This is a genomic window from Eikenella longinqua (assembly GCF_001648355.1).
GTDB lineage: Bacteria > Pseudomonadota > Gammaproteobacteria > Burkholderiales > Neisseriaceae > Eikenella > Eikenella longinqua.
Genome location: NZ_LXSL01000012.1, coordinates 1 through 54,928, shown reverse-complemented (window position 1 = coordinate 54,928; position 54,928 = coordinate 1). Strand labels below are relative to the sequence as shown.

At 59.0% G+C, this 54,928-nt stretch carries 58 protein-coding genes (1 of these 58 cut by a window edge); 28 read left to right on the top strand and 30 right to left on the bottom strand.

The features are described from left to right. From A7P95_RS02315 to yihA, 3 genes are all read right to left on the bottom strand, one after another. Positions 1–228: the 5' portion of an N-acetylmuramoyl-L-alanine amidase gene (locus A7P95_RS02315; protein ID WP_067590544.1), read on the bottom strand. The gene continues 1,050 nt to the left of window position 1, outside the view; 228 of the gene's 1,278 nt are visible here — the first part of the coding sequence; its start codon is at positions 226–228; the stop codon falls past the left edge of the window. Next, positions 198–677 (bottom strand): tRNA (adenosine(37)-N6)-threonylcarbamoyltransferase complex ATPase subunit type 1 TsaE, encoded by a 480-nt coding sequence (tsaE, locus tag A7P95_RS02310; protein WP_067590540.1) that lies wholly within the window; start codon positions 675–677, stop codon positions 198–200. Before tsaE ends, A7P95_RS02315 begins: the two co-directional genes overlap by 31 nt. Before the next feature lie 178 nt (positions 678–855). Next, a complete protein-coding gene (gene yihA / locus A7P95_RS02305) occupies positions 856–1,515 on the bottom strand; it encodes a ribosome biogenesis GTP-binding protein YihA/YsxC (RefSeq protein WP_067590718.1) in 660 nt (219 codons plus the stop codon). A 137-nt stretch (positions 1,516–1,652) separates the two neighbouring features. Between yihA and A7P95_RS02300 the strand changes: the two genes are divergently transcribed. From A7P95_RS02300 to ccsB, 5 genes are all read left to right on the top strand, one after another. Beyond that, positions 1,653–2,291, top strand: coding sequence for a c-type cytochrome (locus A7P95_RS02300; protein ID WP_067590539.1), 639 nt, complete (start codon positions 1,653–1,655; stop codon positions 2,289–2,291). 206 nt (positions 2,292–2,497) lie between these two features. Further along, positions 2,498–2,851 carry a YgiW/YdeI family stress tolerance OB fold protein gene (locus tag A7P95_RS02295; protein ID WP_067590538.1) on the top strand — a complete coding sequence of 118 codons (354 nt, stop codon included), beginning with the start codon at positions 2,498–2,500 and terminating at the stop codon, positions 2,849–2,851. 111 nt (positions 2,852–2,962) lie between these two features. After that, a complete protein-coding gene (locus tag A7P95_RS02290) occupies positions 2,963–3,325 on the top strand; it encodes a PepSY domain-containing protein (protein ID WP_067590537.1) in 363 nt (120 codons plus the stop codon). 156 nt (positions 3,326–3,481) lie between these two features. Then, positions 3,482–5,530 (top strand): cytochrome c biogenesis protein ResB, encoded by a 2,049-nt coding sequence (locus A7P95_RS02285; protein ID WP_067590536.1) that lies wholly within the window; start codon positions 3,482–3,484, stop codon positions 5,528–5,530. A 34-nt stretch (positions 5,531–5,564) separates the two neighbouring features. Further along, on the top strand, positions 5,565–6,767 hold the full coding sequence (gene ccsB / locus A7P95_RS02280; protein WP_067590715.1) for a c-type cytochrome biogenesis protein CcsB: 1,203 nt from the start codon (positions 5,565–5,567) through the stop codon (positions 6,765–6,767). A 344-nt stretch (positions 6,768–7,111) separates the two neighbouring features. Here ccsB and A7P95_RS02275 read toward each other — a convergent pair whose 3' ends face one another. Further along, positions 7,112–10,189, bottom strand: coding sequence for an efflux RND transporter permease subunit (locus A7P95_RS02275; protein WP_067590534.1), 3,078 nt, complete (start codon positions 10,187–10,189; stop codon positions 7,112–7,114). Continuing rightward, complete coding sequence (locus A7P95_RS02270) at positions 10,189–11,310, bottom strand: efflux RND transporter periplasmic adaptor subunit (RefSeq protein WP_067590527.1); 1,122 nt, start codon at positions 11,308–11,310, stop codon at positions 10,189–10,191. Before A7P95_RS02270 ends, A7P95_RS02275 begins: the two co-directional genes overlap by 1 nt. An 83-nt stretch (positions 11,311–11,393) precedes the next feature. Between A7P95_RS02270 and A7P95_RS02265 the strand changes: the two genes are divergently transcribed. From A7P95_RS02265 to A7P95_RS02235, 7 genes are all read left to right on the top strand, one after another. Next, complete coding sequence (locus A7P95_RS02265; protein WP_067590525.1) at positions 11,394–11,828, top strand: MarR family winged helix-turn-helix transcriptional regulator; 435 nt, start codon at positions 11,394–11,396, stop codon at positions 11,826–11,828. A 281-nt stretch (positions 11,829–12,109) separates the two neighbouring features. After that, complete coding sequence (locus A7P95_RS02260) at positions 12,110–12,376, top strand: hypothetical protein (RefSeq protein ID WP_067590522.1); 267 nt, start codon at positions 12,110–12,112, stop codon at positions 12,374–12,376. 263 nt (positions 12,377–12,639) lie between these two features. After that, positions 12,640–13,452 carry a threonine/serine exporter family protein gene (locus A7P95_RS02255; protein ID WP_067590519.1) on the top strand — a complete coding sequence of 271 codons (813 nt, stop codon included), beginning with the start codon at positions 12,640–12,642 and terminating at the stop codon, positions 13,450–13,452. A 3-nt stretch (positions 13,453–13,455) separates the two neighbouring features. After that, positions 13,456–13,917 carry a threonine/serine exporter family protein gene (locus A7P95_RS02250; RefSeq protein WP_067590516.1) on the top strand — a complete coding sequence of 154 codons (462 nt, stop codon included), beginning with the start codon at positions 13,456–13,458 and terminating at the stop codon, positions 13,915–13,917. Positions 13,918–14,126: 209 nt separating this feature from the next. Continuing rightward, on the top strand, positions 14,127–15,686 hold the full coding sequence (locus A7P95_RS02245) for a TerC family protein (protein ID WP_067590514.1): 1,560 nt from the start codon (positions 14,127–14,129) through the stop codon (positions 15,684–15,686). Between the two features lie 205 nt (positions 15,687–15,891). After that, positions 15,892–16,629, top strand: coding sequence for an oxygen-insensitive NADPH nitroreductase (gene nfsA / locus A7P95_RS02240; protein ID WP_067590511.1), 738 nt, complete (start codon positions 15,892–15,894; stop codon positions 16,627–16,629). Positions 16,630–16,725: 96 nt separating this feature from the next. Then, positions 16,726–17,439 carry a hypothetical protein gene (locus A7P95_RS02235; RefSeq protein WP_067590509.1) on the top strand — a complete coding sequence of 238 codons (714 nt, stop codon included), beginning with the start codon at positions 16,726–16,728 and terminating at the stop codon, positions 17,437–17,439. A 116-nt stretch (positions 17,440–17,555) separates the two neighbouring features. Here A7P95_RS02235 and grcA read toward each other — a convergent pair whose 3' ends face one another. The 11 genes from grcA to A7P95_RS02180 all read right to left on the bottom strand — a co-directional run bounded on the left by grcA (position 17,556) and on the right by A7P95_RS02180 (position 26,476). Beyond that, positions 17,556–17,945 carry an autonomous glycyl radical cofactor GrcA gene (grcA, locus tag A7P95_RS02230; protein ID WP_067590506.1) on the bottom strand — a complete coding sequence of 130 codons (390 nt, stop codon included), beginning with the start codon at positions 17,943–17,945 and terminating at the stop codon, positions 17,556–17,558. Positions 17,946–18,061: 116 nt separating this feature from the next. Continuing rightward, positions 18,062–18,400: a cupin domain-containing protein gene (locus A7P95_RS02225; protein WP_067590504.1), complete on the bottom strand. Its 339-nt coding sequence runs from the start codon at positions 18,398–18,400 to the stop codon at positions 18,062–18,064. Positions 18,401–18,756: 356 nt separating this feature from the next. Beyond that, positions 18,757–19,203: a molybdenum cofactor biosynthesis protein MoaE gene (locus A7P95_RS02220; RefSeq protein WP_067590496.1), complete on the bottom strand. Its 447-nt coding sequence runs from the start codon at positions 19,201–19,203 to the stop codon at positions 18,757–18,759. Position 19,204: 1 nt separating this feature from the next. Beyond that, a complete protein-coding gene (moaD, locus tag A7P95_RS02215; RefSeq protein WP_067590495.1) occupies positions 19,205–19,459 on the bottom strand; it encodes a molybdopterin converting factor subunit 1 in 255 nt (84 codons plus the stop codon). Beyond that, positions 19,443–19,916, bottom strand: a complete 474-nt coding sequence (gene moaC / locus A7P95_RS02210) for a cyclic pyranopterin monophosphate synthase MoaC (protein ID WP_082890688.1) — start codon at positions 19,914–19,916, stop codon at positions 19,443–19,445. Before moaC ends, moaD begins: the two co-directional genes overlap by 17 nt. Before the next feature lie 244 nt (positions 19,917–20,160). After that, positions 20,161–20,775 carry a molybdenum cofactor guanylyltransferase gene (gene mobA, locus A7P95_RS02205; protein ID WP_082890687.1) on the bottom strand — a complete coding sequence of 205 codons (615 nt, stop codon included), beginning with the start codon at positions 20,773–20,775 and terminating at the stop codon, positions 20,161–20,163. Positions 20,776–20,779: 4 nt separating this feature from the next. After that, a complete protein-coding gene (gene moaB, locus A7P95_RS02200; RefSeq protein ID WP_067590494.1) occupies positions 20,780–21,301 on the bottom strand; it encodes a molybdenum cofactor biosynthesis protein B in 522 nt (173 codons plus the stop codon). 3 nt (positions 21,302–21,304) lie between these two features. Further along, entirely contained in the window at positions 21,305–22,291 is a 987-nt protein-coding gene (moaA, locus tag A7P95_RS02195; RefSeq protein ID WP_067590492.1) for a GTP 3',8-cyclase MoaA, read from the bottom strand. Positions 22,292–22,400: 109 nt separating this feature from the next. After that, on the bottom strand, positions 22,401–23,627 hold the full coding sequence (locus A7P95_RS02190) for a molybdopterin molybdotransferase MoeA (protein WP_067590489.1): 1,227 nt from the start codon (positions 23,625–23,627) through the stop codon (positions 22,401–22,403). Positions 23,628–23,760: 133 nt separating this feature from the next. Then, positions 23,761–25,146, bottom strand: coding sequence for an MFS transporter (locus tag A7P95_RS02185; RefSeq protein WP_067590486.1), 1,386 nt, complete (start codon positions 25,144–25,146; stop codon positions 23,761–23,763). Between the two features lie 79 nt (positions 25,147–25,225). Then, a complete protein-coding gene (locus A7P95_RS02180; protein ID WP_067590483.1) occupies positions 25,226–26,476 on the bottom strand; it encodes an MFS transporter in 1,251 nt (416 codons plus the stop codon). Positions 26,477–26,784: 308 nt separating this feature from the next. Between A7P95_RS02180 and A7P95_RS02175 the strand changes: the two genes are divergently transcribed. Together A7P95_RS02175 and A7P95_RS02170 are read left to right on the top strand one after the other, a co-directional pair. Continuing rightward, the gene (locus tag A7P95_RS02175) at positions 26,785–28,698 is read left to right on the top strand and encodes a histidine kinase (protein ID WP_067590480.1); all 1,914 of its coding nucleotides are present in this window, start codon (positions 26,785–26,787) and stop codon (positions 28,696–28,698) included. Further along, entirely contained in the window at positions 28,695–29,366 is a 672-nt protein-coding gene (locus A7P95_RS02170) for a response regulator (protein ID WP_067590477.1), read from the top strand. The genes A7P95_RS02175 and A7P95_RS02170 overlap by 4 nt, the downstream gene beginning before the upstream one ends. Positions 29,367–29,502: 136 nt before the next feature. Here A7P95_RS02170 and A7P95_RS02165 read toward each other — a convergent pair whose 3' ends face one another. Genes A7P95_RS02165 through A7P95_RS02155 form a run of 3 tightly spaced genes read right to left on the bottom strand, consistent with a single transcriptional unit; the run spans position 29,503 to position 32,145 of the window. After that, positions 29,503–30,192: a M48 family metallopeptidase gene (locus A7P95_RS02165; protein WP_067590474.1), complete on the bottom strand. Its 690-nt coding sequence runs from the start codon at positions 30,190–30,192 to the stop codon at positions 29,503–29,505. Positions 30,193–30,194: 2 nt separating this feature from the next. Then, positions 30,195–30,665 (bottom strand): hypothetical protein, encoded by a 471-nt coding sequence (locus A7P95_RS02160; RefSeq protein ID WP_156503469.1) that lies wholly within the window; start codon positions 30,663–30,665, stop codon positions 30,195–30,197. 4 nt (positions 30,666–30,669) lie between these two features. Next, complete coding sequence (locus A7P95_RS02155; RefSeq protein WP_082890686.1) at positions 30,670–32,145, bottom strand: type I restriction-modification system subunit M; 1,476 nt, start codon at positions 32,143–32,145, stop codon at positions 30,670–30,672. A 97-nt stretch (positions 32,146–32,242) separates the two neighbouring features. Here A7P95_RS02155 and A7P95_RS02150 point away from each other — a divergent pair, with 97 nt between their 5' ends. After that, positions 32,243–32,896: an IS1595 family transposase gene (locus A7P95_RS02150; protein ID WP_067590468.1), complete on the top strand. Its 654-nt coding sequence runs from the start codon at positions 32,243–32,245 to the stop codon at positions 32,894–32,896. Positions 32,897–32,990: 94 nt separating this feature from the next. Continuing rightward, on the top strand, positions 32,991–33,851 hold the full coding sequence (locus A7P95_RS02145) for an EamA family transporter (RefSeq protein ID WP_067590465.1): 861 nt from the start codon (positions 32,991–32,993) through the stop codon (positions 33,849–33,851). Positions 33,852–33,899: 48 nt separating this feature from the next. Here the strand turns inward: A7P95_RS02145 and A7P95_RS02140 are convergent, their stop codons facing one another. The 4 genes from A7P95_RS02140 to A7P95_RS02125 all read right to left on the bottom strand — a co-directional run bounded on the left by A7P95_RS02140 (position 33,900) and on the right by A7P95_RS02125 (position 36,690). Next, on the bottom strand, positions 33,900–34,589 hold the full coding sequence (locus tag A7P95_RS02140) for an ATP-binding cassette domain-containing protein (protein WP_067590462.1): 690 nt from the start codon (positions 34,587–34,589) through the stop codon (positions 33,900–33,902). Continuing rightward, a complete protein-coding gene (gene modB, locus A7P95_RS02135; protein WP_067590459.1) occupies positions 34,586–35,257 on the bottom strand; it encodes a molybdate ABC transporter permease subunit in 672 nt (223 codons plus the stop codon). The genes A7P95_RS02140 and modB overlap by 4 nt, the downstream gene beginning before the upstream one ends. Before the next feature lie 86 nt (positions 35,258–35,343). Beyond that, positions 35,344–36,102, bottom strand: coding sequence for a molybdate ABC transporter substrate-binding protein (gene modA / locus A7P95_RS02130; RefSeq protein ID WP_067590456.1), 759 nt, complete (start codon positions 36,100–36,102; stop codon positions 35,344–35,346). Between the two features lie 252 nt (positions 36,103–36,354). Next, positions 36,355–36,690, bottom strand: coding sequence for a MerR family DNA-binding transcriptional regulator (locus A7P95_RS02125; protein ID WP_067590454.1), 336 nt, complete (start codon positions 36,688–36,690; stop codon positions 36,355–36,357). A gap of 61 nt (positions 36,691–36,751) precedes the next feature. Between A7P95_RS02125 and A7P95_RS02120 the strand changes: the two genes are divergently transcribed. Both A7P95_RS02120 and A7P95_RS02115 read left to right on the top strand, forming a co-directional pair. Then, positions 36,752–37,123 (top strand): EthD domain-containing protein, encoded by a 372-nt coding sequence (locus A7P95_RS02120; protein ID WP_067590451.1) that lies wholly within the window; start codon positions 36,752–36,754, stop codon positions 37,121–37,123. A 9-nt stretch (positions 37,124–37,132) separates the two neighbouring features. Then, positions 37,133–37,825, top strand: coding sequence for an RBBP9/YdeN family alpha/beta hydrolase (locus tag A7P95_RS02115; protein ID WP_067590448.1), 693 nt, complete (start codon positions 37,133–37,135; stop codon positions 37,823–37,825). A 53-nt stretch (positions 37,826–37,878) separates the two neighbouring features. Here the strand turns inward: A7P95_RS02115 and A7P95_RS02110 are convergent, their stop codons facing one another. Then, the gene (locus A7P95_RS02110) at positions 37,879–38,442 is read right to left on the bottom strand and encodes a hypothetical protein (protein WP_067590444.1); all 564 of its coding nucleotides are present in this window, start codon (positions 38,440–38,442) and stop codon (positions 37,879–37,881) included. Positions 38,443–38,604: 162 nt separating this feature from the next. On the opposite strand from A7P95_RS02110, the gene A7P95_RS02105 reads away from it, so the two are divergent. Continuing rightward, positions 38,605–39,351, top strand: coding sequence for a HesA/MoeB/ThiF family protein (locus A7P95_RS02105; RefSeq protein WP_067590441.1), 747 nt, complete (start codon positions 38,605–38,607; stop codon positions 39,349–39,351). A gap of 183 nt (positions 39,352–39,534) precedes the next feature. On the opposite strand, the gene A7P95_RS02100 is transcribed toward A7P95_RS02105, so the two are convergent. Together A7P95_RS02100 and A7P95_RS02095 are read right to left on the bottom strand one after the other, a co-directional pair. Next, positions 39,535–40,215 carry a hypothetical protein gene (locus A7P95_RS02100; protein WP_156503468.1) on the bottom strand — a complete coding sequence of 227 codons (681 nt, stop codon included), beginning with the start codon at positions 40,213–40,215 and terminating at the stop codon, positions 39,535–39,537. A gap of 118 nt (positions 40,216–40,333) precedes the next feature. Next, complete coding sequence (locus tag A7P95_RS02095) at positions 40,334–40,762, bottom strand: TOBE domain-containing protein (RefSeq protein ID WP_067590435.1); 429 nt, start codon at positions 40,760–40,762, stop codon at positions 40,334–40,336. A gap of 290 nt (positions 40,763–41,052) precedes the next feature. On the opposite strand from A7P95_RS02095, the gene A7P95_RS02090 reads away from it, so the two are divergent. The 9 genes from A7P95_RS02090 (at position 41,053) to A7P95_RS02050 (ending at position 51,802) form a co-directional block, all read left to right on the top strand. Then, complete coding sequence (locus A7P95_RS02090; protein WP_067590432.1) at positions 41,053–44,733, top strand: nitrate reductase subunit alpha; 3,681 nt, start codon at positions 41,053–41,055, stop codon at positions 44,731–44,733. Between the two features lie 131 nt (positions 44,734–44,864). Then, on the top strand, positions 44,865–45,218 hold the full coding sequence (locus A7P95_RS02085) for a cupin domain-containing protein (RefSeq protein WP_067590429.1): 354 nt from the start codon (positions 44,865–44,867) through the stop codon (positions 45,216–45,218). Between the two features lie 77 nt (positions 45,219–45,295). Beyond that, positions 45,296–46,855, top strand: a complete 1,560-nt coding sequence (gene narH, locus A7P95_RS02080) for a nitrate reductase subunit beta (RefSeq protein ID WP_067590426.1) — start codon at positions 45,296–45,298, stop codon at positions 46,853–46,855. After that, positions 46,855–47,499: a nitrate reductase molybdenum cofactor assembly chaperone gene (narJ, locus tag A7P95_RS02075; protein ID WP_067590423.1), complete on the top strand. Its 645-nt coding sequence runs from the start codon at positions 46,855–46,857 to the stop codon at positions 47,497–47,499. The genes narH and narJ overlap by 1 nt, the downstream gene beginning before the upstream one ends. Positions 47,500–47,523: 24 nt before the next feature. Then, on the top strand, positions 47,524–48,210 hold the full coding sequence (narI, locus tag A7P95_RS02070; RefSeq protein ID WP_179945887.1) for a respiratory nitrate reductase subunit gamma: 687 nt from the start codon (positions 47,524–47,526) through the stop codon (positions 48,208–48,210). A gap of 180 nt (positions 48,211–48,390) precedes the next feature. Next, entirely contained in the window at positions 48,391–48,861 is a 471-nt protein-coding gene (locus tag A7P95_RS02065) for a hemerythrin domain-containing protein (RefSeq protein WP_067590417.1), read from the top strand. A gap of 180 nt (positions 48,862–49,041) precedes the next feature. Continuing rightward, complete coding sequence (gene cysT, locus A7P95_RS02060; protein WP_067590414.1) at positions 49,042–49,878, top strand: sulfate ABC transporter permease subunit CysT; 837 nt, start codon at positions 49,042–49,044, stop codon at positions 49,876–49,878. After that, positions 49,875–50,726, top strand: a complete 852-nt coding sequence (gene cysW, locus A7P95_RS02055) for a sulfate ABC transporter permease subunit CysW (RefSeq protein ID WP_067590411.1) — start codon at positions 49,875–49,877, stop codon at positions 50,724–50,726. Before cysT ends, cysW begins: the two co-directional genes overlap by 4 nt. Continuing rightward, positions 50,723–51,802, top strand: coding sequence for a sulfate/molybdate ABC transporter ATP-binding protein (locus A7P95_RS02050; protein WP_067590408.1), 1,080 nt, complete (start codon positions 50,723–50,725; stop codon positions 51,800–51,802). The genes cysW and A7P95_RS02050 overlap by 4 nt, the downstream gene beginning before the upstream one ends. A gap of 143 nt (positions 51,803–51,945) precedes the next feature. Here the strand turns inward: A7P95_RS02050 and A7P95_RS12115 are convergent, their stop codons facing one another. From A7P95_RS12115 to A7P95_RS02030, 4 genes are all read right to left on the bottom strand, one after another. Next, a complete protein-coding gene (locus tag A7P95_RS12115) occupies positions 51,946–52,506 on the bottom strand; it encodes a DapH/DapD/GlmU-related protein (protein WP_067590405.1) in 561 nt (186 codons plus the stop codon). 72 nt (positions 52,507–52,578) lie between these two features. After that, positions 52,579–53,037: a cyclophilin-like fold protein gene (locus tag A7P95_RS02040; protein ID WP_218916346.1), complete on the bottom strand. Its 459-nt coding sequence runs from the start codon at positions 53,035–53,037 to the stop codon at positions 52,579–52,581. A gap of 63 nt (positions 53,038–53,100) precedes the next feature. Beyond that, positions 53,101–54,150, bottom strand: a complete 1,050-nt coding sequence (locus A7P95_RS02035; RefSeq protein ID WP_067590402.1) for an NAD(P)-dependent alcohol dehydrogenase — start codon at positions 54,148–54,150, stop codon at positions 53,101–53,103. Positions 54,151–54,175: 25 nt separating this feature from the next. After that, positions 54,176–54,505 (bottom strand): DMT family transporter, encoded by a 330-nt coding sequence (locus A7P95_RS02030; protein WP_067590399.1) that lies wholly within the window; start codon positions 54,503–54,505, stop codon positions 54,176–54,178. Positions 54,506–54,928 lie beyond the last annotated feature (423 nt).

Sequence of the window (54,928 nt, the reverse complement as noted above, 5' to 3'; positions counted from 1 at the left end):
GGCGCCTTGGATGTCCACCACCAGGCGGCGCGGGTTATCCAGCAGAAAGTATTTGTGTTGCAGCGGGCGGGTGGATTCGAGCGTGGCGCGGGTGTAGGAGGAGGCCGGCCACATGCGCACGGCCACAAATTGTGGCGCGGCGTGTGCTTCGCCGGTGGGCGTGATGCTCAAGAGCAGCAGGCCGGCGGCGCTGTGGGTTAGGAAAGTTCGGCGGGTAAGTTTTGCCATAATGCGAGGAGTTGTTTGCCTTTTTCGGAAGCGGCGCTAAGGGTGCAGATGCGGCCACCGCCTTGCATTTGCAGGGCGATGGAGAGGTCGGCCTCGGGCACGAAGCCTGCGGCGCGCTGCGGCCATTCGATGAAGTGGACGGCGGGGGCGGCGAATAAATCGTCGAGCCCGGCGTCTTCCCATTCTTCGGGCGAGGCAAAGCGGTATAAATCGAAATGATGTACCGCCAGGCCGCCCGGCTCGTAGCTTTCCACAATGGCGTAGGTGGGGCTTTTCACCGCGCCGGTGTGCCCCAGGCGGCGCAGCACGGCACGCACCAGCGTGGTTTTGCCGGCGCCCAAATCGCCTTCGAGCCACAACACCAGCGGCGCGGCCAAATCGGGCGCAATGCGGGCGGCGAGGGCTTCGGTGGCGGATTCGCCGTTGAGGAAGAGGGAAAGCTTGTCCATTGCAGGATTATACCCTGAAATATTGTTGGGAAAGTTTAAGCGGCGCGGTGCTAGGCAGGTTTCAGGTAGCCCTTGGCGGCCTTGGCTGAGGCTACCTGAAAATGCGGGTGCGGCATCATTCAAAGTTGGCCTGCCCTTTAGCGTGGAAAATTGGCCGCTCCCTTTCTTTTTGGATTTTTCAGGTAGCCTCTTCTTCGTTGGCGGCGGCCGGCCCGTTTTCAGGTAGCCCGTGCGCCGCCTGCCATTGCGCAAACCATCCGGCCACCACTTCGTCCACTTCTTCCATGCCCTGCTTTTTCAGGCTGGAAAACAGCTGCACGCCCACGGCCTGCCGCTCGGCAAAGGGCTGGAGTGCGCGGCGCACGGCGGCGAGGGTTTTGATTTGCTCGTTTTTGGAAAGTTTGTCGGCTTTCGACAACAGAATATGCACGGGCTTGCCGGTGGCGGCAAAAAAATCCAGCATTTGTTTGTCGAGTTCTTTGAGCGGGTGGCGCGCGTCCATCACCAGCACCAGCCCGATCAGCTGGGGGCGGGTTTGCAGGTAACCGCCGAGCAGCTGAATCCAATGCGCGCGCACGGCTTCGGGCACTTGCGCGTAGCCGTAGCCGGGCAAATCGGCCATGTAGCAGCCGTTGGCGAGGCGGAAGAAGTTGATGTGCTGGGTACGGCCCGGGGTTTTCGACACGAAGGCCAGGCGCGTGTGGCCGGTGAGCGTGTTGATGGCGCTGGATTTCCCGGCGTTGCTGCGCCCCACGAAGGCGATTTCGGCGGGCGTATTCGGCAGGTCTTTGAGGTGGTTTACCGTGGTGAAGAATTCGGCGTTTCTAAAAAGCGGCATAAGCTGGAACAAAAAGTAAAATTTAGTATAGAATACCACGTTTATAACAATATCGGTTTCAATCGGGCTGCCCGGTTGGAAAACAGAGTATTTGGGAGGGCGCGGCAAACAGCGCCCCGCTGATTCGGAGCATATTCATGAAACACACTACCCTTGCCGGCCTCCTGCTGGCCGTTTCCGGTTTCGCCCTGGCCGCGCCGCCCGCTGCCGACGCCGCCCGCGGCAAACAGATTGCCGACACCGTGTGCGCCGCCTGCCACGGCGCCGACGGCAACACCAACATCGCCATGTATCCGCGCCTTTCCGGCCAGCATCCGGCCTATAGCATCCAGCAAACCCTGGCCATCAAGGCCGGCCAGCGCAACACCGGCGCCGCCGTAACCATGCGCCCCCTGGTGGAAAACCTGAGCGAGCAGGATATTGCCAACGTGGCCGCCTATTTCTACCGCCAGATTCCCAAATCCGGCGAAACCAACCCCAAAGAAAACCCCGAACTGGGCGCGCGCCTGTTCCGCGGCGGCATCGCCTCGCGCGGCATTCCCGCCTGCATGTCGTGCCACGGCCCAGGCGGCGCCGGCATCCCGGGCAACACAACCCAGCAAGAAAGCACCGTGGCCTACCCGCGCCTGGCCGGCCAGCACAAATCCTACATCGTAGACCAACTGCGCGCCTACCAGAGCGGCCTGCGCGGCAACACCATCATGGGCGACATCGCCAAGCGCATGAGCAACGAAGAAATGGACGCCGTGGGCAACTTCATCCAAGGCCTGCACTAAACCTTAGCCCCTTGCCCGCAGCCAACAGCCGTATCCCCCCCCGGATACGGCCGTTTTATTTTTCAGGTAGCCTTTAGCAGGTTTACAAAACTTTCCACTTCCCTAATTTTCAGCTAAACCACCCTCCCTATAATGCGAACCATCAAATCAAGGGCAACACCCGTTGCCCACTTTTTAAACCTCCCACCTCAAAAAAGGAAAACATCATGAAAAACGCTCTGCTCCTCACCGCCCTCTTGGCCGTATCCGCCACCGCCTCCGCCGGCTTCTCCGAAAACGGCCAGCCCGCCGCCGCCCAGCCCGCCGTTAGCCGCGTGGCCGACCTGCGCGGCCTGCCCGACGACGCCCGCGTTACCCTCGAAGGCCGCATCGAACGCCAAGTGCGCCGCGAACACTACATCTTCCGCGACGCCAGCGGCGCCATCGAAGTGGAAATCGACGACGACGTATGGCGCGGCCTGAACATCACCCCGCGCGACAAAGTGCGCCTCGAAGCCGAAATCGACCAAGAATGGCGCCACACCGAAGTGGACGTGAAAGCCGTTACCCGCATCCAGTAATCATCCCCGGCAGGCTACCTGAAAACGAGCTTCGCGAGTTTCTGCGCAGCGCTAAAACATTTTCAGGTAGCCTTTCCCTTTGTTTGCCACACCCCAACCGAAAGGACGCCCATGCCCGCACGCAAACCCTCCCTGCTGCTGCTCGCCGCCACCCTGATGGCCGTCTCCCTGCCCGCCCTGGCCGACCGCCACGACCATGATGACCACCATCACCACCATGGCAGCCACGCACAGCAACACCGCCCGCAGCGCGCCCAAGCCAACCGCACGCGCCAAGGCTACATTTCCAGCGCCCGCGCCGCCAACATCGCCGCCCGCCACACCCGCGCCCGCGTTACCGACGTGGATTTCACCACCTGGCGCGGCCGCCGCGTGTATGAAGTGGATTTAGACGCCCGCCGCGGCGACTACGAAGTGATCGTGGATGCCCGCAGCGGCCGCATCCTCTCCTCCAAATTCGACCCCGACGATTAACCCCCTTGCCCGCCTAGCGCACAAAGGCTACCTGAAAAAGCGAAAACCACTTTTCAGGTAGCCTTTCCCTTCTCTGCAAATCCGCCGAAAGTTTGCGCTAAATCAGGTATAATTCCATTATTTTATCCCTTTTCCGCCCGGCCGGATTTTCGGTTTATGAGTACCCCGCCCGCCCCCGCCCAAACCCCGCTGTTGCGGCGGCCTTGGTTTGCCTTCCTCAGCTCCATGCGTTTCGCCGTGGCGCTGCTTTCGCTGCTGGCGCTCGCTTCCGTGATCGGCACGGTGTTGCAGCAAAACCAATCCGAAGTGGCCTATTTGGTGGAATTCGGCCCGTTTTGGCACCAGATTTTCCGCTTCCTCGGCCTCTACGACGTATATTCCGCGCCATGGTTTGTGGCCATCCTCGCCTTCCTCATCCTCTCCACCGGCCTGTGCCTCTGGCGCAACATCCCGCCCTTCCTGCGCGAAATGCGCGGCTTCCGCATCAACGCCTCCGCCCGCTCCTTGGCCGCGATGAAACACAGCACCCAGCTCAGCCAAGCCCCGCAGCCCGACATCGCCGAACGCTACCTGAAAGTATCCGGCTTCGCCGTGCGCCGCGAGCAACGCGCCGACGGCAGCCTCATCATCGCCGCCAAAAAAGGCAGTATCAACAAATGGGGCTACATCTGCGCCCACGCCGCCATCATCGTCATCTGCCTGGGAGGCCTCATCGACAGCAACCTGCCGCTCAAGCTCGCCGTATTTTCAGGTAGCCTCAAGCCCGACAAAACCGCCCAATTCTCCAACGACTTCGGCGCACAAAGCCGCCTGGGCAGCGGCACGCTCTCCTTCCGCGGCAACGTAAACATCCGCGAAGGGCAAACCATCCAAGAAATCTTCCTCGACACCGGCAACGGGCTGCTGGTGCAGGAGCTGCCCTTCAGCGTCACCCTCAAGCAATTCCACGTGGAATACTACGACAGCGGCATGCCGAAAAACTTCGCCAGCGACCTCGTCGTTACCGACAAGCAAAGCGGCGACACCTACACCCCCACCCTGCGCGTGAACCACCCCTTCACCCTGCATGGCATCACGCTCTATCAGGCCAGCTTCGGCGACGGCGGCTCCGGCCTCACCTTCCGCGCCTGGAACCTCGGCGCGGCCTCCGCCGCATCCACCGAGCTCAAAGCCGCCTCGCTCAGCGCCTTCCCCCTGCATTTGGGGCAAAGCCAGCCCGATAAGCAATACACCCTCGAATTTGCCGAGCTGCGCCCGCTGAACGTGGAAAACGAAGAAGAAGCCGACAGCAGCAGCGCTCCGCAACAGCCCGGCAGCCTGCAACAGCGCCTAAACGACGCCCGCAGCGTGCGGCAGGCCGACGCCCAGCGCAACGTCGGCCCCACCATCACCTTCCGACTGCGCGACCAGGCCGGCCAGGCGCGCGAATACGTCAACTACATGCTGCCCCTGCGGCGCGGCGGCGACTACTATTTCGCCACCGGCGAGCGCGCCAGCAACGCCGAGCCCTACCGCTGGCTGATGATTCCCGCCGACAAACAGGGTAAGCCCGACACCTTCATGCACCTGCGCGCCGTGCTGCTCAATCCCAAACAGCGCCAAGCCGTGCTCGACCGCGCCGTGGCCGATATGCCCGAGGCCTCCAAAGCACGCTTCCGCGACGCGCTCAACAACATCTTGGAACTCTTCGCCCGCGAAGGCCTCACCGGCATCAACCAATTCGTGCAAACCCAAATCCCCGCCGCCGAGCGGGAACGCATGCGCGAGCTGTTCTACCAAATGCTGTTTGGCGCGGGCAACATCGCGCTCGATCAGGCGCTGGCCGAGCAAGGGCTGGAATGGCCGCAGGGCGAGGAGCGCAACCGCTTCCTACTCAACAGTTTCGACGCCTACACCGGCCTCACCCGCTTCGGCTCACCCGTGCTGCTGCAATTAAACGGCTTCAACGAAGTGAAATCCTCCGGCCTGCAAATGACCCGTTCGCCAGGCCAAGGCTGGGTGTATCTCGGCTCGGCACTGCTGATATTGGGCACGTTTTTGATGTTTTACATCCGCGAGCAGCGCGCCTGGCTGCTGTATCACAACGGCAGCGTGCGCTTTGCCATGAGCGCCGCCCGCCACCCGCGCCGGCTCGAACAATCATTTAGCCAACACACACAACACCTCACGCGCCTCGCACAGGAGCTCAACCATGACCAACCCTGATTCCCCCACCCGCGTTCTGCCGCAGCCGCCCGCCATGGCGCAGGCTCAGGCACACGATGCCTACGCCCCGCCCGAGCTGCCGGCGCACGAACTCTTGCAGGAGCGCCGCTTCTGGAAACGCCTCACTTGGGCCGACTGGCTGTTTGCCGCCCTCATGCTTGCCATTGCCGCCGCGGTGCAGATTCTGCTGCCGCACCGCATGGATGCGTATGAAGTGTGCATTTTGTGGGGCAGCGCGGCAGCGGCGATCGCCTTGGGCTGGTTCGACAAGCCCTTGCGCTGGTTTATCCCGCTGTGCATCGCGCTCGCTTATGCCGCCACGCAGCTCTATGCCGGGCAGATGGCCAACGGCGAACGCTTCCTGCTGCGCTATTTCCTGGCCAGCCAATCGGCCATCGGCTGGCTGTGCGCGCTGGTGCCGATGGCCTGGCTGTGCTACGCGCTGGGCCTGCTCGGCGGCAAACGGCAGGCTGCCGATGCGCCGGCCACGCCGCTGCTGCGCATTGCGCGCGCGCTGGCTTGGGCAGCCGCCGTGGCCGGCTTCACCGGCATGCTGGTGCGCTGGCACGAAAGCTACCTGCTCAGCCCGGGCAACGGCCACATCCCGATTTCCAATCTGTATGAAGTGTTTATCCTGTTTATCGTGATCACTTCGCTGATGTTCCTCTACTACGAAGGCAAGTTCCGCCTGCACCGGCTGGGCGTGTTTGTGTATGCCCTGCAAACGATTTTGGTGGGCTTTGTGCTGTGGTACACCTTCAGCCGCAACGCGCAGCAAATTCAGCCGCTGATTCCGGCTTTGCAGTCGTGGTGGATGAAGCTGCACGTGCCGGCCAACTTCATCGGCTACGGCGCGTTCTGCCTGGCGGCGTTTCTCGGCGTGGCCGAGCTGATGAAGCTGAGCCGCCCCGCGCTGCGCCTGCCGGAAGCGGAAGTGATTGAGGAGGTGATGTATCAGGCCGTGGCCGTGGGCTTCCTGTTTTTCACCATCGCCACCGTGCTCGGCGCGCTGTGGGCGGCAGATGCCTGGGGGCGCTATTGGAGCTGGGACCCGAAAGAAACTTGGGCGCTGGTGGTGTGGCTCAACTATGCGGCCTGGCTGCACATCCGCCTGGTGCGCGGCTGGGGTGGCAGGCTTTTGGCCTGGTGGGCGATTATCGGCTTCTTCATCACCGCCTTCGCCTTTGTGGGCGTGAATATGTTCCTCAGCGGGCTGCACTCCTACGGCGGGCTTTGAGGCTACCTGAAAAATAAAATCTTGCCTTGGCAAATGCTTAACAGCCTTGCCTGGCACTAAAAGGCTACCTGAAAATAGTTTGGTTTTTCAGGTAGCCTTTATTACGCCTCAACGGGCTACAGCCTTGGGCAATATGCTTCCTATCTATCGGGGCGGCGGATTTTATATCTGCCTGCTGTTTGCCTGATTGCATGGGTAAGCAACCATTCAATTCGTCAGCAACTAAGGGGAAATTGAAAATCCGCCCCTGCCATGTGCTGCACCAAAGAAAGGCTACCTGAAAATCAGTTGGATAATTTTCAGGTAGCCTTTTGCCATTCCGGCTGCGGCTTGCTGTTTGCGCCTTATGCTTCCTGCTCTGCCCGCTGCCTATCTTCTTCCGTTACCGAGGTCAGTTTTGCCAGTTTGGGGGCAAGATAAGCCCGCAAGTCGTCCATCAGGGAATACACCACGGGTACGAAAATCAGGCTGAGCAAGGTGGAGCTTGCCAGGCCGCAGATAACGGCAACCGCCATCGGTGCACGGAATGCGGCTCCAGCACCGCCTGCAAATACGGCGGGAATCATGCCGGCTATCATGGCTATAGTGGTCATCATAATCGGGCGTACGCGCTCTGCGCCGGATTGAATAAGCGCGGTAAAGCGTTCTATGCCTTGGGCACGTTTTTCAATCACGATGTCCACCAGCAAAATGGAATTTTTAGTAACGATGCCCATCAGCATCAGGATGCCGATGACGGACGACATATCCAATGCCGCGCCGTAGAGCCACAACCCCGCTGCCGCGCCGCCGATGGAAAGCGGCAATGCAGTGAGGATGGTGAGCGGTTGCAGGAAGTCTTTAAACAGCAGCACCAACACCATCAATACCATTACTACGCCGAAGCCCATGGCCGCACCAAATTTTCCAAACATTTCATCCATATATTCTGCTTCACCGTATTGCGGCACGCGCACGCCTTCGGGCAGGTTTTGCATAATCGGCAGTTGGTTTACCTGTGTGAGTGCCGTGCCGATGGTCTGCCCGACTGCCAAATCGGCTTCTACGGCAATGCGGCGTTCGCGGTCGAAGCGTTCGAGGCTTGCCGATCCTGTGCCGAAAGAGATGTCCGCCACGGTATGCAGGGCGACGGTTCCGCCGTTTGAGGTGGGAATGCGGAGCTGTTTGATGGTGTCCAAACTGTTGCGATCGGCGGCAGCGAGGGTTACGCGTATCGGCACTTGGCGGTCGGGGAAGGTAAAGCGTGCGGCGTTGCCGTCCACATCGCCCACGGTAGCGATACGCAAAACGTTGCCGACAGATTGCGCGCTCACGCCTGCTTTGGCGGCTTCGTCTTCGCGTAATTTGATACGCAGCTCGGTTTTGGCAAGTGGTGCGTTGATTTGCACATTTTCCAAAACATCCAGCCCCCGCATTTGGGCTTTGAGTGCTTGTGCCGCCTGATTGAGTTTGGCAGGGTCGTTGCCCGTGAGTATGACGGACACGTCGCGCGCCGCCATTTCATTGCGGAAGGCAAAGCGGATGTCGGAAAGTTTTGCCAATTCGTCGCGCAGTTTGTCTTCAAACTCTTTCTGCGTGATGCTGCGTTGGTTATGCGGTTTCAAACGGATAAGCACTTCGCCTTTGTTGGTTTCGCTGCTGCCTGCGGTGATAAAGGTCAAGGCTACTTCGTCAAACCGGCGGATGGTGCGGTCGATTTCCCGCAAAGTGTCGTCGGTCTGTTTCAAACGGCTTCCCGGCGGTAGGGTAAAATCGATTTGGCTCATGCCGGTGTCGCCTTTGGGGATAAAACCGGTGGGCAGAAACGGCACGATTGCAAACGACAACGCCAAAAACACACCGCCCAGCAACAAGGTGGTTTTACGGAAACGCAGAGCTTTATCCAATAATTTCAGGTAGCCTGTTTTCAGACGGCCATGCGGCGTATCGTGCGGCTTGGTCTGTACAGGGTGCAGGATGTATGCTGCCAAAAGCGGGGTAACCAACCGCGCCACCAGCAATGAGGTCAACACAGCCGCAGCCACCGTAATGCCAAACTGGGTGAAATACTGCCCTACCACGCCGCCGATGAAGCTCACAGGCAAAAATACGGCAACAATGCTCGCGGTAATCGCCATCACTGCCAAACCGATGGCGTCGGATGCGTCCAATGCCGCCTGATACGGGCGTTTGCCCATGTGCAAATGCTGTTCGATGTTTTCGATTTCGACAATCGCGTCATCCACCAAAATACCGATGACCAGCGTAATGGCGAGTAGGGAAATGCTGTTGAGCGTGTAGCCTAAAAGGTGCCTGGCGGCAAAAGTGGGCAGGATGGAAAGCGGCAGCGCAATGGCCGCAACCAATGTGGCACGCCAGTTTCGCAAAAACAGCCAAACCACCAACACAGTCAGCCCCGCCCCTTCCAGCAGGGTATTGATGGCAACGTTGTAGTTTTCCTTGGTGGTGTCCACCGAGCTGTACACTTCTTTAATCCGCACGTCGGGATACTGTGCGGCAAGCTCCTGTAAGGCTTGTTCCACGCCTTTTGCCACCACCGTATCGCTCGAGCCTTTGGTGCGGTACACCTGAAAGCCCAATACTTCGCGTCCGTTCAAACGCGCACGGCTGCGTACTTCGGCGTGTGCGTCACGTACAAGGGCGAGCTGCGACAGCTTCACTTTGCGGTTGTCATTCAAGGCGATTTCGGTATCCGCCAAATCCTGTACGGTTTTTTTCGCACCCAATACACGTACGGACAATTCCTGTCTGAACACATCCGTCCGCCCTGCCGGTACGTTGGCATTGGTCTGCGCCAGCTGCATACTCACCTGTTCCGCACTGATACCGTAGGCGTTGAGTTTTTCCGCTTGCAAATCCACGCGGATTTCGCGTTTTTCCCCGCCCAGGCGTTTGACCTGCTGCACGCCGTTTACCGACAACAATGTACGGCTGACGTTTTCATCGATAAACCACGCTAAATCGGTCTGTGTCATATTCGGCGACTGCACCGCATAATAGCCCAACGCCCCGCCCTCGCTATCCATCCGTTCCACCACGGGGTTGGTGATGTTGGACGGCAACTCATCGCGGATTTGCGTAACCGCGTTGCGTACATCGTTTACCGCACGGTCTGTATCGGTTTCCAATTGGAATTCAACTGTGGTAACGGACGAGCCTTCTGTAATCGAAGAAGTGATGTGCCGCACGCCCGCCATCCCCGAAAGTGCGTTTTCCACGCGGCGCGTTACCGAGTTTTCCAATTCGTCGGGCGAAGCCCCCGCCTGCGAAATCGTTACGTTTACCACAGGGAAATTCACATTTGGATCGGCATTAACGGGTAGTTTTTGAAAAGCAAAAATACCTACCAGTGTTAAAACAAAAAACAGCACAATGGTGGGAATCGGACGACGGATTGCCCAAGAGGAAACGTTGAACGACATTATTTCTCCCCCTGTAAAACCGGCTCGACCACATCGCCCGCCTCGACAAATGCTCCCGCCTGCCGCACGACACGTTCGCCTGCTTTCAGACCGGAAACGATTTCCACCGAATCGCGGTACACCGCGCCGATCTCCACATGCCGGATATGCACTTCCCCTTGCATATCCACAATTTTCACGAAAGTCTTGCCCTCATCATCAAAACCAATTGCCGAAAACGGCAGGCTGCCGTTTACCAAACGTGCAGGCAGGCGCACGGCTACCTGAACATAGCTGCCGATGGTGCTGTCCAACACGCCCTCCGTCGAAATGCGGATTTTCGCCACACGGCTAATGCTGTCGATTTCAGGCTGAATCAGTCGGATACTGCCCTTGCCGATATTGCGGTTGTCGGCGGTGATTTCCGCTTCCAACCCGAGCGAGAGCCGCTCCAAATCTTCCGCCCCCGCTTCCGCCTGCACTTCCAGCACGCCGTTTTGGGCAATGTGAAACAAAGCATTACCGCCCGTAAGCGTACCTGCTTCCACGGCACGGCTGGTAATCACGCCGCCGACAGGTGCGATAACTTGTGCTTTTTGGCGCTGATACCGGCTGTCGCTCAATTGTGCCTGCATCTGGGCGATTTCGGCCTGTGCCGCCTGCACTGCGGCTTTTGCCGTTTGCGCTTTGGCACGCTGTTGATCCAGCTCCATGCGGCTTACCGCATCGCCGTCGGCCAGCGCCTGATAGCGGTTTAGCGTGGCAGCCGCCTCGCGCCAAGCCGCCTGCTGGGAAGCTAAGTTGGCACGCGCGCGCTTAAGCGCGGCTTCATTTTGCGCCAGCTGCGACTGCACGGCGCTGTGTTCCAGCACAGCCAGCACCTGCCCCCGCTCCACGCGCTCGCCCACGTCGGCCTTCACCGACAGCACCTGCAAGCCTTGCAGCGGCGTGCCCACAGCCACGTCTTCCTTCGCCACCACCCGGCCGGAGAGCAGCAGAGTTTGTTCCTGCCCGCCCTGCCGCATCTGCACCACATTGATTTTCATCGGTGCAGCCTGTGCCGTGTCGTCGCCGTTACTTTTGCCGCAGCCAGCCAGCACCATGCAGCACAAGCCGAGCAGAATTATCCGTTTCCCACGCATTATTCAGTCCTAAAAAATACTATTACACATCCATGCAAAAAGTGTTAATATGCAACCAATCATCTAAAAATATAGGATTTTCCATGCACAGTTCAGAATTAATCGGCAAACACGTGAGCGAAATCGATGCCGTGTTTGACGACTGGATTACACAGCTCGGGCTAAGCTATACCCACTTCGCCGTGCTCTACAGCCTTGCCGCCGTCCCAGAAGGGCAGTGCACGCAAAAGCAGATTTGCCAGGAATACTTCCTGCCCAAACAAACCGTGTTCAACGTATGCAAGGAATACCGTGAAAAAGGTTGGATCGAATTCCACCCGAGCACGACCGACAAGCGCGAACGCATTATGCTGCTCACCGAAGCCGGCCGGGCACAGGCCGAGCCCGTGATGGCGCGCACCAACCGAATGTGCGACAACGCCATCGCCGCCTTCGGCAAAAAGAAAACCGAGCAGATGTTTGCCCTGATGAGCGAATTTTGCCAAATATGCCGCACAGAAATGGGAAAGCCAGGCTAATCCGAGCCGCCAACTTGGAGGCTACCTGAAAACTGCCCTCCTTCCACAAATGAGCCTCCTCCATTTTTCAGGTAGCCTTCCCTGCCTCCAACAGGCTACCTGAAAACAGTTTGACTCAGGCCAAGGCAATACCTCTGCGAAACTGAAAACAAAACACTGTCCGGCTTCTGCCAAGCCAACATAACAAACCGATACAAAAGAGAGAAAAAGGAGAACACAAAGAAAAGTTGCACCTTTCGCAACAACGGGAAAACAGCAATACTGACCAAAGGGATGGCAATATGAAAACAATAAAACCAGATAAAAACCCGGCAATCACCGACGCCTCATGCCTCACAAAATATGTGGCCGAGCGGATTCCAAAGCTAGATCAATCCATTAAAGGCCGATTTCCTGAGAAAAACGCTGTTTTTATATTGGAACTATCCGAAAACACAAGCACAGGCGACTTCTACGGCTATCTATTCAACCGGTACAGCGGCAAGATATACCGCTTTGCATACGAGGCAAACGAACTACTGGTGCTGGAAATGAAGCCGATGTTTTAACGCCTGCAGGCTACCTGAAAAACAGTTTGCCGTTTTCGCCTCGCAGCAGCCCGGCTTGGGTATCGCCCAAATATCGTCTTAGCTGAGCAGAAACTCAACTTCGGCTGTGCCAAACCCCGTTTTCAGGTAGCCCTTCCCCCTCCTAAGTGGCTGCCGCATGGGGCTTGCGGTATAATCCGCCTCCCCACAACAATCAAAACAACAGGCTGCCCCGGCCGTTTCCGCACGCCATCTCAACCCTTTCCCCACTCCGGTTTATTAAGATGACGCCCCCTCTCCCCTCCCCCGGCACCGCCAACCCTCCCCCCATTGATCACGAACAGCAGCAGGAAATCTCCCGCCTGTGCATCCAAGCCGCGCTTTTGCTGCTGCAATACGGCGCGGAAAGCACGCTGATCGACCAAATCGCCTTCCGCCTCGGCCGCGCGCTGGGCATGGATGCGGTGGAATGCGCGCTCACGCCCAACGCCATCGTGATCACCACGCTGTGCAACAACCATTGCATTACCACCACGCGCAAGAATTTCGACAAGGGCATCAATATGTCGGTGATCACTTCGGTGCAGCACATCGTGATCGGCGCCGAGCGCGGACTGTATGGCGTGCGGCAGGTGCGCGCGCGGCTGGATGCGGTGAAGCCGGTGAAATACAACCGCTATCTGGTGGTGTTTATGGTGGGGCTTTCCTGCGCCAGTTTCGCCCACCTTTCCGGCGGCGACCCGCTGATTTGCGGCATCACGTTTATCGCTTCGGCCTGCGGCATGTGGGTGCGGCAGATTTTGTCGGCGCGGCAATACAATCCGGCGGTGGTGTTTGCGGTTACGGCGTTTGTGGCTTCGATGGTGTCGGGCATGGCGCTGAAATACGGCTGGGGTGCGCGCCCGGAAGTGGCAATGGCTTCGAGCGTGCTGCTTTTGGTGCCCGGGGTGCCGCTGATCAATTCGCTGGCCGATATTCTGAAAGGCCATGTGAACATGGGCATCAGCCGCTGGGCGGTGGCCACGGTGCTCACATTCAGCACCTGCCTGGGCATCGTGCTGGCTTTGAGCCTGCTAAACGTTTCCGCTTGGGAGTGAGCCATGCTGCTGCTGGATTTGTTAGACGATATGTTTTTTGCCGCCATCCCCGCCGTGGGCTTTGCGATTTTGTTCAACGTGCCGCGCAATGCGCTGAAATATTGCGCCTATTTGGGCGCGCTGGGGCACGGCACGCGCACGCTGCTGATGCATGCGGGCATGTCGCAGGGTTTGGCCACGCTGTGCGCGGCTTCGCTGGTGGGCTTCATCGGCGTGTATTTGTCGCAGCGCTATAAGGCGCACCCGAAGGTGTTCACCGTGGCTTCCATCATCCCGATGATTCCGGGGGTGTATGTGTATAAGGCGATGATTGCGCTGGTGCAGATGAACCACAAGGGCTTTTCCGAGCAGCTTTTGGTGCAAACGGTGGATTATTTTCTGAAGGCGGGCTTTGTGATCGGCGCGCTGGCTTTCGGGCTGGCGCTGCCGGGGCTGCTGTTCTACCGGCAGCGGCCGGTGGTGTAGGCCGTATTACGCATCGTGCCGCAATCTGCTACACTTGCCCCATCTTGTTTCCCCCTCTCCGATATGCACCCTGCTTCCCCCGCCCCTTTAGAGCCCGAGCCTGCCGCTGCGGCGGCTTCGGCCTGCATATCGTGTGATGAAAGGCTACCTGAAATTTTTCAGGTAGCCTTTGCTTGTTTCCACAACCTGTTTAGCAAGGAATTGTATTCATGGATTTCTCCTGGCTGGCCGACCCGGTTACCTGGCTGGGCTTCGCCACGCTGATTATTCTCGAAGTGGTGCTCGGCATCGACAACCTCGTGTTTGTGGCTATTTTGGCCAGCAAGGTGCGCCCCTCCCAGCGCGACCGCGCCCGCGTTACCGGCCTGATGCTGGCCGTGCTGCTGCGCCTTCTGATGCTCGCCTTCATGAGCCGCATCATGCAGCTCACCGCCCCGCTGTTTTCCCTGGGGCGGCTGGAAGTGGCCGGCAAAGACATCATCATGTTTCTCGGCGGCCTCTTCCTGCTCTACAAAGCCACCACCGAGCTGCACGAGCGGCTCGAAGGCGCCAACCACTACGCCGTGTCCGACACCGACCACCGCAAAAAGCATTCGCCCTTTTGGAACGTGGTGATTCAGATTTTGGTGCTCGACGCTGTGTTTTCCATCGACGCCGTGGTCACCGCCGTGGCCGTGGTGCAACACATCCAAATTGCCATGGCCGCCGTGGTGGTGGCGATGGCGCTGATGATTTGGGCCAGCAAGCCGCTCACCGACTTTGTCAACCGCCACCCCACCGTGGTGATGCTCTGCCTGGGCTTCCTGCTGATGATCGGCTTCAGCCTGATTGCCGAAGCCTTCCACGTGATCATCCCCAAAGGCTACCTCTATGCCGCCATCGGCTTCTCCGTGCTGATTGAAGTGTTCAACCAAATCTCCCAGCGCAACACCGACAAAAACGCCTACGGCAGCCGCTCCTGGCGCCGCCGCACCGCCGAAAACGTGCTCGGCATGATGGGCATCCGCGAAACCATGCTGGCCAAAGCCGGCGAAGAAGGCAGCGACAGCAGCCATTTTGAAGAAAACGAAAAATCCATGATCCGCAGCGTGCTCACCCTCGCCGAGCGCCCCCTGCCCGGCATCATGGTGCCCCGCCGCGACATCGAACGCCTCGACCTTTCCCAAAGCCGCGAGCAGCAATACGCCCAGCTGCAAAACACGCCCTACTCCCGCCTCCTGGTGGTGGGCAAGGCCGGCGCCGACGAGCCCCTGGGCTACATCAACAAAAAAGACCTGCTCAACCAGCTCCTGGCCGGCGAAGAGCCCAACATCCAAGCAGCCCTGCGCCAGCCCCTCATCCTGCCCGACAGCACCAACGCCCTCTCCGCCATCGAGCAGTTCCGCCACAGCGGCGCCGACTACGCCCTGGTGGTGGACGAATTCGGCGCCGTACAAGGCATGGTTACCACCAAAGACCTGCTCGAAGCCATCGCCGGCGAGTTTCCCGAAGCCTTCGAGCGCCAAGAGCAGCCCGACGCCCAAGCCCAAAGCAGCAACACCCTCATCGTAGACGGCAGCCTCGAATACGCCGAGCTCGCCCCCCAGCTCGGCCTCCCCCCGCCCGAAGAAGACGCCGACTACCACACCGTGGCCGGCCTGATGATGGAAGAGCTGCAAACCCTGCCCAACGTGGGCGACACCCTCGACTACCACGGCTGGCGCTTCACCGTGAGCAGCAAAGAAGGTCAGCGCATCGAGCAAATCAGCATCAGCCCCCTGCCCGAATAATTTTCAGGTAGCCTCAACCCTTGGCAAACAAACAAACGGCAGATACAAAATCCGCCGCCACAAGAAAACCATAAGCCCCACAGGCTACCTGAAAACCAAATCAAGCCGCTTCCGCAAAACCGCACCCGTCTCCCTTGAACCCATCCCACTTTGCCAAAACATTTTTCAGGTAGCCTTCCCCCTCCCACCACTTAAGGACTGCATCATGCCCGCCCCCATCCTCCCCTCCCAGCCCACCCTCGCCACCGCCCTCGCCCACCGCTCCATCCGCCAATTCACCGCCGAGCCCGTTGCCCCCGAACAGCTGCAAGCCATCCTCGAAGCCGGCCGCGCCGCCTCATCCTCCAGCTTCATGCAGTGCATCCACATCATCCGCGTTACCGAGCCCGCCCTGCGCCAACGCCTCTGCCAAATCGCCGCCAACCAAGAATACGTGCGCCTCGCCCCCGAATTCCTCGTATTCTGCATCGACTACAGCAAACACCGCCGCCTCGTGCCCGACATCCAAACCGGCTACACCGAAGCCCTGCTGCTCGGCGCCGTGGATGCCGGCATCACCGCGCAAAACGTGCTGCTCGCCGCCGAATCGCTCGGCCTGGGCGGCGTATACATCGGCTCCCTGCGCAACGACATCGCCGCCGCAGCCGAAGCCCTCGGCCTGCCCGACACCGCCGTGCCCCTGTTCGGCATGTGCATCGGCCACCCCGCCCAGCAGCCGCTCTACCGCCCGCGCCTGCCGCTGGAAGCCATTGTGAGCGAAAACCGCTACCGCGAATGCAGCCCCAACACCCTCGAAGCCTACAACCGCGAGCTTGCCGCCTACTACCAAGCCCGCAGCGGCCTCGACCTTGATTGGACGCGCCAAATCGCCAACACCCTGGCCAAACCCCTGCGCCCGCACATCCTGCCCTTCCTGCAACAGCGCGGCTTTGCCAAGCAATAAATCCGGCAATGAAAAGGCTACCTGAAAATTTCGCTGCGCAGAAACTCCACTGCATTGCGTTTCAGGTAGCCTCTCTCCCCGAACATGGAGAACATCATGAAAAAAGCATTGTTTTTCTTAATCGGCGCACCCTTTTTCGTTTGGCTGTTTATCCTTGCCGCCAAATATGCCATCTTCGGTCCGGATCCTTATCCACCACGCACTTGGCAGGAAGAGGTGCGCCTCAGCGATGGCACGGTGATTCTTACCGAACGCTATGCCAATTGGGAAACGAGGGACAGCCTGGCAAAACAAAGCATCCGCGTGATTGATGCCGAAGGGCTGGATCTCCCGCCGGAATGGTCGGATAAATGGGAGCTGCTAATCCTGGATCGGGATAAACAAGGTGTATGGAACCTCATTGTTCGGCCAGGCCTTTGTTACGACTGGAACGAAACTTTCGCCTATCGCCAATATCAGGCCGTCAATGGCCGCTGGCAGCGGGTAGAGTTTGACAAAACCCTGCATGGCCGCCCGGCGAATTTGGAAGGGGATATTTATGTGCAGCTTAAGAATATGCCGAGATTCATAGGAGTGGACGAAAAACAATTTATTTCTACCGAACCCCACCCGGAAGTGAGCAAACCTCTAGATGATTTTTCTTGGCGAGGAATAAATATCCACGCACTTTCTGGATGCGATCTCTACTGCTGGTTGTATGGAGAGAGAAAGTTAGGTATCCGTTGTGAAAAATACGGGTTCTGCGAACAGCCAGGGAATGAAAGCAAACCGCAATGTTATCGATATAAGGAAACGCCCAACTCTTTTTAGCGGGCAAGCCGACAGTTTCGTTTTCAGGTAGCCCCTACTTGGAAATAATCTCCTGCCGTCCACACAAAAAGGCTACCTGAAAATTTTCAGGTAGCCTTTTTTGATTACCGCTCAGCTTACATATGCTGGGTGAAAGTGCGGGTGATCACGTCGCGCTGCTGCTCCGGAGTCAGGGAGTTGAAGCGCACTGCATAGCCGGATACGCGGATGGTGAGCTGCGGATATTTTTCGGGGTTGGCCGCAGCGTCTTCCAGCATTTCACGGGTCAGCACGTTTACGTTCAGGTGTTGGCCGCCTTCCACTTTCGGGGCAACGCGCACATCCACGGGCACTTCTTCATAGTTCACGTCGCCCAAATCGCTCAGGGCAACCACTTGGTCGGCCACAAAATGCTCGTCGTTGCTGCACAAGCAGCGGGCTTGCTGGGTTTCGTCGTCCAGCAGCCAGAAAGAACGTGCCAAAGCAGGATGTTGTGCGGATTGGGTGATTTGAATCCCTTTAATCATGATTTATATCTCCAAATAAAAGCCCTTGCGAGCCATAAGGTTACAAACAGACTACAAACAAACTTCAAAAATCCTCATCAACCCCCAAGCGGGAAGCCGATGCGGCAAAACAAACTTTATAAACAGCATTGGCCGAAGCGCAGTTTCTTATTCAACAGCGCGTTGTAACACAGCTGTTTCACCACCAAGATGGAAGTGTCGTTTTCCAAGGCTTCGATCACGTGCGTTTCGCCCGGCTCGATGCGCGCCAGATTCATGCTGTGCAAATCAATATGCCCCTGCTCGGTTTTCACGCGGGCCGCGCCGGCGAGCACCACCACGGTGATGATGGCTTCGGCGGAATACGGCGGCACTTCGTTGCCTTTTTGCAGGTTGAGCTGCACGATTTGCTGATCGGCATCTTCCACTACGATGCCGCCCAAGGTTTCTTTCGGGTTCAGTTGATAGCCTTGCATGATTTTCTACCTTTGAAATACGTTTGGCGGCGCAGTGAAGCCGCTTTTCCTGCCTGCTATTTTATCCGATTTTCACCCGCAGGCTCAAGGCGATACTGCATGAATGATAAAAGATTCGGCAGCAGTGTGCCGATTGGGCAAAAGTGGGGATGGCGGGCTTGAGCAAGCTGCCTAAAACATTAACTTCAATACTGCCGAACAAAGCCTGAAATAAAGGAAATAGCGTTCCAATTAGGAAGAAATATTCACTTCTTTGTCAATCCGATTTTCAGGTAGCCCCGGGCGGCGGAATCACAAACAGGCTACCTGAAAACGAATAAAGCCAGTTTTCAGGTAGCCTGTTCTGAGGGCGGGTATTACTCAATCAGTGTGCGTTTGGCATCTGCCGCTTGGTTATCCAGCCAGGCGGCGGCGTGCTGGCCGCTATAAAACTCCTGTTTCCAAATCGGCACTTCCGCCTTCACTGTGTCGATGATGAAGCGGCAGCCGGCGAAGGCTGCGTCGCGGTGGCCGGCGGTTACGCCCACCCACACCGCCATGTCGCCCACTTCCAGCCGCCCGTAGCGGTGCACGCACACGGCTTCGGCCAGCCCGAAGCGGCGTTTGGCCTCTTCAATCACGGCCTGCCCCTGGCGGCGCGCCAGCTCTTCATACACGCTGTACACCAGATAATCCACGCGCTGCCCGTCGTTTTGGCGGCGCACCCAGCCTTCGAAGCTGAGGAAGGCGCCGCATTGCTCGTTGTTTAGCAGCCTTTGGCGCAGGGCTTGGCTATTGATGGCCTGCATAGTCAAATCAAACATTTCAGCCTCCGGCCACGGGCGGGATGAAGGCCACGATGTCGCGCTCGGCCAGCGGCTGCGCCCAATCGGCAAAGGCATGGTTTACCGCCGCGCGCACTCGCTCTTGCGGCAGGGTGAAGCCGTATTGCTGCGAGAGTTGGCCATATAGCGCGGCGGGGGTGCTGCCTTGGGCAACGGCGAGCGTTTCCTGCTCTTTGCCGGCCTGTTCGCGCAGGGCGGCGAAATACAGCACGGTGATTTCAACGGTTGAACTCATGTTTGCCTCCGGATTTGTGAATCAGGCGGATGTCTTGGATTTGGATGTCGTGGCTCAAGGCTTTGGTCATGTCGTACACGGTGAGCGCGGCCACGGATACGGCGGTGAGCGCTTCCATTTCTACGCCGGTTTTGTGGCTCACGGCCACTTCGGCGCGGATGTTCAGGCTGTGCGCGGCATCGTCGTAGGCCAGCTCCAGCTTGCAGCGCTCCAGCATCATCGGGTGGCACAACGGAATCAGGTTGGCAGTGTTTTTGGCCGCCATGATGCCCGCCAGCCGCGCCACTTCGCTAATCGCGCCCTTGGCGGTTTGGCCGTTGGCGGCCTGGATTTGGGCATACACTTCGGGCGGGAACACCACGCGCCCGGCAGCTGCGGCCACGCGGCGGGTAACGGCTTTATCGCCCACGTCCACCATGCTGCTGCGGCCTTGTTGGTCTAAATGTGTTAGCAAAATCTTGTCCTTAATGGAAAATCAATGATCGGAGGCTACCTGAAAGCTGCCCATCTGTTTTCAGGTAGCCTTTTTATATTGGGGCTGGGCGCGGATGAATCAGGCTACCTGAAAAACACTCGGCCAAATAATTTTAGGCTTGGCGGAAAGTTGCCTCTTCGTTTCACCTGCGCTGAAGCTTTTTAACTGCTTTCAGGTAGCCTCTACATATCACGCCAAGCCGATAGAGGCTACCTGAAAATACACTTCAGCCTTGCGCCGACAGCCACTCCGCCTGCGCCACCGCCTGCTCAAACTCCTGCGGCGTATTGAAATTGCACAACGGCCGCCACTCGGCCGGCAGCGGCGCGGCGGCAAACGGCACGGTTTCCAGCCAAGCGGTTACACGGCGCTGCCCGCTTGCCAGATACTGCCGCAGCGGCTCGGCCAGCGCCGCCGACCAATGCGCCAGCAGCGGATACGTCCGTTCTCCGTCCTGCAAGGCCGCCACGCCGTCGCACCAGGCCGCGCTGCCCCGTGCCTGCTGCAAACAATCCGCCACCTGCTCCGGCAGCAGCAGCGTATCGCAGGAGAGCACATATACGCCGCTATATCCCTGCGCCGCTGCCCGATCCAACGCAGGCAGGATGGCCGACAGCGCGCCCTGCCGTTCGGGCAGGGCATCGGGCAAATAGTGCGCCTGCGGAATATTGGGAAAACGCTGCCCGGCAGCGGCCAGCCACAGCGGGCGTTGCGCCGCCGCCAAACGCTCAATCAACGGCACGCCGCGATAGGTCAGCAACGGCTTGGGTCGGCCCATGCGCCGGCTGAGCCCGCCGCACAAAATCAGCAGCGGTTCGCGACAAGCCGCCGTGGAAGCCATGGTTTTATTTGCCCCACGCGTTCAGCACGCGGGTGAAGCCGCAGCTATTGATGCGCGGGTCGAGCTGCGGGGCGATGATGTTTTCCCAGGCGGTGCGGCAGGCGCCGGTGGAGCCGGGCAGGCAGAAAATCAGCGTTCGGTTGGCAATGCCGGCCACGGCGCGCGATTGGATGGTGGACATGCCGATTTCCTGCAAAGACACGGCACGGAACACTTCGCCGAAGCCGGGAATGGCTTTATCGAACAGGATTTCCACCGCATCGGGGGTTACGTCGCGGTCGAACATGCCGGTGCCGCCGGTAATCAGCACCGCGTCGGTGTGCGGCTCGGCAATGGCAGCAGACACGCGGGCGCGGATGTCGTAGAGCTCGTCGCGACACCATTCGCGCGCGCGCAGCTCGTGGCCGGCGGCTTGCAGGGCTTCGGCCAGATAGTTGCCGCTGCCGTCTTCTTTCGGGCTGCGGGTGTCGGTAACGGTGAGCAGGTGGATGCGGAAGGGGCGGAATTCGGGTGCGGCGCGGTACATGGTTTAGCCTCCGGTCATGGAAAGGTTGGTGATGAGGCCGACTTTTTTGTCGTGCAAATAATGGTGTTCGGGCTTTTCGGCGATGGTTTGGTGCAGATACTGCCGCAGCCCGTGCTCGTCGCCCGCGCGCAGGAAGGGGCGCAGGTCGTAGGCGATTCCGCCAAACAGGCAGAGGTGCATTTTGCCTTGGGCGGTAACGCGCAGGCGGTTGCAGCTTTTGCAGAAGTCTTGGCTGTAGGGGGCAATGAAACCGATGCTGCCGGCAAAATCGCGGTGGAAATATTCGCGGGCGGGGCCGGCATGCGGCTGGCGCGGGGCGAGCTGCCAGCCCTGCTCTTGCAGGCCGCGCTCGATTTCGGCGGCGGAGAGGTGCTGGCTATTAAAGAAGGCGCCGTTGTCGCCGGTTTGCATCAGCTCGATAAAGCGCAGGGTAACGGGGCGGGCGCGCACGAAGGCAAGCGCGTCTTGCAGCGTGCGGCCGGCGTAGCGGCGCAGCAGCAGGGTGTTCACTTTCACGCCGTAGAAGCCTGAATCCAAGATGTCGTCGAGGGCACGCAGGATGTTGGCGCATTCGCGTTTGCCGGTGATTTGGAAGAAGGTGTCGGGGTCGAAGCTGTCGACGCTGATGTTGATTTTGTCGAGCCCGGCGGCGCGGTAGGCGGGAAAGAGCTGGGCCAGGCGGAAGGCGTTGGTGGTGAGCGCCACGTTTTCAATCAGCGGGTTGGCTTTGCATGCGGCGATGATGTCGGCCAGGTCGCGGCGCAGGGTGGGCTCGCCGCCGGTGAGGCGGATTTTGCGCGTGCCGGCGGCGGCGAATACGTTCACCAGGGTTTGGATTTCGGGCAGGCTGAGCTCGTCGGGCTTGGCTTTGCCTTGATAACCGTTGGGCAGGCAGTAGGTGCAGCGGTAGTTGCACAGGTCGGTAACCGACAGCCGCAGATAGCTGAGGCGGCGGCGGTAGGGGTCGGTGAGCGGGGGCTGGGCGGTCATGGCGCGGTCTTTGGGGTGTGCGGTGTGGATTATTATGTGTGGCTTGGGCTGAAAGGCTACCTGAAAACTAGCAACGAGGCTTGGAGAGATTTTCAGGTAGCCTGCTGTGCTACAGAAACGCTTCTGCAAAAGGCTGCACGGTCACTTCCGCGCCGGCCGGCAGCGAGCCGCTTTCGGCGGGCAGAATCAGATAGGCGTTGGCGCGGCTCACTTGATAGATGCGGTGCGAATCCTGGCTGCCGAAGGGGGCGGCCAGCCAAGTGCCGTCGGGCTGGCGGCTGATGATAGCACGCTGGATATCGGTGCGGCTGTGGTTCTTCACGGCGGGCTCGGCCAGCTTGGCGGCAAAGCGCAGCGGCTGCGGGATTTCGGCCGCGCCGCAAAGCTGCCACAACGCGGCTTTCACAAACATATCGAAGCCCACAAAACCCGACACGGGGTTGCCCGGCAGGCCGAAACACCAAGTGTTCAGCATTTGCCCGAACACAAAAGGCTTGCCCGGCTTGAGCGCCACTTTGTAGTGGTGGATGCTGCCCACGCGCTCCACGGCCTCGCGCATAAAGTCGTAATCGCCCACCGACACGCCGCCGGTGGTAATCAGCACGTCGGCCTGCTGGATCACCTTATCCAGCATTTTCAGCACGTCTTCCAGCTTGTCGGCCACCTGCCCGAAGTCAATCACCTCCACCGGCAGCGCCGACAGCCGCGCCATCAGCATGTAGCGGTTGCTGTCGTAAATGCTGCCGCTGCGCGTAGCGGGCTCTCCCGGCTCCAGCAGCTCATCGCCGCTGGAAAGCACGGCCACGCGCACTTTGTGGAACACTTCGATTTCGGCGCAACCCAGCGCGGCCAAGAGCATGATGTCGGCCTGGCGCAGAATCCGCCCCGCCTGCAACACAGTTTCGCCTGCCGCGATTTCCTCGCCGCAGCGGCGGATGTTGCCGCCTTCGGCCGCGTCTTTTTCCAGGCGGATGATGCCGCCGTCCGCCTGCACGTTTTCCTGAATCACCACGCTGCGGCAGCCGGCGGGCACCACCGCGCCGGTCATAATCCGCACGCAGCCGCCTTCCGGCAGGCTACCTGAAAACGGCTGCCCGGCCACCGATTCGCCCGCTATCCGCCACTCGCTGCCTGCGGCAGCGGCTTCGGGCAGCGCGTAGCCGTCCATGGCGGAAATGTCGGCGGGCGGCAGATTGAGCGCGGAAGCCACGTCCTGCGCCAGCACGCGCCCCAAAGCAGACACCAGCGGCACGCGCTCGCTGGCTGGCGGTTTGCGGGCGGCGGCAATTTTTTCGTGAATCCGCGCTTGCAGTTCGTGAACGGGTGTGAGGGCCATGATGTTTTCCTTGTTGATCAAACCGTGTGTGCGGCGGGCGCTAAAGGCTACCTGAAAACGCAGTTAAAACGGAGCGAAGCAGCGTTTCTGCGAAGCGAAAAACGGTTGGCGCATTTTTCAGGTAGCCTCTACTTTAACACTTCGCTTCGGCATGTTTGCGGGCGTAATACCACCAATTGATGGCGGCGCACACCACATAGAAGGAAACGAAGCCGATGAGGGCGGCGTTGGCGCTGCCGGTGAGGTCCAGCGAAGTGCCGAAGCTTTTCGGAATCAGGAAGCCGCCGTAGCCGGCGAAGGCAGCGGTGAAACCGATGACTGCCGCCGCTTCGCGGTTGGCATCCTGCACGGCTTTTTCGGGGGTGGATTTACCTTCGGCCAAGAGCTTCTGGTGCATGCCGGAGAAAATCAGCGGCACTTGCACAAAGGTGGAGGCGTTGCCCAGGCCGCTGAGCGCAAACAGCGCCATAAAGCAGACGAAGAAGCCCCAGAAGCTGCCGCCCTGGCCGGGCGCGGCGGGCAAAAAGGCCAGCACGCCGAGGATGCCGACAATCATGCCCACAAACACCACCTGCGTGGTTTTTGCGCCGCCCAGCCTGCTCGACACCCAGCCGCCGGCGGAGCGGGTGAGCGCGCCGATGAGCGGGCCCAAGAAGGCATATTGCGCCGGGTTTACATCGGGGAACAGGGTTTGCGTGAGCTTGGGGAAGCCGGCGGAAAAGCCGAGGAAGGAGCCGAAGGTGCCCAAATAGAGGATGCACATCAGCCAGTTGTGTTTGCGCGTGAAAATCACCGATTGCTCTTTGAAGCTGGATTTGGCACTAGCCAAATCGTTCATGCCAAACCAGGCGGCGGCGGTGGACATGATGATAAACGGCACCCACACGAAGCCGGCATTTTGCAGCCACATCTGTTTGGTTACGTCGCCTTTGGCCCAGGTTTGCGCCTCGCCGCCAAGCGCGCCGAACAGGCCGGCGGTAATCGCCAGCGGCACGACAAACTGTACGGCAGACACGCCCAAATTGCCCAAGCCCGCATTCAGGCCGAGCGCGGTGCCTTTTTCGGCTTTGGGGAAGAAGAAGCTGATGTTGGCCATGCTGGAGGAGAAGTTGCCGCCGCCGAAGCCGCACAGCAGCGCCAGGATCACCATGGTGAAGTAGCCGGTGTCCGGGTTTTGCACGGCGAAGCCGATGCCCAGCGCGGGCAGCAGCAGGCTGGCGGTGGTGATGGTGGTCCACTTGCGGCCGCCGAAAATCGGCACCATAAAGGAATAAAACACGCGCAGGGTGGAGCCGGACAAAGCGGGCAGCGCGGCCAGCCAGAAGAGCTGGTTATCCGTATACTTGAAGCCGATATTGGGCAGATTGAGGATGGTAACGCTCCACACCTGCCAGATGGCGAAGGCGAGGAACAGCGCGGGGATGGAAATCCACAGGTTGCGGCGGGCAACGGGTTTGCCGGTGTGCCGCCAAAACTCGGCGTCTTCCGGCCGCCAGTCTTGAATCAGGTGGGACGACATGGGGTGCTCCTAATGAAATATGGGTTTGCTAGAGGCTACCTGAAAACGGTAAACCCTGTTTCAGGTAGCCTTCTCCGGCTTACTGGCCGCGTTTGGTTTTAAACGAGAAGTGCATCCAAATCAGCGACACGCACACCGTGCCGTAGAGCAGCATGAAGGTGGTGGAGCGGATGCCGGTGAGGTCGAGCAGCATGCCGAACATAATCGGCAAGAGAAAGCCGCCCAGGCCGCCCGCCAGGCCGACAATGCCGGACACCGTGCCGATGTCGTTCGGGTAGTCGTCGGCCACAAATTTGAACACCGAAGCCTTGCCCACCGCCATGGCGATGCCGGCGGTAAACATCAGGATGGTGAACAGCACCACGTTCAGCCCGATATGGAAGCTCTGCGGGCCTTTGGTGGTGGCGATCACGAAATCGGTTTGCGGGTAAGAGAGAATAAAGAAGCACACCCACAGCACCCACATCACACCCCAAGTAACTTTATATGCGCCGTATTTGTCCGACAGCCAGCCACCGATGGCGCGCAGCACGCCGCCGGGCAGCGAGAAGCAGGCCGCCAACAGGCCGGCGGTGGCCATTTCGAGGCCGTATTCGTTGATGTAGTATTTGGTCATCCACAGCGCCAGGCCGACGTAACCGCCGAATACCACGGAATAATACTGGCTATAGCGCAGCACGCCCGGGTCTTTCAGCATGGCCAGCTGCTCTTTGAGCGAGGCCTTGGGCGCGGTATTCGGGTTGTGCGGGGTGGGATAAGTGGTAAACCAAAACAGCACGGCGGTGGCGGCCATAATGGCGGCATACACCTTGGGCACAATCACCCAGGCCGCCGCGCCCGCGCCGGCTGCTGCCGAATATTTAATCAGCGCGGGGGCGACGAATTTATTGATGGCGCTGCCGGCATTGCCCGCGCCGAAAATGCCCATCGCCAAGCCCTGCTGCTGCTTGGGAAACCAGCGCGCCACATAGGGCGTGCCCACCGAAAACGAGCCGCCGGCCAAGCCCATCATCAGGCCGATGGCGATGAAGTGCCAGAAATGCGTGGCATAGGCCATGAGGAAGATGGCGGGCACAGACAGCACCATCAGCACAAACATCACAATGCGGCCGCCGAATTTGTCGGTCCAGATGCCCAGCGGCACGCGGATGAGCGAGCCGGAAAGCACCGGCACGGCCATCAGGATGCCGGTTTCCGTTTCGTTCAGGCCCAGCTGCTCCTGCACCTTCACGCCGACAATCGCCAGCATCATCCAAACCATAAAGCAGACGGTGAAAGCGAACGTGCTGGAGGCCAGCACCGAGTAGCGTTTGTAGTTTTCTGATTTCATTTTCTTGTTCTCTATGCGTGATTAAAGCGGGCAAAGCGGCAGGCTACCTGAAAACGAGAACCGCAAATTCTCCAAATTTTCCCGTTTAAACATCAGCTTAAACAGGCTACCTGAAAACCGCCATTCCGGCAGAAATTCTAAAGCAAAGCCCTGCGTGAAATAAGCCCTGTTGTAGCTAGCCCGTCTAATCCTTTCGGATTAGGCGGGCGGCCTACTTTTGCCTAGCTCAAAAAGTGAAACGGTTCGCGCGTATAATGCTGCTTAACTAGGCCGGCCTCAGCCGCCGTTTTGCCAGCCCGATTCCGCCGATGAAACCGTTGAAAAGCCTCTCCGTCCGCCTCAAACTGCTCACCCTGCTGTGGCTGGTGATTGCCGTGGCCTCCATCAGCTACACCCTGCTTTTGTCGTGGCGGCTGGAAGGCAGCGCGGCCGCCATCAACGACATCGGCAGCCTGCGCCTGCGCAGCTACCGCATCGCCCTGCTCATCCGCGAAAACGCCCCGTCTGCCGAAATCGAGCAACGCCTGCAGCAATACGACAGCATCCTGGCCAACGTGCGCCACGGCGACCGCCGCCGCCCGCTCTTCCTGCCGCCCGACGACATCGTGTGGCAGCGCTTCAATGAGCTGGATGCCCATTGGCAGCAGCGCATCCGCCCGCGTTTTCAGGTAGCCTCCACAGAACACCACCCCATCACCGACCAAGAGCTGCAACCCTTCCTCAACCGCCTCGACAACGTGGTCTCCGCCGTGGAGCAGGCCAACACGCGCTATATTTCCTGGCTGCGCCTGTTTCAGAGCAGCCTGCTGGTGCTGGTGGTGATGAGCGCCGCCTTTATGGTGTTCCTGCTGTATTGGTGGATTATCCGGCCGCTGCAACACCTGCAACAGGGCGTGGCCGCCATCCACGGCGGGCAGCTCGGCATCCAGATCCCCATCGACCGCTCCGCCGAATTCGCCCGCGTAGACAACGGCTTCAACCAAATGAGCAGCCGCCTCTCCCAGCTCTATTCCCATCTGGAAGAAGAAGTGGCCGAGAAAACGCGCGATCTGGAAGCCAAACACCACACGCTGGAAACCCTCTATTTCTTCTCGCACTTCCTCAGCCAAACCCAAACCACCACCGAAGCCGCCGAAGTATTTTTAAAAAGAATGCTCGAAATGGTGTCGGCCGACGCCGGCAGCATCCGCCTGATTGACTTCAAACGCCAGCGCATGGATTTGGTCACCCAAATCGGCCTGCCCGATTCGCTGCAAACCGCCGAAGCCTGCCAGCGTTTCGACGACTGCCTGTGCGGCCACGCCGTGATGCAAGACGACTGGCAGCCCATCCGCTTCGTGCGCCATGCCGAAGGCGAAAGCGAAACCGACGGCCAAACCGCCGCCGATAACGGCAACGAATGCAGCCGCCTCGGCTTTTCCCAGCTGCGCATTTTCAAAATCCGCTACAAAGCGCAAGATTTCGGCATGGTTACGCTCTATTTCAAACAGAAAGAGCCGGTGGCCGTGGCCGACGGCGACTTGTGGGAAGCGCTGTGCAGCCAGTTCGGCGTGGTCATCAGCAACCTGCGCCTCATCGACGAAAGCCGCCAGCTCGCCGTATTGCAGGAGCGCAACCTGATTGCCCAAGGCCTGCACGACAGCATCGCCCAGGCGCTCACCTTCCTCAACCTGCAAGTGCAGATGCTGGAAGCCGCCATGCAAAACCACGAGCAGGGGCAAATCAACGAAAACCTGCAATACATCAAAGATGGCATCCAGGAGTGCTACGACGACGTGCGCGAGCTGCTCAACAACTTCCGCACCAAAATCAACAACAAAGACTTCGCCGGCGTGGTGCAGGCGCTCACCGAGCGCTTCGAGCGGCAAACCCGCACCGCCGTGCGCCTGAGCTGGCACGGCAACGGCCCGCCGCTGAGCACCGAGCAGCAGCTGCAAGTGGTGTTTATTTTGCAGGAGAGCCTCTCCAACGTGCGCAAACATTCCCAAGCCGGGCAGGTGGACATCCGCTTCGACAACGGCCAAGATTTCATCATGAGCATCCAAGACGACGGCTGCGGCTTCGACACCGAACGCATCAAAGAGCGCAACGGCCATCACGTGGGGCTGCACATCATGCGCGAGCGCGCCAGCCGCATCCGCGCCGAGCTCACCCTGCAATCCGCCCCGGGCGGCACCCGGGTAACCCTGAAACTTCCCTCCGAAGAAAGAAGGCAGGTATGACCAACACGATCAAGATCGTCCTCATCGACGACCACACCCTGTTCCGCAGCGGCATCAAAGCCCTGCTCGCCCGGCAGGAAAACTACGAAGTGGTGGGCGAAGCCGCCGACGGCTTGAGCGGCGTGAAGCTGGTGAGCCAGCTTGAGCCCGACGTGGTGCTGCTGGATTTAGACATGCCGGTGATGAACGGGCGCGAAGCCTTGGCGCAAATCCTCAGCAGCCGCCCCGAGCAGAAAGTGGTGATGCTCACCGTGTCCGAAGACGGCGAAGACCTGGTGGAATGCATGCGCCTGGGCGCCTGCGGCTTCCTCTTAAAAAACATCAACGCCCACTTCCTCATCGACGCCATCGGCAAAGCCGCCAACGGCGACAACGTGTTTTCGCCCGAAATGATGGCCTGCATGGTGCAATCCCTCATCCGCCCCGCCCAGCCGCAATCCAAAAACGCCCTCGACACGCTCACCTCGCGCGAGCTGGAAGTGTTGCGCTACCTCGCCGTGGGGCACAGCAACAAAATCATCGCCAAGCGCATGGATTTGGCCGAATCCACCGTGAAGGTGCACGTGCAAAACATCCTGCGCAAACTCGAGCTCGGCAGCCGCGTGCAGGCCGCCGTGTATGCCGTGCAGCACAAGCTGCCGCTGCCCGAGGAAGAGCCCAAGGCATAAGGTTTTCACCGTCGGTTCCACGCAAGCAAAAGGCTACCTGAAACCTGGTTTGGGTTTTTCAGGTAGCCTGAAATAAAAGGTCGTCTGAAAAGGTTTAAAAACTGTTTTCAGACGACTTTTTTGATTTTAAAGAATATCAGACGCCCAACTTTAGCGAATTGAGCAATTGTTTGGTGCTTTGCCAATTGGGTAAAAACGCATCCATATGTGCCATAAACCGCTCGTTGTGATGCCGCTCCAGCAGGTGGGTCAGTTCATGCACGACGATATATTCCAAACATTGAGGCGGTTTTTTGGCAAGTTCCAGATTCAGCCAGATACTGCCTGTTTGCGTATTACAGCTCCCCCAAAGCGTTTTCATTTTTTTCACACCGAAACGGCTTGCCCGGACACCCATTTTTTCCTGCCAAAAATCTAACAGTTTGGCGATTTCCCGCTTCAGCTCATTGCGGTAAAACTTCTCAAGCACTGCCATTTGCTTGTCTTGGGCGGTTTTTTTGCCGACAAACAGCTTGATTTTATGATGCGTTATTTCAAGACGATGCTTGCCCGTAGTGGGCAATACTTCCAGCAGATAGCGTTTCCCCCATAAATAATGGCTTTCTCCGGAAACCATTTCGCGCCTGGATTCCCGGGCTTGATTTTCAAATGCACGCTGCTGCTTCTTTATCCATGTCAAACGGCTGGCAACTGCCATACGCACCGCATCATCGCTCATTTTCAGCGGTGCGGAAACGCGTACCGAGCCATGCGGGGGCAAAACGGCGATATGCAGGTTTTTAATGGATTTTCTGCGTATTTCTATGCTTAATGTACCGATTTGCATGATTAAGCCCTGTATTCTGCTTGTTGAATGATTAATTCAAACATTTTCTCAACATCCAACCCTTTTTCCTGTGCCAGCGGCTCCAAGCAGGTTTTCAAATGTTTCTGTTTCATCTTATTGGCGAGGTAGCCGTCCTGTTTGCGACTTTGAACCGTATCATGCACACGCTTCACCCAACCGGTATCTTGGCTCAAATTGTCAAAAAGTGCCTGTTTGCCGAAAGTATCGATTTCTTTGGGGTAACTGCTTTGCACCGGATTTGAAACCTGCTCGGCAAGGCGGGCTATCTCTTCCAAATATTCTTTATAGTCAATTGATTCCTGACGACGCTGCTCGATCAATTCATCCAGAAGTATCGACATTTTTTCAAAGTATTTCGGATTGGTCGGATTTTCGTCCACAATTCTTTTTCTGACATTATTTTCAATCGTTTCTGCAATACTGCTTTCATCGGAGCGGATAGATTCGGGCAAGTCTTCAACCGCTTCGCCGCCCTTTCAGACGACCCAATACTGTCCAGTAGGCTTCAAGGGCGTCTATGTCGCGCGCGGGGATGCCGCCGTAGAGGTGTGCCGCCAGGTCCTGGATGTCTTCGCGTTCGCCGCTGTCGATGTAGCGCGGCAGGTTGAGGTTGTAGTCTTGGGCGGCGATTTCGCTGAGGTGGACCAGGCGGCTGTAACGCGGGATTTCAAGCTGTCGGGTGAAGGTGTCGATGATTTTGTGGATGTCTTGCTCGCGCAGGCGGTTTTTGTTGCCGTCTTTGATGTAGCCGCGTGAGGCGTCAATCATGAAGACGCTGCCGCCGCTGATGATTTGCTGCGGGTCGTTGTCGGCAATTTGTGCGGTTTGGGCGTGGGCTTTGTCGATGACGATGATGCAGGCGGGGATGCCCGTGCCGTAAAAGAGGTTGGCAGGCAGTCCGATGATGCCTTTTATCAGCCCTTGTTTGAGCAGCTCGGCACGGATGCGCGCTTCGGCATTGCCGCGAAAGAGTACGCCGTGCGGCAGAATGATGGCGCCTTTGCCGGTGGGTTTCAGGCTTTTGACCAGGTGCAGCAGGAAGGCGTAATCGCCGTTTTTCTCGGGCGGTATGCCGTAGGTGAAGCGGCTGTAACGGTCGTCTGAAGGGAGCAGCCCGTTTGTCCAGTTTTTGCTGGAAAAGGGTGGGTTGGCAACGGCAAAATCAAAGGTTTTGAGCATGCCGTGTTCGAGAAATGAGGGTTCTGCCAGTGTGTTGCCGGTATGGATTTCGGCGGTTTCGTTGTGGTGCAGAATCATGTTCATGCGGGCAAGGGAGGTGGTGGATACGTCTTTTTCCTGCCCGTACAGGCTGATTTGGTTGCGGGCTTGGGCGGCAGCTTTGAGCAGCAGCGAGCCGGAGCCGCAGGTCGGATCGTAAACGGTGGTGCTGGCGGGACTGTCGGGGTCTATGCCGATGATTTTCGCCATGATGCGGGAAACTTCGGCAGGCGTGTAAAACTGCCCTTTGGATTTGCCCGATTCGGTGGCAAAGTGGCGCATCAGGTATTCGTAGGCGTCGCCCAGCAAATCATCGTCTTCGGCTTGGTTGGCGGAAAGGTTGAGTTTTTCAAAGACGCCGACCAGGTTGCTCAGGCGGTCAACCATGTCCTTGCCTTTGCCGAGCTTGTCCTCGTCGTTGAAGTCGGCAACGTCAATGATGCCTTTCAAGTCATTGGCTTCGGCGATTTTGGCGATGGTTTTGTTGATGTTGTCGCCGATTTCGGGGGTGTTTTTGAGTTTGGCGATGTCGTCAAAGGTCGTGCCGGCAGGCAGGTCTATCATGCCGGTGCCGGTTTTGTGTTTGTCGGAAATGTATTTGAGAAACAGAAGGGTCAGTACATAGTCTTTATATTGGCCGGCGTCCATCCCGCCACGCAGTTCGTCGCAGCCTGCCCATAGGGAAGCGTATAGCTGTGTTTTTTTGATTGCCATAAGATTTTGTTTTGATAGTGGAAATTAATGGGTATTTTAACATATCCTAAAAAATTTTAGGGCTGTACTAGATTAGCAGTTACGTTACTCTCAAAATATGAAGATAACACTCCGCAAATTAAAGAAAAAACCCCTGAGAGAACTGCTTCGCTTTTTTGTGCTCGAAGTTACCACCCGTGCCGCTGCTGATATTTTGGGCATACAGCCAAACTCTGCTATCCTGTTCTACCGTAAAATCCGTATGGTCATCAGCCATCATCTGGCATTGGCAGCCAATGAAATTTTCGCCGGCCCGGTCGAATTGGACGAAAGCTATTTCGGCGGACGCCGCAAAGGCAGACGCGGGCGTGGTGCGGCAGACAAGGTAGTGGTATTCGGCATCCTGAAACGACAAGGACGGGTCTATACCATTGTGGTGGATAACGCCAAGTCTGAAACGTTACTGCCTGTCATCAAAAAGAAAATCATGCCGGACAGCATTGTCTATACCGACAGCCTGAGCAGTTACGACAAGTTGGGCGTGAGTGGTTTTATCCATCACCGTATTAACCATTCCAAGGAATTTGCAGACCGTCAAAACCACATTAACGGCATTGAGAATTTCTGGAATCAGGCAAAACGTGTCTTACGCAAATACAACGGAATCGACCGCAAATCTTTCCTGCTGTTCTTGAAAGAATGCGAATTTCGGTTTAACTTCGGCACACCGTCCCGGCAGCTTAAAATCCTGCGGAGATGGTGTGGAATTTAGGGCTAATCTACGTCAGCCCCAAATTTTGACCGCACTTTTCAGACAACGTTCGGCTTGAAAGATCGTCTGAAAGCCCAAACCGCAGGAAAACGCCATGCAAAGCCGCCCCCTCGCCATCCTCACCACCGCGCTCGCTCCCTTGATTTGGGGCAGCACTTATCTGGTTACCACCGAATTTCTGCCGCCCGACCGCCCGTTTACCGCCGCGCTGATACGCGTGTTGCCGGCGGGGCTTTTGCTGCTTTTGTGGACAAGGAAAATGCCCAAGTGCGGGGAATGGGCGACGGTTTTGCTGCTCGGGTTTTTGAATATCGGCTTTTTCCAAGCCATGCTGTTTGTGGCGGCGTACCGGCTGCCTGGCGGTTTGGCGGCGGTATTGAGTTCCACGCAGACGCTGATGGTGCTGGTGTTTACCTGGCTGATTGGAAAAACCATGCCGCCCAAAGCGGCTTGGGCTTGGTCGGCGGCGGGTGTGGCGGGGATTGCACTATTGGTTTTGTCGCCCACGGCACGCTATGACGCGGCGGGAATTGCGGCGGCACTGGCGGGCGCGGCGGCGATGGCTTTGGGCGTTTATCTGTCCAAACACCGCCAAACGTCGCTGCCCGTGCTGGCGTTTACCGGCTGGCAGCTTCTGATTGGCGGCGTGTTTCTGCTGCCCGTTGCCCTGCTTGCCGAGCCGCCGCTGCCACATTTGACTGTTGCCAATATCGGCGGTTATTTATATCTTTGCCTGTTTGGTGCGGTGTTGGCTTATGCACTGTGGTTTGACGGCATTGCGAGGCTACCGCCTGCTGCCGTATCTTCGTTGGGATTGCTCAGCCCGGTGTGTGCTTTTGTGTTGGGCTGGCTGTTTTTGGGGCAGGGGATGGACGGCAAATCGCTGGCGGGGTTTGCGTTGGTGTTGGCTTCTATTTGGGGCGTGCAGCGGGCAGTGGCGGAAAAGGCTACCTGAAAAATGATGCGGCGATTTTTCAGGTAGCCTTTTACCGCTGTGCAGCCGTTATTCTGCCACGCCGTGCATCAAGCGCCCTGCCACCATTTCAGCCACTTCTTCGGCCAGCGCGGCGCTGTCTTGCGGATCGTGGGTGATGAGCAGCATGGGGAGGTCGAGCTCCTGTTGCAGCGCGAGCAGCCATTGGCGCATTTGGGCACGCAGGCCGGTGTCGAGGGCGGCGAAGGGTTCGTCCAGCAGCAGCCAGCGCGGGCGGGCAATGCAGGCGCGGGCCAGGGCTGTGCGCTGGCGCTGGCCGCCGGAAATCTGGTGCGGATAGTGCGCGGCCACGCGTTCAAGCTGCATTTTGTCCAGCCAGAAGGCGGCCAGCCGCGCGGCCTGTTTGTGCCCGGGCGTGGGCCAGCTGCGCTTCAGGCCGAAGGCGATGTTTTGCGCCACGGTAAGGTGCGGGAACAGGGCGTAATCCTGAAACACCAGCCCGGCCTGCCGCTGCTGCGGCGGCAGCCAGAGCTTGCGCGCAGTGTCGCCGTAGCAGGCGCCGTTGATGCGCACATGCCCGGCCTGCGGGCGCAGGAGCCCGGCCAGCAATTGCAGGGTGAGGCTTTTGCCCGAGCCGGATGCGCCCACGATGGCCAGCCGTTTGGCGCGGCTTTGGCAGCGGCAGTTTAAATCGAAGGTTTGCCCGCCGCCGGAAATTTGCAGGGCGAAGGCGAAATCGAACACCGGCGCAGCGCTCATGCCCGCCCCCTTGCCCCGCCCAAGCGGTTCACGCTCCACAACACGACCACGCACACCGCGGAAATCAGCAGCACCAGCTTGCCCGCCAGCGCATCATCGCCCGCCTGCACGGCTTCATACACGGCGATGGAGAGCGTTTGCGTTTGGTTCGGAATGCTGCCGGCAATCATCAGCGTGGCACCGAATTCGCCCAGGGCGCGGGCAAAGGCCAGAAGCAGCCCGGCCAAAATGCCGCGCCAGGCCAACGGCAGGGTTACCCGCAAAAACACCGCCCATTCGGGCAGCCCGAGCACCCGCGCCGCCTGCTCCAATTGCGGGTTCACTTCTTCAAACGCTGCCCGCGCCGGCTTGCAGATGAGCGGGAAGGTAACCGCCATCGCCGCCAGCACCGCGCCCTGCCAGGTGAAAATCAGGCTCAGGCCGAAATATTCGCGCAGCCATTGCCCGAGCGCGCCGTTGCGCCCGAACAGCACCAGAAGGTAGTAGCCCAACACGGTGGGCGGCAGCACCATCGGCAGCGTGAGCAGCACGTCCAGCAGGTCACGCCCGAAAAAGCGGCGGCGCGCCAACAGCCAGCCGCAGGCCACACCCAAGAGCAGGTTTAGCCCGCTGGCCCAAAACGACACCTTCAGCGACAGCAGCAGCGCGGGCAATACGTCTTGCAACACTCAAATTCCTTCAATTAAATCAATGGCAACAGGCTACCTGAAAACGCAATGTGCTTTTTCAGGTAGCCTTTGCCGGATATTCCAATTCAACGCACGGCCGGGTTAAACCCATATTTCTGCAAAATGCGGCGGCCTTCGCGCGAGCGGATAAAATCCAGATAGCGCGCCGCTTCGGCGGCTTCTTTGCTGGAAGCGGTAACGGCAATCGCGTAGGACACCGGCGTTTCCAGCGGCACGGCGCGCACGATGCGCACCTTGTCGCGCATCAGCATGGCATCGGTGCGGTACACAAAGCCCGCGTCCACCTCGCCGCGCGACACATAATCCAGCGCCTGGCGCACGTTTTGCGTGGCAATCATCTTCGCGCCCACCGCGTTCCACAGCCCGGCTTTTTCCAGCGCAGCCTTGGTGTAGCGGCCGGCCGGCACGCTGGCCGGGTTGCCCACCGCCACGCGCTGCACCTGCGCGTTGGCCAAATCCTGCAAACGGCTCACGCGGAAGGCGGCGCGGTTTGGCTGAATCAGCACCAAATCGTTCAGCGCGAAGGTGCGGCGCGTGGCCGGGGCGATGACCTTGGCTTCGGCGGCCTTGTCCATCGTTTCCTGGTCGGCGGTGGCCAACACGTCCACCGGCGCGCCCTGCACCAATTGTTGCAGTAGCACGCCGGAAGCGGCGGTGTTCAGCCGGATTTGCGTGCCGGGATGGGCGCGGCCGTAGGCGGCATTGATTTCCTGAAACGCCTCTTTCAGGCTGGCGGCAGCGGATACGGTGAGGTCTTTGGCCAAGGCCAACGGCGCGGCGCACAGCAGCGCGGCGGCCAGGGCAAGTCGGGGGAAGCGGGGCATGGTTTTCTCCTGATGAACATGATCTGCGGGCGGCAGCCCGGCAATGCTTGAGGCTACCTGAAAATACGGCGGCAAATTCTAGCAAGCGGGTTTTGCCCGACAATAGTTATTCCGGCATAGGCCGGAAGGATTAGGCAGGCTACCTGAAAACGAGCTGCGCGAGTTTCTGCGAAGCTGAAATTTTCAGGTAGCCTTTATTGCTTGGCTCGAATCGGTGCCGGGCAATTTTTCAGGTAGCCTCAGCCTGCCGCCTTACTTGCCCAATAGCTCCGCCAGCAAAGCCTTACTCTGCCGCAGATCATTAATCTGCCCGTCTATCGCCGCCAAACGTTCGGCCAGCCTGCCGCGCAGTGCGGCGCAGAAATCCTGCGGTTCATCGCGCAGGCAGTCGCTCATCAGGGCAAGGTCTTTGAGCGGCACGCCGGTTTTGTTGAGCAGCACGATTTTGCGCACCACGGCCACATCGCCTGCATCATAAATGCGGTAGCCGTTGCCGCCGCGCTTGGGGGAAATCAGATTCAGTCTTTCGTAAAACCGAATCATGCGCACGCTGCTGCCGCAGGCTTGGGCAAATTCGCCGATTTTCATGCTTGACCTTTGCATTGTGTCAGGGTTCAAAATGGCGATTCTAAACCAAACGGAGCACCTCATGATCAAACTCTGCATGTGCGTCAAACGGCTGCCCGCCATCAGCCGCGAAGCATTTTTACACTACTGGCGTCACCACCATGCGCCGCTGGTGGCCGAACTGCGCGAAGACTTGGGCATTGCGCGCTACGCCCAAACCGTGCTGCTGCCTGATGATGCCGTCCAGCAAGGCTTGGCAAAATCACGCGGCACCTTGGCCTACCCTTTCGACGGGCTGGGCGAAGTGTGGTGGCACAGCCTGGCGCAAATGCAGGCGGCACGCAGCACACCCGCCGCCCAAGCCGCCAGCCGGCGGCTGTATGAAGACGAACGCCGCTTTGTGAACCACGCCGAATCGTATTTGTGGCTGGCGCGGGAAGACGTGATTTTCTAAGGAGACGCCATGAACCGACGCCAATTCTGCCTAACCGCCGCGCTGGCATTATCCGCCTGCGCGCTGCCCCGTGCCAAACAAACAGCCCGCACCCAACGCGCCTTCATCATCCACGGCTGGGGCGCCACCCCCGACGACCATTGGTTTGCCCGCCTTTCGGCCGGCCTGAAAGCACGCGGCTACAACGTGGACGTGCCCGCGCTGCCCGATAGCCGCCACGCCGATTTTCAGGCTTGGCAGCGCACGCTCGCCGAACACATCGGCATGCCGCAGCCAGATGATTTATTCATCGCCCACAGCTTGGGCAACATCAGCCTGCTGCATTATCTTTCTCACACCCGCCCGCCCGAAATCGGCGGTTTGGTGTTGGTGTCCGGCTTTGCCGGGAAGCTGCCCCGGCTGCCCGAAATCGAAGGCTATTCGATCGACCGCTATGTGGGGCAGGCCCGGCTCGATTTGCCGGCCGTCCGCCGCATGACGGCCAACATCGCCTGCATCATCAGCGCCAACGACCCGATTGTCGCCCCGGCCGAAAGCATGAAGCTGGCCAACGCATTGGGCGCACGCGTGATAACCGTGCCCGATGCCGGGCATTTCCTGGCTTCCGACGGCTTTACTGAGCTGCCGCAGGCTTGGCAGGCGCTGGACGGGTTTGCAAATAAGGCCGTGCTGCGCATCCGGCCACAACCAAAGGCTACCTGAAAAACAATCCATGCGTTTTCAGGTAGCCTTCCAATATCCAGCCCTTCGGCCAACTAGCGCCGCGCCCTGCCGCGGCCTTCCCACAGCCTCAGGATAGACTGTTTCTGCGCGGGCGGGATGGCGGTGTCTTGCAGCAACACGGTTTCTTTGCCCTGCAAATCGCGGATGGTGATGCGGTATTGCTGGTGGGTGGTGCCGGATTGGTAGAGCCACGGCGCCTGCTGCGGCGTGAGCCTGCGGGCGGCGGTTTGGCCGATCCAATCGTAGGTGCCGTCGCCGTTGTTGTAGAGGTAGGAACGCGAGCCGTCGGCGTGGCGCTGCCAGCCTTTGGTGGCGGTGGTGGGGCTGCGGCTGTCGTCAAACACCACGCCAAGCTCGCCGCCTCGGGTGCGCTCAATGCGTACCGAAGCCACGCGCGGCGCGTTTTTCAGGCGGATGCCGAAGCCGTAGCGGTAGCTCGAAGCGGCCGCGCTGCGCCCCACCTCGGCCTGCACCCCGCCTGCCACTTCCATTTTGTAATCCGCCGTTTGCTGCCCGCGCGGCATACCGCCCCCGCTCGAGCACGCGCCCAGCAAGGCTGCGGTGGCCAAAGGCAATAAGTAGTTGGCTGCTTTCATTTAAACCTCCTTCTGTCGATAAGGAACTCCATTCTATAGTGAATTCGATTTAAATCAAGGCACGGCAACGAAGCCGCAGGGCAATATGAATGCTACACGGCAAGTCGCAGCAGCGCATTCCACGCTATAATCCGCTCCCCCAAGCACCCTGCCCACACCGCCATGAACGACCGCCAACTGCTGCGCTACAGCCGCCACATCCTCCTCGACGAAATCGGCATCGAAGGCCAGCAAAAGCTGCTCGATGCCAGCGTGCTCGTGCTCGGCTGCGGCGGGCTGGGCAGCGCCGCCCTGCCCTATCTGGCCGCCGCCGGCGTGGGCCGCCTGCTGATTGCCGACCACGACCTCATCGACGACACCAACCTCCAGCGCCAAATCACCTACCGCGAAGCCGACATCGGCCGCCCCAAAGCCGACGCCATGGCAGGCCACCTGAAACAGCTCAACCCCGCCTGCCAAATCGAAACCTATGGCAAATTGGGCGAGGCCGAGCTGCTGCGCCTGCTGCCCCAATGCCAAGTCGCGCTCGATTGCAGCGACAACTTCGCCACCCGCCAAGCCCTCAATGCCGCCGCCTGCGCCACCCGCACCCCGCTCGTCTCCGGCGCCGCCACCCGCTTCGACGGCCAAATCACCGTATACCGCCCCGACCTGCCCGGCCAGCCCTGCTACGCCTGCCTCTTCGACAGCGAACAGGCCGGCGACGGCGCCTGCGCCCTGTTCGGCGTATTCGCCCCGCTGGTGGGCATCATCGGCAGCAGCCAAGCCGCCGACGCGCTGAAAATCCTGCTCGGTCTGCCCGCCGAACCCGGCGTGCTGCGCTGCTACCACGCCCTCTCCGGCCGCTGGCAGCACTTCGCCATCCCGAAAAACCCCAAATGCCGCGTGTGCGGCGGGGAGCGGGCGTAAACCCTGGTCTGCCGCGTTCGGCAAGGCAAACAGGCCGCAGGATAAGCGTTTTATCCTTGCGGCCTGTTTTGATTTGATTTGCTTGCGGCTAAAGTTTTCAGGTAGCCTCACTTGGGATTGGAAAGGCTACCTGAAAAATCGAGGCTTTTGGTTTTCAGGTAGTCTTTCCGCTTGGCTGGCGGCTTAGGCCGGGCTGTAGCAGAACACATAAAGATGGTAGCCCGTGGTAACGACAATCAGCACCAGCCAAGAGCCGTAATACAGCACCGCGCCGGGTTTAACCCAGCGGATGCCTTTCAACATCATCTCAATATCCCCTTTGAAGGAATCCAGCACCATGAATTCGTGCTGCCAAATCGGTTTCTGCTGCCACTCTTCCCTCGGCCGGAAAGACTGGATTTCATAGCGCTTCAGCACATGGGTTTTGTGCTTGGCAAAATCGAGCCCGTTTTTTTCACTGCCTTCGCCTTTATAGGGGGTATTGTTACAATTCCGCGACGCGCCATCCCCCATCACGCCCGCACCGATAACGAGCGCAATGGTAATACAGAACCCGAAAGCAATCGTAAACCCGTTCAGCGGGATTTCCAGCCCGGTTTTCCGATTCAGCAGCAGGTTGAACAGCGATACGGCAATAAGGAACTGCCCGTAGCGTTTAAAAAAGATGCCAAACTGCTTATCCAGCAGGGAAGCCTTGCGCCACCATGCCACCGTGTCCGCGTCGGGGATTTGGGTGTAGCGCGTGTCTTCCTGCTGTGCGCGCCGCAGCCGACGGCAGCCGTCGCGGTAGCGGTAGCAGCCGGCAGCTAGTAACAAGAGATATAGGAAATCAATCAGATAAAGCCTATCAAGCCAGTCAAACATAAGCCCTTCCCCGCAATATTCGCAATAAAACCGCATGATAGCCGCCCGCACAAGCGGAAAGGTTACCTGAAAAATCGAGGCGTTCGGTTTTCAGGTAGCCTTTCCGCTTGGCCGCGCGTTATGCCAGCACGCCCAAAATCACGCTGCCGGCCTTAAACACGGCAGTGGCGCGCTGGCCGGGGTGCAGGTCGAGCGTTTCGGCGCTGTGCATGGTGATGCCGGCGGTGAGGGTGAGGCCGCCGCCGATGTCGATGCCCACGATGGAATTCACCGCGCCGCGCTCCACTTGGGTGATGATGCCGTGAAACTGGTTGCGCGCGGAAAGTTTCATCGGGTGCAGGTCGGTGGCCACGATGATGCTGCCCGCCTTGATGAGTGCGGTGGCCATGCCGCCTTCGGCCAGGCCGAGTTCGCGGCAGCTCTCTTCGGTGATGCTGGCCACAAGCTCGACGCCGTTGGCCAGCTGCAAGGTGATTTCGCTGCTCACCGGGCCGTGTTTGACGGCTTTAATCTGGCCGGGAAGCTGGTTGCGTGCGCTGGTTTTCATGCTGGAATGCCTCTTTGATGTTAAACGGAAACGCGGCCATCTTAACCGATTTCTCCGCCGCGCCGGTATTCCCGCCGCCGCCCTAAGCCGAAACGGCAGGTGGGTATACTCCTTTCGGCGTAGGCCGCCCCTAGCCCAATGCATGGCGCTTAAACCTGTTGGAAGCATATTTTTTGCCCTGCTCCTCCTCTATACTCCAAGCACTTATAACCGGTTTTGAGACAAGCTTTGCACGGCGCTGCCGCTGCACGGCATTCGTTGGCAAAGCCTAATAACGACAGGGATAGAACATGAGCCATTTCCTAGACCGCCTCACCTTCTTCAAGCAGAAACGCGAGCCGTTTGCCAACGGGCACGGCATCCTCACCACCGAAGACCGCAAGTGGGAAGACGCCTACCGCAGCCGCTGGTCGCACGACAAAGTGGCCCGCTCCACCCACGGCGTGAACTGTACCGGTTCGTGCTCGTGGAAAATCTACGTTAAAAACGGCATCATCACCTGGGAAACCCAGCAAACCGACTACCCGCGCACCCGCCCCGACCTGCCGAACCACGAGCCGCGTGGCTGCCCGCGCGGTGCCTCCTTTAGCTGGTATGTGTATTCCGCCCAGCGCATCAAATATCCGATGATGCGCGGCGCGCTGGCCGAATTGTGGCGCGAAGCACGCCAAACCAAAGACCCCATCGAAGCCTGGAAATGGATTGTGGAAGACCCCGAGCGCGCCAAATCCTACAAATCCCAGCGCGGCCTGGGCGGCTTCGTGCGCTCCAACTGGGACGAAGCTTATGAAATGGTGGCAGCGGCCAACTGCTACACCATCAAGAAATACGGCCCCGACCGCATCATCGGCTTCTCACCGATTCCCGCCATGTCGATGGTGAGCTATGCTGCCGGCGCGCGCTATCTCGGCCTCATCGGCGGCGTGCCGCTCTCCTTCTACGACTGGTATTGCGACCTGCCGCCCGCTTCGCCGCAAACTTGGGGCGAGCAAACCGACGTGGCCGAATCCGCCGATTGGTACAACTCCAATTATCTTTTGGTGTGGGGTTCCAACATCCCGATGACCCGCACCCCCGACGCCCATTTCTACACCGAAGTGCGCTACAAAGGCACCAAAACCGTGGCCGTATCGTCCGACTTCGGCGAAATGACCAAGTTCAGCGACATCTGGCTGGCGCCGCGCCAAGGTACGGACGCCGCGCTCTCGATGGCGATGGGGCACGTTATCCTCAAAGAATTCCATATCGACAATCCATCCGACTATTTCCAAGACTACTGCCGCCGCCTCACCGATATGCCGGTGCTGGTGTGCCTGAAAGAAGACGGTGAAGGCTACCGCCCCGAATACACCCTGCGCGCCTCGCAGCTGGGCGGCAATTTCGGCGAAGAGAAAAACCCCGACTGGAAAGTGCTGGCGTGGAACGAAAAAACCGACAGCCTGATGCTGCCCAACGGCTCCATCGGCTTCCGTTGGGACGGTAGCGGCAAGTGGAATCTGGAAACCAAGGCGCAGGATGAGCAAGACGTTCAGGCGGCTTTGTCGCTGAAAACGTGCGCCGATGACGTGGTGCGCGTCGGCTTCGACTACTTCGGTGGCGAATTCGACGAAGAAAAAACCTTCCGCAAAGTGCCGGTGAAACGCATCACCCTGGCCGACGGCAGCAGCCAGTTGGTGGCCACCGTGTTCGACCTTCTGGTGGCGCAATACGGCGTGGACAACGGCTTGGGCGACGAAAACGTGGCCAAAGATTATTTCGACGACAAGCCCTACACGCCGAAATGGCAGGAAAAACACACCGGCGTGAAAGCCGAACAGGTAATTCAGGTAGCCCGCGAGTTTGCGCAAAACGCGCACGACACCAAGGGCCGCTCGATGATTATCGTGGGCGCCGGCATCAACCACTGGTACTACCTCGACATGAACTACCGCGGCATCATCAATATGCTGATGATGTGCGGCACCATCGGCAAATCCGGCGGCGGCTGGTGCCACTATGTGGGCCAGGAAAAACTGCGCCCGCAATCCGGCTGGGCGCCGCTCACCTTCGCGCTCGACTGGCACCGCCCCGCGCGCCAGATGGCCGGCACCGCCTTCTTCTACGGCCACACCGGCCAATACCGCCACGAAACCGTATCCGCCGACGAGCTGCTCACCACCGACGCCGGCGACGACATGCGCCGTCTCACCATGATCGACTACCACGCCAAAGCCGCCCGCATGGGCTGGACGCCGAGCGCACCGCAGCTGGAAACCAACCCGCTGGACGTAACCGACGCGGCCGAAAAAGCCGGCATGAATCCGGTGGATTATGTGGTGAAAGGCCTGAAGGAAGGCACGCTGGATATGTCGTGCGACGATCCGGAAAACCCGAAAAACTGGCCGCGCAATATGTTTGTGTGGCGCTCCAACATTTTGGGTTCTTCCGGCAAAGGCCACGAATTCTTCCTCAAATACCTGCTCGGCACGCAAAACGGCCTATTGAGCAACGAAGAAGACTGCCTGAAACCCACCGAAGTGAAGCAGCGCGACGGCGTGGAAGGCAAGCTGGACCTGTTTGCCCTGCTCGATTTCCGTATGAACACCACCTGCCTGTATGGCGACGTGATTTTCCCCACCGCCACCTGGTATGAAAAAGACGACTTGAACACGTCCGACATGCACCCCTTCATCCACCCGCTCACCGAAGCCGTGCAGCCGCTGTGGCAGAGCAAATCCGACTGGGAAATCTACAAAGGCCTGGCCAAAAAATTCAGCGAGCTGGCCAAGGATTACCTCGGCGTGCGCAAAGACATCGTGCTCACCCCGCTGATGCACGACAGCCCGCAGGAGCTCGGCCAGCCCTTCGACCCGAAAGACTGGAAGCTGGGCGAATGCGAGCCGATTCCGGGCAAAACCATGCCGGCCATGACCGTGGTGGAGCGCGACTACGGCGCAGTGTATGAAAAATTCACCGCCGTCGGCCCCCTGCTGGAAAAAGTGAACAACAACGGCAAAGGCATGGCTTGGGACACCAAGCACGAAGTGGAATTCCTGCGCAAACTCAACGGCGTGCAGCCAGAAGGCGCGGGCAAGGGCCAGCCCAAGCTGGAAACCGCCATCGATGCCGCCGAGATGATCCTCACGCTGGCGCCGGAAACCAACGGCCACGTTTCCAAAAAAGCCTGGCAGGCGCTGAGCAAAAACACCGGCCGCGACCATACGCACCTGATCAACAGCAGCGAGCACACGCAAATCCGCTTCCGCGACATCGTGGCCCAGCCGCGCAAAATCGTTACCTCGCCGATTTGGTCGGGCGTGGAAAGCGAAGAAGTGTGCTACACCGCCGGCTACACCAACGTGCACGAGCTGATTCCGTGGCGCACGCTCACCGGCCGCCAGCAGTTCTACCAAGACCACAAATGGATGCGCGATTTCGGCGCGGGCTTCTGCGTGTACCGCCCCGCCGTGGACACCAAAACCACCAAGCAGCTCTTGGGCAAAATGCCCAACGGCAACCCGGAAATCACGCTCAACTTCCTCACCCCGCACCAGAAATGGGGCATCCACAGCACCTATTCGGAAAACCTGCGCATGCTCACGCTCTCGCGCGGCGGCCCGCACGTGTGGATTTCCGAAATCGACGCCAAAAAGGCCGGGCTGGTGGACAACGACTGGGTGGAAGTGTTCAACACCAACGGTTCGATTGCCTGCCGCGTGATTGTGAGCCAGCGCATTCCCGAAACCATGATTGTGATGCCGCACGCCCAGGAAAAACTGGTGCACACTCCCGCGGCGGAAACCACCAAAAAACGCGGCGGCATCCACAATTCCGTTACCAAAGCTGTGCTGAACCCCACCCACCTCATCGGCGGCTACGCCCAGCTGGCCTACGGCTTCAACTACTACGGCACGGTCGGCTCCAACCGCGACGAATGGGTGATTGTCCGCAAGATGAAAGACATCGACTGGATGGACGAACCCGCCGAGTAAGGCTGCAAAGTTTTTCAGGTAGCCTCCTGCATCAACAGGCTACCTGAAAACCGAAAAGGCTACCTGAAAACCGAAAAGGCTACCTGAAAATCGAAAAGGCTACCTGAAAATCGAATATGAGGAATAAAACCATGAAACTGCCGCAGATTATCCATTTTGCCGACTACTTGAAAGAAGGTTCCGCCGAAGCTGTGCGCACCGTGCTGCACCAAGACCCGCACGACAACATGGTGCTGTGGCAGATTCCGCCGCAAACCATGCTGCCCGCCCACCGCCACCCGCACGGCGTGGACATTTGGATTGTGTTGCAGGGCGAAGCCGAGCTGGTGGACGACGCGCAAAGCGGCCGCATCATCCGCGCCGGCGAAGCCGTGGTGGTGGGCGACCACCAAATCCACGGCGCACGCAACAACGGCAAGGAAGGCGGGCAAGACTGCATCCTGGTTTCCATCATCAGCCCCAAAGCAGGATTCGAAAAGGCATAACAAATTTTCAGGTAGCCTCAACAGGCTTGCAACCGGCTGCAAAAGGCTACCTGAAAAACCACTTGAAGGAACACAATATGAAAATCAGAGCGCAAATCGGCATGGTGCTGAATTTGGACAAATGTATCGGCTGCCACACCTGCTCCGTTACCTGCAAAAACGTGTGGACAAGCCGCGACGGCGTGGAATACGCCTGGTTCAACAACGTGGAAACCAAGCCCGGCATCGGCTTTCCGAAAAACTGGGAAGACCAGGAAAAATGGAAAGGCGGCTGGGTGCGCAAGCCCGACGGCAAGCTCGTGCCCAAACAGGGCGGCCGCTTGAAAATCCTGTCCAACATCTTCGCCAACCCCAACCTGCCGCAGATCGACGACTACTACGAACCCTTCACCTACGACTACGAGCACCTGCAAAACGCCCCGCGCATGAAAACCCCGCCCACCGCGCGGCCGATTTCCGTGCTCACCGGCAAGAAGATGGACAAAGTGGAATGGGGCCCCAACTGGGAAGACGACTTGGCCGGCGAATTTGAAAAACGCGCCAAAGACACCCTGTTTGAAGGCATCCAGAAAGAAATGATGGGTGCCTTCGAGCAAACCTTCATGATGTATCTGCCGCGCCTGTGCGAACACTGCCTGAATCCGACCTGCGTCGCCTCCTGCCCCTCCGGCAGCATCTACAAGCGTGAAGACGACGGCATCGTACTCATCGATCAAGACAAATGCCGTGGCTGGCGCATGTGCGTGTCCGGCTGCCCGTATAAAAAAATCTACTACAACTGGGTGAGCGGCAAAGCCGAAAAATGTATTTTCTGCTACCCGCGCATCGAAGCGGGCGAACCCACCATCTGCTCCGAAACCTGCGTCGGCCGCATCCGTTACTTAGGCGTGCTGCTGTATGACGCCGACAAAATCGAAGAAGCCGCCTCGGTGGAAAACCCGCAAGACCTCTACGAATCGCAACTGGGCGTGTTCCTCAACCCGCACGACCCCGAAGTGCAGCGCGAAGCCCTGAAGCAGGGCATCAGCCAGAGCTGGCTCGATGCGGCGAAGAAATCGCCGGTATACAAAATGGCGATGGAATGGAAAATCGCCTTCCCGCTGCACCCCGAATACCGCACGCTGCCGATGGTGTGGTACATCCCGCCGCTCTCCCCCATCCAATCCGCCATCGAAAACGGGCTGGTGGGCGAAAACGGCATCATCCCCAGCGTGGACGAAATGCGCATCCCGCTGCGCTATCTGGCCAACCTGCTCACCGCCGGCAAAATCGAGCCGATTAAAGACGCGCTGGAGCGCATGATTGCCATGCGCCGCTTCAAACGCGGCCAAACCGTGCACGGCGAAACCTTGGAGCAAACCCTGGAAGGCACCGGCCTCACCCCCGCCATGGTGGAGGACATGTATCAAATCATGGCCATCGCCAACTACGAAGACCGCTTCGTCATCCCCAGCAGCCACAAAGAGCAGGTGGAAAACGCCTTTGAAGACAAAGCCAGCTGCGGCTTCTCCTTCGGCAACGGCTGCTCCGGCGGCAGCACCAAAGAAAGCCTGTTCGACAAGCCCAAAGCCTCGCCCATCGTCTTCTTCGACCGCCGCAAAGACCTCGAAGAAAACCGCGAAAAAGGAGTGCGCTGATGCAGGGTAACCCGGTGTACAAATTTCTCTCGGCGCTGCTGTGCTATCCCGAAGCGGAGATGATTGAAGCGCTGCCCGAATTTCAGGTAGCCCTCGATACGCTGCCCGAGCTTTCCGGCAGCCGCGAAGGCTTGCAGGCGCTGCTGGATTACTTCGGCAGCCGCAGCCTGCGCCAGCTTCAGGAAGAATACGTTTCCACCTTCGACCGCAACCGCCTGCACGCGCTCTATATCTTCGAGCACGTATTCGGCGAAGACCGCGACCGCGGCAGCGCCATGGTGGACCTGCTGGAAGAATACCGCCGCCACGGCTACGAATTGGGCGACGACGAGCTGCCCGACTACCTGCCCGCGCTCTTGGAATTCTTCTCCCGCATCCCGCCCGCCGAAGCGCAAAAGCTGCTGGGCGACGCCGTGCACGTGGTCAACCACATCGGCAAAAACCTGCGCGCCGCCGGCTCGCCTTATGCCGCCGTGCTCGAATGCGCCGTATCGCTCAGCCCCGTGGCGCCGCAGCCGCTGATCGAGCCGCCCGTGCGCGACATGGACGAAGCCATGGAAACCTTCGGCCCCGACGCCTCCGGCATCGAGCCGCTGCTCAAACCGAGCATCCAAACCGTACAGTTTTACCCCAAAGGCAAGTAAGCCTGCCTGCTTAGGAGTATTGATATGAGCAACCTGCACCTCTTTTTCTTCGCCATCTATCCCTATATCTGCCTGGCGGTGTTCTTCCTCGGCAGCCTGGCGCGCTTCGACCGCGAGCAGTATTCGTGGAAAAGCGATTCCAGCCAGCTGCTCTACGACGGCCAATTGCGCCTGGGCAACATCCTGTTTCACGTGGGCGTGCTGGCCGTGTTTGCCGGCCACTTCGTCGGCCTGCTCACCCCGCTGTGGTTTTGGGACGCGCTGGGCGTGAGCCATTCCGCCAAGCAGCTTCTGGCCATGACCGCCGGCGGCATTTTCGGCAGCATGGCGCTGGTGGGCCTGCTGATTTTGATCAAACGCCGCTTCACCATCGACCGCATCAACCTCAACAGCACCTGGCGCGACAAGCTGCTTTTGCTGTGGATTTTGGCCACCCTGCTGCTCGGCCTCTCCACCATCTTCGTGAGCGCCGGCCACCTCGACGGCCACGAAATGACCCTGCTCATGCAGTGGGCGCAACACATCGTTACCCTGCGCGGCGTGGAAGCGGCCGGCTTTATCGAGCACGTGCACATCCTCTTCAAGCTGCACATGTTTATGGGCATGACCTTCTTCCTCATCTTCCCCTTCACCCGCATGGTGCACGTGTGGAGCGGCTTTGCCAGCGCTCTGTATGCTTTCCGCCCCTGGCAGCTGGTGCGCCGCCGCTGAAGCCATATTTTCAGGTAGCCTTCCGCTGGCCGGAGGCTACCTGAAAACTGTTTATAGTGAATTAACAAAAAACGCTGCAGCGTTGGCTCGCCTTGCCGTACTACCTGTACTGCCTGCGGCTCGCCGCCTTGTCCCGTTTTTTGTTAATCCACTATACCGCACACAAAAGGAACCTAAACCATGATCGACCGCGAACTCTGGCAAAACGCCCCCGACGGCGCCATCATCGACCACATCCTCCCCCGCTACCACGACACCCACCGCCGCCAGCTGGAAGAGCTCCTCCCACTGGCCGAAAAAGTGGCCCGCGTGCACGAAGGCAAATTCCCCGCCGAAGCCGTGCCCCTGCTGCACGCCATCCAAAGCGAGCTGCTCAGCCACATGATGAAGGAAGAACGCATCCTCTTCCCCATGCTCAAACAAGGCGCCGGCGCCGCAGCCGCCATGCCCGTGCGCATGATGATGCACGAGCACACCGAGCACAACGCCGCCCTCGAACGCCTCCTGGAAATCACCGGCAACCTGCAAGCCCCCGCCGACGCCTGCCGCAGCTGGCAGCGCCTCTACAGCCTCGCCCGCGAGCTGGTGGACGACCTGCACGACCACATCGACTTGGAAGACAATATCCTCTTCGCCCGCGTGTTGGCTTAACTCTCCCGCGTAAGCAAACGGAAGGCTACCTGAAAACCGATTGCGGTTTTTCAGGTAGCCTTTTTGCCTTCCCCGCCGCCTATATAACTCCCCTGCATTTGCAAACAACCAACCGTTCTTTCTATTTTTCCGCCGCCTTGTTTATAGTTCGGGCTACCTGAAATTGTGATGGCGGAACCTATGCGCTTATTGAAAACCCCCAGCGTGCTGCCCGGCTTCAACCTGAGCCTGGGCATTACCGTATTGTGCCTGTCGCTTTTGGTGGTGCTGCCGTTTGCCATGATGGCGGTGAGCACGGCGCAGATGGGCTGGGCGGCGTTTTGGCACACGGTGGCCGAGCCGCGCGTGCTCGCTTCGGTGTGGCTGAGCCTGCGCATGTCTTTCTTCGCCATGCTCACCAATATCGTGTTCGGCACGCTGGTGGCCTGGGTGCTGGTGCGTTATGAGTTTCCGTTTAAGGGGCTGGTAAACGCGCTGGTAGACCTGCCTTTCGCGCTGCCCACAGCGGTAACCGGCATTGCGCTGGCCACGCTGTATGCGCCCAACGGCTGGATTGGGCGCTGGTTTGCCAAAATGGATATTCAGGTAGCCTTCACGCCCAAGGGCATTTGGATTGCCTTGGTGTTTGTGAGCCTGCCGTTTATCGTGCGCGCGGTGCAGCCGGTGTTGGAAGAATTATCCGGCGAATACGAAGAAGCGGCGGCTTCGCTGGGCGCGGGGCGGCTGGCCACCTTCCGCCGCGTGATCCTGCCGGAAATCGCGCCGGCGCTGCTCACCGGGGCAGGCATGATGTTTGCCCGCGCCACGGGCGAATTCGGCTCGGTGATTTTCATTGCCGGCAACATCCCGATGGAATCGGAAATCCTGCCGCTCATCATCACCGGCAAGCTGGAGCAATACGACGTGCAGGGCGCATCGGCGGTGGCGCTGTTTATGCTGCTGATTTCCTTCTTTATCCTGCTCGCGCTGAATTTGAGCCAGTGGGCGCTGGGCAAACGCGGAGGCGCCAAAGCATGAAAACCAATCCGAATATCACCGAGCCGCGATGGCTGCAATGGCTGCTCATCGGCATCGCACTCGCCTTTTTGCTGCTGATGCTCATCATCCCGCTCTCGGCGGTGTTTTACGAAGCCTTGCGCGAAGGCTGGCAAACCTATCTCGCCTCGCTCACCAACCCCGAAGCGCGCGCCGCCATCCGCCTCACGCTGATTACCGCCGCCATCGTGGTGCCAGTAAACGCGGTGCTGGGCATCGCCATGGCCTGGCTGCTCACCCGTTTCGACTTCCGCGGCAAGCAGCTGCTCACCACGCTGCTGGACCTGCCCTTTTCCGTATCGCCCGTGGTGGCCGGCCTGATGTTTGTGCTGCTGTTCGGCGCGCACACAGCGCTGGGCGGCTGGCTGGAGGCGCGGGGCATACAGGTTATTTTCGCCATTCCCGGCATTGTGCTGGCCACGCTGTTCGTCACCTTCCCCTTCGTGGCGCGCGAGCTGGTGCCGCTGATGCAGGCGCAGGGCGACAGCGAAGAGCAAGCCGCGCTGATTTTGGGCGCGGGCGGCTGGCAGATGTTTTGGCGCGTTACCCTGCCCAACATCAAATGGGCATTGCTCTACGGCATCATCCTCACCAATGCCCGCGCCATGGGCGAATTCGGCGCGGTGAGCGTGGTGTCCGGCCACATCCGCGGCGAAACCAACACCATCCCGCTTTTGGTGGAAATCCTCTACAACGAATACCGCTTCACCGCCGCCTTCGCCCTCTCCAGCCTGCTCGCCCTGCTTGCCATCGCCACGCTGGTGCTGCAAGACGTGCTCACCCGCATCCAACACCGCAAACTGGCCGCCGCCGAAAGGAACCAGCCATGAGCATCACCATCCAAAACATCAACAAACACTTCGGCAGCTTCCAAGCCCTGCACAACATCCGCCTGGAAGTGCCCACCGGCGAGCTGGTTTCCCTGCTCGGCCCTTCCGGCTGCGGCAAAACCACCCTGCTGCGCATCATCGCCGGGCTGGAAAACGCCGACAGCGGCCAAATCCTGTTCGACGGGCAAGACGTTACCCGCTTGCACGTGCGCGAACGCAAAGTCGGCTTCGTGTTCCAACACTACGCCCTGTTCCGCCACATGAACGTGGCCGACAACGTTGCCTTCGGGCTCACCGTATTGCCCCGCGCCCAGCGCCCGGGCAAAGCCGAAATCCGCGAAAAAGTGGCCGGCCTGCTCAAGCTCGTGCAGCTCGAACACCTCGCCAAATCCTACCCCCACCAGCTCTCCGGCGGCCAACGCCAACGCATCGCGCTGGCCCGCGCCCTGGCCGTCGAGCCCAAGCTGCTGCTGCTCGACGAGCCCTTCGGCGCGCTCGATGCCAAAGTGCGCAAAGAGCTGCGCACCTGGCTGCGCAACCTGCACCACGAGCTCGGCATCACCAGCATTCTGGTTACGCACGACCAGGAAGAAGCGCTGGAAGTGTCCGACCAAATCGTCATCATGAACCAAGGCCGCATCGAGCAGGCCGGCAGCGCCGACACGCTCTACAGGCTACCTGAAAACGCCTTCGTTACCGAATTCCTCGGCGAAACCGACTCCTTCGAAGGCCGCATCGAACGCGGGCAGTGGCACTACAACGGCTTCGCCTGGCCGCTCGACCCCAAGCGCCGCTGGCAGGAGCAAAACGCCCGCGGCTTCGTGCGCCCGCACGAATGGCAGATCGCCCCCGAGCGCCCCATGCTGCACGCCCGCATCGACCACCTGCACATCTCCGGCGCCCTCACCCGCCTCACCCTCTTGCCGCAAAACGCCCCCGACCGCCGCGCCCTGCACGCCAGCTTTGCCAGCAGCGAAGCCGCCCGCCTCGGCCTCGCCGCCGGCCAAGTGCTGCCGCTTGCCCCGAGGCAGATTTATGTGTTCAGCCAAAGCGATTTGATCGAATACGCCATTTAGCGCCACCACTCCGGCATACGGCAAAAGGCTACCTGAAAACCTGTGCCGCAATGCAACGGCGTTGCTGCAAAGCAGAAGTTTTCAGGTAGCCTTTACTGTTCCGCCATGCAGGCGCAGCAGCATTCCTCTTCTCAACTGCGCTTTCAGACGACCTCCCGCCGGATTTCCCGTATCACTTTCGCCGGCACGCCGCCGACGATGGTGTTGGGCGGCACGTCTTTGCCCACCACCGCGCCCGCCGCGACAATGGCGTTTTCGCCGACGGTAACGCCCGGCAAAATGGTTGCGCCCGCGCCTATCCACGCGCCTTTTTTGATGACGACGGGCTTCAAGATTAAACCGCGACGCATGGCGGGGTCTTCTGGGTGGTTTACGGTCAAAATGCTGACGCGCGGGGCGATTAACACGTCGTCTTCCAGTGTGATGCCGCCCAAGTCGGTAAACATCGCGCCCGAGTTGATAAACACGTTTTTGCCGATGCGGATGTGTTTGCCGAAGTCGCTGTAAAACGGCAGATTGACGTGCAAATCGTCGGGGATGTCGCTGCCCGTCATCTCGGCAAGCACGGCGCGGATTTGCTCGGGCGTGCGGAACGTGCCGGAGAGTTCGGCAATTTTCGGCGCGTTGTGGGCGACGATGGCGTGGATTTCGGCGAAGATTTCGCTGCCTGCCGGGATATATTGGTTTAGGGGGTAGTTGTGCATTTTATTTTCTCCTTAAGAGGTCGTCTGAAAGCAGGTCGGTCATAGATACTCAAGTTGTCTTTTCAGACGACCTTATCGGGAAAACCGCACCGCCGTATTCCCCGCACCGAGTGCCGCTTTCAGCCCCGCCGCGTCGGTGATTTTGCCGATACGCGTGTAGCGGTAAGGCGTGTCGAAACTTTCGTAGAACACGACGATGCTGTTGCCTTGCCACAAGAGAATATCGCCCGCTTCAATGCGTTTGACGGCGGTGTCGGCGGCGGTCAGGGTTTTAGGCAGTGTGGCGACTTTTTCGTTGCGGTTGTAGTCGGACATATCCAACGCCAGCGGCAGAAGTGCGGCAAATTCGGCGGCGGCTTTGGTATCGGCAAACTCGGCGGCGAAGGTTTGTCCGTTGATGGAAAGGTTCATGCTTGCTCCTTGATTGGGATTGGTTTTTTTGGATTGGGCGGAAGCGGGCGGCTTCGCCTGCAAAGTGTCGGGCGTGCAGCCCAAGCAGGCAAGGGCTGTGGCGATGATAAATAATTTCATGGAGTTCTCCTTGTTGATATAGGTCGTCTGAAACCGTTTTTCAGACGACCTTTCAAACCGCAATTACAAGCTCGCCATATCAATCACAAACCGATATTTCACATCGCTTTTTTCCATCCGCACAAAGGCTTCGTTGATGTCTTGCATGTTGATGACTTCCACATCGGAAACGATATTGTGTTCGCCGCAGAAATCCAGCATTTCTTGGGTTTCTTTAATGCCGCCAATCATCGAAGCCGCGATGGAGCGGCGACCCGGCTGCATCAGCACGGTGTTAATCGACTCTTCCAATTCGCCGACCAAGCCCACCATCACCAACGTACCGTCGAGGGCAAGCGTTGGCAGATAGGGTTTCAAATCGTGGGTATAAGGCACGGTGTCGATAATCAGGTTGAATTCGTTTGCCACGGCGTTCATTTGATTTTTATCGGTAGAAAGTACGACTTTGTGCGCGCCAAGGCGGAAGGCATCATCGGCTTTATTCGGGCTGCGGGTGAACAGGGTAACTTCCGTACCCAAGGCTCGTGCCAGTTTAATCGCCATATGCCCCAAGCCGCCCAAGCCGACTACCGCAACTTTGCTGCCAGCGCCGATATTCCAATGTTTGAGCGGCGACCAGACGGTAATGCCCGCACACAGCAACGGTGCGACGGCTTGCGTATCCAGATTTTCCGGCACACACAGCACGAAGTTTTCGGTCACGATAATACGTTCGCTGTAACCGCCGTAAGTCATCAAACCGTCGCGGCGGTCGGGCGTGTTGTAGGTTTGGGTCATGCCCTCTTCGCAGTATTGCTCCAAATCGTGCGTGCAGGCGTGGCAATGTCCGCAAGAATCCACCATGCAACCCACGCCGACCAAATCGCCCGCTTTAAAACGACTCACTTGCGAACCGACGGCACGCACGCGCCCGATAATTTCATGTCCCGGCACAATCGGGTAGTTGCTCCAGCCCCAGTCGTTGCGGGCTTGGTGCAAATCGGAATGGCATACGCCGCAGTAGAGAATGTCAATATCTACGTCGTCAGGACGCAGCTCGCGGCGTTCGGCTTGGAACGGGGCGAGCGGGCTGCGGTTGTCGTATGCGGCAAAACTTTTTACTTTGAATGTCATTTTCTTTTCCTTTTGTCTGCTTAAATTAATGGCTGGTCGCCGAAAATAAATTAATCACCAATACGCCTGAAATAATCAGTCCAATACCAAGCATTGCAGGCGTATCGAGTTTCTGCCCGAAGGCAAAGTAGGCAACGATAGCGGTTAAGATAATCCCCACGCCCGACCATACGGCATAAACCAAACCGACAGGCAGTGTGCGAAAAACAATCGACACCAGATAAAACGACAAGGCATAAATCAATAACGCGCCTGCGCTGGGAAAGGGTTTGGTAAAGCCGTCGCTGAGTTTGAGCAGGTTGGTGGCGACGATTTCCAAGCCGATAGAGCCGCCGAGTAAAATCCAAGGGTTCATGATTTCTCCTTATTTTCGGTAAAAAAGCAGCCTGCAACTTGTCAGCAAAGTGCAGGCTGCTTGGATTTCATGCCGCTGAAACTGCGTTTCAGGCAGCCTGAACGGCGGTGGGGAAATTGTGCTCGCGGAACACCTGCCAGCGGCCTTCGGCGTTCACAATGTCCTGCACGGCGAAAAAAGTTCTTGGTCAAATTCCATCGCTTCGCCCTTTCTCTGCTTGACGGGATTATCTGCGGGTAATAAAGGCTACCTGAAAATTCGGCCGGCGGTTTTCAGGTAGCCTTATATATATTTCGCGCCGTCGGGGGCTAGTCCTGACGGTATCTTTGCCAGACAGGCATTATTCACATCATAAGGCTGGACTAGCTCTCTTTGATCAAGCTAACTCAAAGGAGCTTTTTTCATGTCTTACCACCNTCCCAC

What these genes read in the sequence shown, in the direction of transcription:
- A7P95_RS02125 (WP_067590454.1), bottom strand. Translation starts at nt 36,690, where the DNA reads ATGAAAATCGGCGAATTTGCCCAAGCCTGCGGCAGCAGCGTGCGCATG.
- A7P95_RS02270 (WP_067590527.1), bottom strand. Translation starts at nt 11,310, where the DNA reads ATGCGTGGGAAACGGATAATTCTGCTCGGCTTGTGCTGCATGGTGCTG.
- grcA (WP_067590506.1), bottom strand. Translation starts at nt 17,945, where the DNA reads ATGATTAAAGGGATTCAAATCACCCAATCCGCACAACATCCTGCTTTG.
- A7P95_RS02260 (WP_067590522.1), top strand. Translation starts at nt 12,110, where the DNA reads ATGAAAACAATAAAACCAGATAAAAACCCGGCAATCACCGACGCCTCA.
- narI (WP_179945887.1), top strand. Translation starts at nt 47,524, where the DNA reads ATGAGCAACCTGCACCTCTTTTTCTTCGCCATCTATCCCTATATCTGC.
- moaA (WP_067590492.1), bottom strand. Translation starts at nt 22,291, where the DNA reads ATGACCGCCCAGCCCCCGCTCACCGACCCCTACCGCCGCCGCCTCAGC.
- A7P95_RS02110 (WP_067590444.1), bottom strand. Translation starts at nt 38,442, where the DNA reads ATGAAAGCAGCCAACTACTTATTGCCTTTGGCCACCGCAGCCTTGCTG.
- A7P95_RS02255 (WP_067590519.1), top strand. Translation starts at nt 12,640, where the DNA reads ATGACGCCCCCTCTCCCCTCCCCCGGCACCGCCAACCCTCCCCCCATT.
- A7P95_RS02180 (WP_067590483.1), bottom strand. Translation starts at nt 26,476, where the DNA reads ATGAAATCAGAAAACTACAAACGCTACTCGGTGCTGGCCTCCAGCACG.
- A7P95_RS02295 (WP_067590538.1), top strand. Translation starts at nt 2,498, where the DNA reads ATGAAAAACGCTCTGCTCCTCACCGCCCTCTTGGCCGTATCCGCCACC.
- cysW (WP_067590411.1), top strand. Translation starts at nt 49,875, where the DNA reads ATGAAAACCAATCCGAATATCACCGAGCCGCGATGGCTGCAATGGCTG.
- A7P95_RS02145 (WP_067590465.1), top strand. Translation starts at nt 32,991, where the DNA reads ATGCAAAGCCGCCCCCTCGCCATCCTCACCACCGCGCTCGCTCCCTTG.
- A7P95_RS02065 (WP_067590417.1), top strand. Translation starts at nt 48,391, where the DNA reads ATGATCGACCGCGAACTCTGGCAAAACGCCCCCGACGGCGCCATCATC.
- yihA (WP_067590718.1), bottom strand. Translation starts at nt 1,515, where the DNA reads ATGCCGCTTTTTAGAAACGCCGAATTCTTCACCACGGTAAACCACCTC.
- A7P95_RS02290 (WP_067590537.1), top strand. Translation starts at nt 2,963, where the DNA reads ATGCCCGCACGCAAACCCTCCCTGCTGCTGCTCGCCGCCACCCTGATG.
- narH (WP_067590426.1), top strand. Translation starts at nt 45,296, where the DNA reads ATGAAAATCAGAGCGCAAATCGGCATGGTGCTGAATTTGGACAAATGT.
- modA (WP_067590456.1), bottom strand. Translation starts at nt 36,102, where the DNA reads ATGCCCCGCTTCCCCCGACTTGCCCTGGCCGCCGCGCTGCTGTGCGCC.
- A7P95_RS02040 (WP_218916346.1), bottom strand. Translation starts at nt 53,037, where the DNA reads ATGAAATTATTTATCATCGCCACAGCCCTTGCCTGCTTGGGCTGCACG.
- A7P95_RS02185 (WP_067590486.1), bottom strand. Translation starts at nt 25,146, where the DNA reads ATGTCGTCCCACCTGATTCAAGACTGGCGGCCGGAAGACGCCGAGTTT.
- A7P95_RS02190 (WP_067590489.1), bottom strand. Translation starts at nt 23,627, where the DNA reads ATGGCCCTCACACCCGTTCACGAACTGCAAGCGCGGATTCACGAAAAA.
- tsaE (WP_067590540.1), bottom strand. Translation starts at nt 677, where the DNA reads ATGGACAAGCTTTCCCTCTTCCTCAACGGCGAATCCGCCACCGAAGCC.
- A7P95_RS02245 (WP_067590514.1), top strand. Translation starts at nt 14,127, where the DNA reads ATGGATTTCTCCTGGCTGGCCGACCCGGTTACCTGGCTGGGCTTCGCC.
- A7P95_RS02165 (WP_067590474.1), bottom strand. Translation starts at nt 30,192, where the DNA reads ATGCAAATCGGTACATTAAGCATAGAAATACGCAGAAAATCCATTAAA.
- A7P95_RS02140 (WP_067590462.1), bottom strand. Translation starts at nt 34,589, where the DNA reads ATGAGCGCTGCGCCGGTGTTCGATTTCGCCTTCGCCCTGCAAATTTCC.
- A7P95_RS02085 (WP_067590429.1), top strand. Translation starts at nt 44,865, where the DNA reads ATGAAACTGCCGCAGATTATCCATTTTGCCGACTACTTGAAAGAAGGT.
- A7P95_RS02265 (WP_067590525.1), top strand. Translation starts at nt 11,394, where the DNA reads ATGCACAGTTCAGAATTAATCGGCAAACACGTGAGCGAAATCGATGCC.
- moaD (WP_067590495.1), bottom strand. Translation starts at nt 19,459, where the DNA reads ATGAGTTCAACCGTTGAAATCACCGTGCTGTATTTCGCCGCCCTGCGC.
- A7P95_RS02300 (WP_067590539.1), top strand. Translation starts at nt 1,653, where the DNA reads ATGAAACACACTACCCTTGCCGGCCTCCTGCTGGCCGTTTCCGGTTTC.
- A7P95_RS02030 (WP_067590399.1), bottom strand. Translation starts at nt 54,505, where the DNA reads ATGAACCCTTGGATTTTACTCGGCGGCTCTATCGGCTTGGAAATCGTC.
- cysT (WP_067590414.1), top strand. Translation starts at nt 49,042, where the DNA reads ATGCGCTTATTGAAAACCCCCAGCGTGCTGCCCGGCTTCAACCTGAGC.
- A7P95_RS02090 (WP_067590432.1), top strand. Translation starts at nt 41,053, where the DNA reads ATGAGCCATTTCCTAGACCGCCTCACCTTCTTCAAGCAGAAACGCGAG.
- A7P95_RS02100 (WP_156503468.1), bottom strand. Translation starts at nt 40,215, where the DNA reads ATGTTTGACTGGCTTGATAGGCTTTATCTGATTGATTTCCTATATCTC.
- A7P95_RS02250 (WP_067590516.1), top strand. Translation starts at nt 13,456, where the DNA reads ATGCTGCTGCTGGATTTGTTAGACGATATGTTTTTTGCCGCCATCCCC.
- A7P95_RS02095 (WP_067590435.1), bottom strand. Translation starts at nt 40,762, where the DNA reads ATGAAAACCAGCGCACGCAACCAGCTTCCCGGCCAGATTAAAGCCGTC.
- ccsB (WP_067590715.1), top strand. Translation starts at nt 5,565, where the DNA reads ATGGCGCAGGCTCAGGCACACGATGCCTACGCCCCGCCCGAGCTGCCG.
- A7P95_RS02150 (WP_067590468.1), top strand. Translation starts at nt 32,243, where the DNA reads ATGAAGATAACACTCCGCAAATTAAAGAAAAAACCCCTGAGAGAACTG.
- mobA (WP_082890687.1), bottom strand. Translation starts at nt 20,775, where the DNA reads ATGGCTTCCACGGCGGCTTGTCGCGAACCGCTGCTGATTTTGTGCGGC.
- A7P95_RS02220 (WP_067590496.1), bottom strand. Translation starts at nt 19,203, where the DNA reads ATGTTTGATTTGACTATGCAGGCCATCAATAGCCAAGCCCTGCGCCAA.
- A7P95_RS02285 (WP_067590536.1), top strand. Translation starts at nt 3,482, where the DNA reads ATGAGTACCCCGCCCGCCCCCGCCCAAACCCCGCTGTTGCGGCGGCCT.
- narJ (WP_067590423.1), top strand. Translation starts at nt 46,855, where the DNA reads ATGCAGGGTAACCCGGTGTACAAATTTCTCTCGGCGCTGCTGTGCTAT.
- A7P95_RS02235 (WP_067590509.1), top strand. Translation starts at nt 16,726, where the DNA reads ATGAAAAAAGCATTGTTTTTCTTAATCGGCGCACCCTTTTTCGTTTGG.
- A7P95_RS02170 (WP_067590477.1), top strand. Translation starts at nt 28,695, where the DNA reads ATGACCAACACGATCAAGATCGTCCTCATCGACGACCACACCCTGTTC.
- moaB (WP_067590494.1), bottom strand. Translation starts at nt 21,301, where the DNA reads ATGTACCGCGCCGCACCCGAATTCCGCCCCTTCCGCATCCACCTGCTC.
- A7P95_RS02225 (WP_067590504.1), bottom strand. Translation starts at nt 18,400, where the DNA reads ATGCAAGGCTATCAACTGAACCCGAAAGAAACCTTGGGCGGCATCGTA.
- A7P95_RS02050 (WP_067590408.1), top strand. Translation starts at nt 50,723, where the DNA reads ATGAGCATCACCATCCAAAACATCAACAAACACTTCGGCAGCTTCCAA.
- A7P95_RS02275 (WP_067590534.1), bottom strand. Translation starts at nt 10,189, where the DNA reads ATGTCGTTCAACGTTTCCTCTTGGGCAATCCGTCGTCCGATTCCCACC.
- A7P95_RS12115 (WP_067590405.1), bottom strand. Translation starts at nt 52,506, where the DNA reads ATGCACAACTACCCCCTAAACCAATATATCCCGGCAGGCAGCGAAATC.
- A7P95_RS02035 (WP_067590402.1), bottom strand. Translation starts at nt 54,150, where the DNA reads ATGACATTCAAAGTAAAAAGTTTTGCCGCATACGACAACCGCAGCCCG.
- A7P95_RS02105 (WP_067590441.1), top strand. Translation starts at nt 38,605, where the DNA reads ATGAACGACCGCCAACTGCTGCGCTACAGCCGCCACATCCTCCTCGAC.
- nfsA (WP_067590511.1), top strand. Translation starts at nt 15,892, where the DNA reads ATGCCCGCCCCCATCCTCCCCTCCCAGCCCACCCTCGCCACCGCCCTC.
- A7P95_RS02155 (WP_082890686.1), bottom strand. Translation starts at nt 32,145, where the DNA reads ATGGCAATCAAAAAAACACAGCTATACGCTTCCCTATGGGCAGGCTGC.
- A7P95_RS02115 (WP_067590448.1), top strand. Translation starts at nt 37,133, where the DNA reads ATGAACCGACGCCAATTCTGCCTAACCGCCGCGCTGGCATTATCCGCC.
- A7P95_RS02120 (WP_067590451.1), top strand. Translation starts at nt 36,752, where the DNA reads ATGATCAAACTCTGCATGTGCGTCAAACGGCTGCCCGCCATCAGCCGC.
- A7P95_RS02175 (WP_067590480.1), top strand. Translation starts at nt 26,785, where the DNA reads ATGAAACCGTTGAAAAGCCTCTCCGTCCGCCTCAAACTGCTCACCCTG.